This is a genomic window from Nonomuraea sp. 3-1Str (assembly GCF_031570565.1).
GTDB lineage: Bacteria > Actinomycetota > Actinomycetes > Streptosporangiales > Streptosporangiaceae > Nonomuraea.
On the sequence record NZ_JALHBK010000020.1, the window covers coordinates 1 to 55,934 of the forward strand.

54 protein-coding genes are annotated in these 55,934 nt (G+C 72.9%); 33 read left to right on the forward strand and 21 right to left on the reverse strand.

Translation table 11 applies throughout. The annotated features are described in order from the left end of the window. The first annotated feature begins 349 nt into the window (after positions 1-349). Both MTP10_RS27640 and MTP10_RS27645 read left to right on the forward strand, forming a co-directional pair. Positions 350-1,198 (forward strand): hypothetical protein, encoded by an 849-nt coding sequence (locus tag MTP10_RS27640; RefSeq protein ID WP_310712613.1) that lies wholly within the window; start codon positions 350-352, stop codon positions 1,196-1,198. A 42-nt stretch (positions 1,199-1,240) separates the two neighbouring features. Continuing rightward, the gene (locus MTP10_RS27645) at positions 1,241-1,942 is read left to right on the forward strand and encodes a DsbA family oxidoreductase (protein ID WP_310712614.1); all 702 of its coding nucleotides are present in this window, start codon (positions 1,241-1,243) and stop codon (positions 1,940-1,942) included. A 13-nt stretch (positions 1,943-1,955) separates the two neighbouring features. On the opposite strand, the gene MTP10_RS27650 is transcribed toward MTP10_RS27645, so the two are convergent. After that, positions 1,956-2,603: a thymidine kinase gene (locus MTP10_RS27650; RefSeq protein ID WP_310712615.1), complete on the reverse strand. Its 648-nt coding sequence runs from the start codon at positions 2,601-2,603 to the stop codon at positions 1,956-1,958. 113 nt (positions 2,604-2,716) lie between these two features. Between MTP10_RS27650 and MTP10_RS27655 the strand changes: the two genes are divergently transcribed. The 3 genes from MTP10_RS27655 to MTP10_RS27665 are packed head-to-tail and all read left to right on the forward strand — an operon-like array spanning position 2,717 to position 7,135. Then, positions 2,717-4,738 (forward strand): hydantoinase/oxoprolinase family protein, encoded by a 2,022-nt coding sequence (locus MTP10_RS27655; protein ID WP_310712616.1) that lies wholly within the window; start codon positions 2,717-2,719, stop codon positions 4,736-4,738. Further along, positions 4,713-6,593, forward strand: coding sequence for a hydantoinase B/oxoprolinase family protein (locus MTP10_RS27660; protein WP_310712617.1), 1,881 nt, complete (start codon positions 4,713-4,715; stop codon positions 6,591-6,593). Before MTP10_RS27655 ends, MTP10_RS27660 begins: the two co-directional genes overlap by 26 nt. Next, on the forward strand, positions 6,590-7,135 hold the full coding sequence (locus MTP10_RS27665) for an NUDIX hydrolase (protein ID WP_310712618.1): 546 nt from the start codon (positions 6,590-6,592) through the stop codon (positions 7,133-7,135). Before MTP10_RS27660 ends, MTP10_RS27665 begins: the two co-directional genes overlap by 4 nt. A 36-nt stretch (positions 7,136-7,171) precedes the next feature. Here the strand turns inward: MTP10_RS27665 and MTP10_RS27670 are convergent, their stop codons facing one another. Then, entirely contained in the window at positions 7,172-7,702 is a 531-nt protein-coding gene (locus tag MTP10_RS27670) for an AAA family ATPase (protein WP_310712619.1), read from the reverse strand. A 79-nt stretch (positions 7,703-7,781) separates the two neighbouring features. Between MTP10_RS27670 and MTP10_RS27675 the strand changes: the two genes are divergently transcribed. Both MTP10_RS27675 and MTP10_RS27680 read left to right on the forward strand, forming a co-directional pair. Then, positions 7,782-8,939: a CoA transferase gene (locus tag MTP10_RS27675; protein ID WP_310712620.1), complete on the forward strand. Its 1,158-nt coding sequence runs from the start codon at positions 7,782-7,784 to the stop codon at positions 8,937-8,939. Positions 8,940-9,092: 153 nt separating this feature from the next. Beyond that, positions 9,093-10,580: a carboxyl transferase domain-containing protein gene (locus MTP10_RS27680; RefSeq protein WP_310712621.1), complete on the forward strand. Its 1,488-nt coding sequence runs from the start codon at positions 9,093-9,095 to the stop codon at positions 10,578-10,580. A 19-nt stretch (positions 10,581-10,599) separates the two neighbouring features. Here MTP10_RS27680 and MTP10_RS27685 read toward each other — a convergent pair whose 3' ends face one another. The 5 genes from MTP10_RS27685 to MTP10_RS27705 are packed head-to-tail and all read right to left on the reverse strand — an operon-like array spanning position 10,600 to position 14,968. Then, entirely contained in the window at positions 10,600-10,995 is a 396-nt protein-coding gene (locus MTP10_RS27685; protein WP_310712622.1) for a hypothetical protein, read from the reverse strand. Then, complete coding sequence (locus tag MTP10_RS27690; protein WP_310712623.1) at positions 10,992-11,438, reverse strand: hypothetical protein; 447 nt, start codon at positions 11,436-11,438, stop codon at positions 10,992-10,994. The genes MTP10_RS27685 and MTP10_RS27690 overlap by 4 nt, the downstream gene beginning before the upstream one ends. A gap of 9 nt (positions 11,439-11,447) precedes the next feature. Further along, a complete protein-coding gene (locus MTP10_RS27695) occupies positions 11,448-12,248 on the reverse strand; it encodes a carbon-nitrogen hydrolase family protein (protein ID WP_310712624.1) in 801 nt (266 codons plus the stop codon). After that, positions 12,208-13,194 carry a DUF418 domain-containing protein gene (locus MTP10_RS27700; RefSeq protein WP_310712625.1) on the reverse strand — a complete coding sequence of 329 codons (987 nt, stop codon included), beginning with the start codon at positions 13,192-13,194 and terminating at the stop codon, positions 12,208-12,210. Before MTP10_RS27700 ends, MTP10_RS27695 begins: the two co-directional genes overlap by 41 nt. Before the next feature lies 1 nt (position 13,195). Beyond that, positions 13,196-14,968, reverse strand: coding sequence for an alpha/beta hydrolase (locus MTP10_RS27705; protein ID WP_310712626.1), 1,773 nt, complete (start codon positions 14,966-14,968; stop codon positions 13,196-13,198). Positions 14,969-15,027: 59 nt separating this feature from the next. On the opposite strand from MTP10_RS27705, the gene MTP10_RS27710 reads away from it, so the two are divergent. Then, complete coding sequence (locus MTP10_RS27710; RefSeq protein WP_310712627.1) at positions 15,028-16,197, forward strand: pyridoxal phosphate-dependent aminotransferase; 1,170 nt, start codon at positions 15,028-15,030, stop codon at positions 16,195-16,197. Here the strand turns inward: MTP10_RS27710 and MTP10_RS27715 are convergent. Beyond that, positions 16,194-17,306, reverse strand: coding sequence for an FUSC family protein (locus tag MTP10_RS27715; protein WP_310712628.1), 1,113 nt, complete (start codon positions 17,304-17,306; stop codon positions 16,194-16,196). The two genes, MTP10_RS27710 and MTP10_RS27715, sit on opposite strands and share 4 nt — an antisense overlap. A gap of 137 nt (positions 17,307-17,443) precedes the next feature. Here MTP10_RS27715 and MTP10_RS27720 point away from each other — a divergent pair, with 137 nt between their 5' ends. After that, positions 17,444-17,983, forward strand: a complete 540-nt coding sequence (locus tag MTP10_RS27720) for a TetR family transcriptional regulator (protein ID WP_310712629.1) — start codon at positions 17,444-17,446, stop codon at positions 17,981-17,983. 24 nt (positions 17,984-18,007) lie between these two features. Here MTP10_RS27720 and MTP10_RS27725 read toward each other — a convergent pair whose 3' ends face one another. Beyond that, complete coding sequence (locus tag MTP10_RS27725; protein WP_310712802.1) at positions 18,008-18,682, reverse strand: alpha/beta hydrolase; 675 nt, start codon at positions 18,680-18,682, stop codon at positions 18,008-18,010. A 238-nt stretch (positions 18,683-18,920) separates the two neighbouring features. On the opposite strand from MTP10_RS27725, the gene MTP10_RS27730 reads away from it, so the two are divergent. The 10 genes from MTP10_RS27730 to MTP10_RS27775 all read left to right on the forward strand — a co-directional run bounded on the left by MTP10_RS27730 (position 18,921) and on the right by MTP10_RS27775 (position 27,490). After that, entirely contained in the window at positions 18,921-20,015 is a 1,095-nt protein-coding gene (locus MTP10_RS27730; RefSeq protein ID WP_310712630.1) for a ring-opening amidohydrolase, read from the forward strand. Between the two features lie 136 nt (positions 20,016-20,151). Continuing rightward, positions 20,152-20,508 (forward strand): hypothetical protein, encoded by a 357-nt coding sequence (locus MTP10_RS27735; RefSeq protein WP_310712631.1) that lies wholly within the window; start codon positions 20,152-20,154, stop codon positions 20,506-20,508. Continuing rightward, entirely contained in the window at positions 20,505-21,059 is a 555-nt protein-coding gene (locus MTP10_RS27740) for a zinc-binding dehydrogenase (protein WP_310712632.1), read from the forward strand. Before MTP10_RS27735 ends, MTP10_RS27740 begins: the two co-directional genes overlap by 4 nt. A 127-nt stretch (positions 21,060-21,186) precedes the next feature. Then, on the forward strand, positions 21,187-22,278 hold the full coding sequence (locus tag MTP10_RS27745) for an FAD-dependent monooxygenase (RefSeq protein WP_310712633.1): 1,092 nt from the start codon (positions 21,187-21,189) through the stop codon (positions 22,276-22,278). 80 nt (positions 22,279-22,358) lie between these two features. Beyond that, on the forward strand, positions 22,359-22,895 hold the full coding sequence (locus MTP10_RS27750) for an SseB family protein (protein WP_310712634.1): 537 nt from the start codon (positions 22,359-22,361) through the stop codon (positions 22,893-22,895). 219 nt (positions 22,896-23,114) lie between these two features. Beyond that, positions 23,115-23,873: a prepilin peptidase gene (locus MTP10_RS27755; protein WP_310712635.1), complete on the forward strand. Its 759-nt coding sequence runs from the start codon at positions 23,115-23,117 to the stop codon at positions 23,871-23,873. A 99-nt stretch (positions 23,874-23,972) separates the two neighbouring features. After that, a complete protein-coding gene (gene aroC, locus MTP10_RS27760; protein ID WP_310712636.1) occupies positions 23,973-25,154 on the forward strand; it encodes a chorismate synthase in 1,182 nt (393 codons plus the stop codon). Next, positions 25,151-25,651 carry a shikimate kinase gene (locus MTP10_RS27765; protein ID WP_310712637.1) on the forward strand — a complete coding sequence of 167 codons (501 nt, stop codon included), beginning with the start codon at positions 25,151-25,153 and terminating at the stop codon, positions 25,649-25,651. The genes aroC and MTP10_RS27765 overlap by 4 nt, the downstream gene beginning before the upstream one ends. Next, a complete protein-coding gene (gene aroB, locus MTP10_RS27770; protein WP_310712638.1) occupies positions 25,648-26,724 on the forward strand; it encodes a 3-dehydroquinate synthase in 1,077 nt (358 codons plus the stop codon). Before MTP10_RS27765 ends, aroB begins: the two co-directional genes overlap by 4 nt. A 7-nt stretch (positions 26,725-26,731) precedes the next feature. Next, positions 26,732-27,490: an SGNH/GDSL hydrolase family protein gene (locus tag MTP10_RS27775; RefSeq protein WP_310712639.1), complete on the forward strand. Its 759-nt coding sequence runs from the start codon at positions 26,732-26,734 to the stop codon at positions 27,488-27,490. 30 nt (positions 27,491-27,520) lie between these two features. Here MTP10_RS27775 and MTP10_RS27780 read toward each other — a convergent pair whose 3' ends face one another. After that, a complete protein-coding gene (locus MTP10_RS27780) occupies positions 27,521-28,366 on the reverse strand; it encodes an SDR family NAD(P)-dependent oxidoreductase (RefSeq protein ID WP_310712640.1) in 846 nt (281 codons plus the stop codon). Positions 28,367-28,584: 218 nt separating this feature from the next. On the opposite strand from MTP10_RS27780, the gene MTP10_RS27785 reads away from it, so the two are divergent. Next, a complete protein-coding gene (locus MTP10_RS27785; RefSeq protein WP_310712641.1) occupies positions 28,585-29,526 on the forward strand; it encodes an RNA polymerase sigma-70 factor in 942 nt (313 codons plus the stop codon). Between the two features lie 93 nt (positions 29,527-29,619). Continuing rightward, complete coding sequence (locus tag MTP10_RS27790) at positions 29,620-30,846, forward strand: cytochrome P450 (protein ID WP_310712642.1); 1,227 nt, start codon at positions 29,620-29,622, stop codon at positions 30,844-30,846. 90 nt (positions 30,847-30,936) lie between these two features. On the opposite strand, the gene MTP10_RS27795 is transcribed toward MTP10_RS27790, so the two are convergent. Beyond that, positions 30,937-33,060 carry an ATP-dependent DNA helicase gene (locus MTP10_RS27795; protein ID WP_310712804.1) on the reverse strand — a complete coding sequence of 708 codons (2,124 nt, stop codon included), beginning with the start codon at positions 33,058-33,060 and terminating at the stop codon, positions 30,937-30,939. Between the two features lie 371 nt (positions 33,061-33,431). Here MTP10_RS27795 and MTP10_RS27800 point away from each other — a divergent pair, with 371 nt between their 5' ends. Together MTP10_RS27800 and MTP10_RS27805 are read left to right on the forward strand one after the other, a co-directional pair. Beyond that, a complete protein-coding gene (locus MTP10_RS27800; protein ID WP_310712643.1) occupies positions 33,432-34,775 on the forward strand; it encodes a hypothetical protein in 1,344 nt (447 codons plus the stop codon). A 188-nt stretch (positions 34,776-34,963) separates the two neighbouring features. Next, positions 34,964-36,535 (forward strand): Na+/H+ antiporter, encoded by a 1,572-nt coding sequence (locus MTP10_RS27805; protein WP_310712644.1) that lies wholly within the window; start codon positions 34,964-34,966, stop codon positions 36,533-36,535. Here the strand turns inward: MTP10_RS27805 and MTP10_RS27810 are convergent, their stop codons facing one another. Next, positions 36,536-36,793, reverse strand: a complete 258-nt coding sequence (locus MTP10_RS27810; RefSeq protein ID WP_310712645.1) for a UBP-type zinc finger domain-containing protein — start codon at positions 36,791-36,793, stop codon at positions 36,536-36,538. It abuts the gene before it with no gap. Positions 36,794-37,075: 282 nt separating this feature from the next. On the opposite strand from MTP10_RS27810, the gene MTP10_RS27815 reads away from it, so the two are divergent. The 4 genes from MTP10_RS27815 to MTP10_RS27830 all read left to right on the forward strand — a co-directional run bounded on the left by MTP10_RS27815 (position 37,076) and on the right by MTP10_RS27830 (position 38,641). Further along, positions 37,076-37,462 carry a hypothetical protein gene (locus MTP10_RS27815; protein WP_310712646.1) on the forward strand — a complete coding sequence of 129 codons (387 nt, stop codon included), beginning with the start codon at positions 37,076-37,078 and terminating at the stop codon, positions 37,460-37,462. Between the two features lie 56 nt (positions 37,463-37,518). Further along, positions 37,519-37,845, forward strand: coding sequence for a DUF202 domain-containing protein (locus MTP10_RS27820; protein WP_310712647.1), 327 nt, complete (start codon positions 37,519-37,521; stop codon positions 37,843-37,845). 16 nt (positions 37,846-37,861) lie between these two features. Next, positions 37,862-38,257, forward strand: a complete 396-nt coding sequence (locus MTP10_RS27825; RefSeq protein WP_310712648.1) for a DUF202 domain-containing protein — start codon at positions 37,862-37,864, stop codon at positions 38,255-38,257. A gap of 78 nt (positions 38,258-38,335) precedes the next feature. Continuing rightward, positions 38,336-38,641 carry a hypothetical protein gene (locus tag MTP10_RS27830; protein WP_310712649.1) on the forward strand — a complete coding sequence of 102 codons (306 nt, stop codon included), beginning with the start codon at positions 38,336-38,338 and terminating at the stop codon, positions 38,639-38,641. A gap of 281 nt (positions 38,642-38,922) precedes the next feature. Here MTP10_RS27830 and MTP10_RS27835 read toward each other — a convergent pair whose 3' ends face one another. The 6 genes from MTP10_RS27835 to MTP10_RS27860 form a co-directional block, all read right to left on the reverse strand. Beyond that, on the reverse strand, positions 38,923-40,806 hold the full coding sequence (locus MTP10_RS27835) for an ABC transporter ATP-binding protein (protein WP_310712650.1): 1,884 nt from the start codon (positions 40,804-40,806) through the stop codon (positions 38,923-38,925). Further along, positions 40,803-42,524 (reverse strand): ABC transporter ATP-binding protein, encoded by a 1,722-nt coding sequence (locus tag MTP10_RS27840; protein ID WP_310712651.1) that lies wholly within the window; start codon positions 42,522-42,524, stop codon positions 40,803-40,805. Before MTP10_RS27840 ends, MTP10_RS27835 begins: the two co-directional genes overlap by 4 nt. 264 nt (positions 42,525-42,788) lie before the next feature. Then, complete coding sequence (locus MTP10_RS27845) at positions 42,789-43,556, reverse strand: hypothetical protein (RefSeq protein WP_310712652.1); 768 nt, start codon at positions 43,554-43,556, stop codon at positions 42,789-42,791. A 51-nt stretch (positions 43,557-43,607) separates the two neighbouring features. Next, positions 43,608-44,552: a hypothetical protein gene (locus MTP10_RS27850; protein WP_310712653.1), complete on the reverse strand. Its 945-nt coding sequence runs from the start codon at positions 44,550-44,552 to the stop codon at positions 43,608-43,610. Positions 44,553-44,654: 102 nt separating this feature from the next. After that, positions 44,655-48,032 (reverse strand): AAA family ATPase, encoded by a 3,378-nt coding sequence (locus tag MTP10_RS27855; RefSeq protein ID WP_310712654.1) that lies wholly within the window; start codon positions 48,030-48,032, stop codon positions 44,655-44,657. Positions 48,033-48,112: 80 nt separating this feature from the next. Next, positions 48,113-49,366, reverse strand: a complete 1,254-nt coding sequence (locus MTP10_RS27860) for a SpoIIE family protein phosphatase (protein ID WP_310712655.1) — start codon at positions 49,364-49,366, stop codon at positions 48,113-48,115. Positions 49,367-49,567: 201 nt separating this feature from the next. On the opposite strand from MTP10_RS27860, the gene MTP10_RS27865 reads away from it, so the two are divergent. Further along, positions 49,568-50,284 (forward strand): hypothetical protein, encoded by a 717-nt coding sequence (locus MTP10_RS27865; protein WP_310712656.1) that lies wholly within the window; start codon positions 49,568-49,570, stop codon positions 50,282-50,284. A gap of 214 nt (positions 50,285-50,498) precedes the next feature. Beyond that, complete coding sequence (locus tag MTP10_RS27870) at positions 50,499-51,149, forward strand: pyridoxamine 5'-phosphate oxidase family protein (RefSeq protein ID WP_310712657.1); 651 nt, start codon at positions 50,499-50,501, stop codon at positions 51,147-51,149. A 198-nt stretch (positions 51,150-51,347) separates the two neighbouring features. On the opposite strand, the gene MTP10_RS27875 is transcribed toward MTP10_RS27870, so the two are convergent. Continuing rightward, on the reverse strand, positions 51,348-51,407 hold the full coding sequence (locus MTP10_RS27875; RefSeq protein WP_397334525.1) for a hypothetical protein: 60 nt from the start codon (positions 51,405-51,407) through the stop codon (positions 51,348-51,350). A 114-nt stretch (positions 51,408-51,521) separates the two neighbouring features. On the opposite strand from MTP10_RS27875, the gene MTP10_RS27880 reads away from it, so the two are divergent. The 3 genes from MTP10_RS27880 (at position 51,522) to MTP10_RS27890 (ending at position 53,088) form a co-directional block, all read left to right on the forward strand. Further along, positions 51,522-51,653, forward strand: coding sequence for a respiratory nitrate reductase subunit gamma (locus MTP10_RS27880; protein ID WP_397334526.1), 132 nt, complete (start codon positions 51,522-51,524; stop codon positions 51,651-51,653). Between the two features lie 104 nt (positions 51,654-51,757). Further along, complete coding sequence (locus tag MTP10_RS27885) at positions 51,758-52,612, forward strand: universal stress protein (protein WP_310712658.1); 855 nt, start codon at positions 51,758-51,760, stop codon at positions 52,610-52,612. Continuing rightward, entirely contained in the window at positions 52,594-53,088 is a 495-nt protein-coding gene (locus MTP10_RS27890; RefSeq protein ID WP_310712659.1) for a CBS domain-containing protein, read from the forward strand. The genes MTP10_RS27885 and MTP10_RS27890 overlap by 19 nt, the downstream gene beginning before the upstream one ends. A 235-nt stretch (positions 53,089-53,323) precedes the next feature. Here the strand turns inward: MTP10_RS27890 and MTP10_RS27895 are convergent, their stop codons facing one another. After that, positions 53,324-54,514 (reverse strand): MFS transporter, encoded by a 1,191-nt coding sequence (locus MTP10_RS27895; RefSeq protein WP_310712660.1) that lies wholly within the window; start codon positions 54,512-54,514, stop codon positions 53,324-53,326. Between the two features lie 85 nt (positions 54,515-54,599). Here MTP10_RS27895 and MTP10_RS27900 point away from each other — a divergent pair, with 85 nt between their 5' ends. Beyond that, positions 54,600-55,079, forward strand: coding sequence for an Rrf2 family transcriptional regulator (locus MTP10_RS27900; RefSeq protein ID WP_310712661.1), 480 nt, complete (start codon positions 54,600-54,602; stop codon positions 55,077-55,079). A gap of 188 nt (positions 55,080-55,267) precedes the next feature. Here MTP10_RS27900 and MTP10_RS27905 read toward each other — a convergent pair whose 3' ends face one another. After that, positions 55,268-55,918 (reverse strand): pyridoxamine 5'-phosphate oxidase family protein, encoded by a 651-nt coding sequence (locus MTP10_RS27905; RefSeq protein ID WP_310712662.1) that lies wholly within the window; start codon positions 55,916-55,918, stop codon positions 55,268-55,270. Positions 55,919-55,934 lie beyond the last annotated feature (16 nt).

The window sequence follows — 55,934 nt, forward strand, 5'->3', positions numbered from 1 at the left end:
CCCCGGCCGGCCGCTCGCGCGCCGGCCGGGGCCCGCACGGAGACGCGTCCGTGGGTGATGCTGGCCTCGTTCGGCATGGGAGCCGGGGTGGCGCTGGCGGGCGTGGCGGTGGGCCGGCTCCTGGCCCGCTCGGGCGGTCGGCACGGCTGACCCGGGCCTGACGGCGGCGCGGACCGCAGCGGCGGCCGGCGGGCCCGAAACGGGCGCCGAGCAGGGCCGGAAAGCGGGGCGTGCGGGCGGGGCCTGCGGGAATGCCGGACCGCCCCTCGCGGAAAAGGATCTCCCGGCGTAGCGTGGCGGTATGCGGCAGGCACATGCTGAAGACGCAAGGACCGAGGCCAGAAGAGTCGTGCGCGACCTCCTCGGCGAGGAGCGCCCGACGGCCGAGACGCTGGTCGGCGACGCCCGCGCCGAGCTCGGCGACGAGCGGGTCGACCGGTGTCTCGATCTCGCGCTGGGCGCGGCCCTGACCCGGCGCTCGGCCGAGCTGGCCGCCGTCGCCGCGCTGGTGGTCGGCACCCGTGACCTGGGCACGCAGTGGTGGGGCCGGACGCGCGGCGGCAAGCTGCCCGCGCCGGACGAGGTGCTCGGCACGGCCCTGGCGATCGAGCCGTGGACCGATCTCACCGCGCTGGAGATGCTGGCCGCCTGGATCGCCGACGACACCGCCGACGCGCTCTGGGGACCCCCCGTCGCCGAGGTGGACCTGAACTCGTGGCAGGCGGAGGACCGGTTCGCCCTCCCGGAGGCCGCGCGGCCCGGAGAGCGGCTGGTCGTGCACTTCGACGCGGGCGGCCGGCTCGACGCGGTCGTCACCCGCCGCCCCGACGAGGAGCTCGGCTCGAACCTCGACTTCCACTCGCTGCGCTACTCCCGGCCCGCCGAGGCGCAGTGGAGCTGGGGCGTGGCCGCCGGCCTGGGGCCGCACCGGCTGCCGGGCGAGGACCCCGACCCGTACGCCCGCGAGGTGGAGGAGGACGCGGCCGGGATCCTGCGCGACTGGGCCGTACGGCACGGCGCCACGCTGGAGCAGGTGGGCGAGCCGTGGCGGACGGTCGGCGACGTGGTGGCGGCCATCGAGCGGGCCGACTGGATGTGGCGCAGCGGCGAGTGGTTCGGCTGGTGGCGCGGCGCGTCGGCGCTGGTGGACGACTCGGCCTACCTGCCGTACCGGCTGGAGGAGCTCACCGCCGGCTGAGCCCGCCGTCCCCGGGCGGAACGGGAGAGCGGCGCGGCCGGAATGTCCGGCATCGCGGCGCGGTTGCCGACGTACATGAAGGTGGAGATATTTTCGGACGTCGCCTGCCCGTGGTGCTACATCGGGCATACCCGCTTCGCCCGCGCGGCCGAGCGGTTCCGCGCCCGCGGCGGCACCCTGGAGGTCACGATGCGGCCGTTCCAGCTCAGCCCCGAGGCCCCGGCCGAGGGCGAGCCGCTGCTCGACGCGCTGGCGCGGAAGTTCGGCCCCGACGTGGCGCGCACGACCGGCCGGGTCGTGGAGGCGGCGGCCGGTGACGGCCTGGAGCTGCGCTTCGACCGGGCGGTCAGCGCCAACACCTTCGAGGCGCACCGGCTGGTCGAGCTCGCCTCCCGCCAGGGGCGCGGCGAGGAGATGGCCGAGCGGCTGTTCCGCGCCCACTTCACCGACGGCCTGAACGTCGCCGACCCGGACGTGCTCGCCGGGCTGGCCGCCGAGACCGGGGTGCGGGACACCGGCGAGGGCGCCGCCGAGGTGAGGGAGCAGCTCGACCGCGCCGCGGGGCTCGGGATCAGCGGGGTGCCGCTCTTCCTGTTCGAGGAGAAGTTCGCCGTGTCGGGCGCGCAGCCGGAGGAGACGTTCGCGGCCGCCATCGACGAGGTCGCCGAGCGCACCGGGCAGACCCCCGTCACGCTGCTCGCCGCCCCCGGTGAGGCGTGCGACGACGGATCCTGCGCCGTCTGACACCGCGGAGAAGTCAGAGCGTGCCCTCGCCCAGCAGGCCCGAGCGGTGGTGACGGCGGCACAGGACCTGGTAGCGGACCGGCGACCGGTCGGCGGCCAGGTCCGTGTCGCCGATCACCACCTGCTCGCCCGTCCGCACCAGCTCCCCGCCCACGATCCGCCCGTTGAGCAGGCCAGGGCGCCCGCACCAGCACAGCACCTCGACCTGGAGCCGGCACACCTCGTCGGCCAGCTCGAACAGCCGCTGCGCCGCCGGGAACATCACCGAGCGGAAGTCCGAGGCCAGCCCGAACGCGTACACGTCCACCCCGTGGTCGTCCACGACGTCGGCGAGCTGCTCGATCTGCTCGACCGTGTAGAAGCACGCCTCGTCGCAGATGAGGTAGTCGACGCGGTCGTGCGCGCGGACCAGCTCGACCAGGTCCAGGGAGTCCTCGACCTCGATCGCCTCCAGGCCGAGCCCGATCCTGCTGGTGACCTGGGGGCCGCCCGACCGGTCGTGCTTGGTGAGCACCAGACCGCGCCTGCCCTGGCGGCCGTGGTTGTAGTTCATCTGCAGGGCCAGCGTGGACTTGCCGCAGTCCATGGGGCCGAAGAAGAACTTGAGCACCGCGTCGCGGGTACCAGGTGGAGCGGGGGACAGGGCAGACAGGTCGGTCACGGGGTGCCACCTTATCGGGCTTGGCGTGTTCCCTGACCTCGTGGGACATTTCTCCCCTGAAACCTCAGGAGGAAGCGTGGTCACAGACAGCGCCCGGTCGCCGTGGAGGCGGGATGCGTAACGTGCGCATCGGCGTCGACACCGGTGGCACCTTCACCGACGTCGTGGCGGTGGACGAGGACACCGGTGAGATCGTCACCACGAAGACGCCCTCCACGCCGGCCAACCCGGCCGACGGCTTCGTCACGGGCGTGCGCAAGCTGGGCGAGCTGGACGTGGCCTCGGTGGTCCACGGCACCACGGTCGCCACCAACCAGCTCCTGGAGGACCGGATCGAGGGGCTCGGGTTCGTGACGACCGAGGGCTTCGAGTTCGTCCTGGAGATCGGCCGGCAGAGCGTCCCCGACGGCTACGGCAACTCGTACTTCTGGGTCAAGCCGCCGCGGATCGTCCCCGTGCACCTCGTCAGGACCGTCGGCGGCCGGCTCGACCACACGGGCGCCGAGGTGCGCCCGTTCGCCGAGGACCAGGCCGTCGAGGTGGCCCGCTGGTTCCGGGCGCGCGGCATCACCGCGATCGGCGTGTGCTTCCTGCACTCCTACGCCAACCCGGAGCACGAGCGGCGCATGCGCGACGTGCTGGCCCGCGAGCACCCCGACGCGGTCGTCTCCGTCTCCAGCGACGTGCTGCGGGAGTACCGCGAGTACGAGCGCTCGGTCACCACCCTGGTCGACGCCGCGGTCAAGCCCGTCATGCGGCGCTACATCGCCGACCTGTCCGCCCGGCTCGGCATGCCGTTCTCCGTCATGAAGTCGAACGGCGGCGTGCTGTCGGCCCGCGAGGTCGTCAACCAGCCCATCACCACCGTGCTGTCGGGGCCGGCCGCGGGCGCGCTCGGCGCGGCGATGCTGGCCGCCAACGCCGGCCATCCGTCGGTGATCACCCTGGACGGCGGCGGCACCTCCACGGACGTCGCCGTGGTGATCGACGGCGAGCCGTCCGTCACCACCGAGGGCTCCGTCGGCCGCTTCCCGGTCAAAGTCCCCATGATCGACATCGTGACCGTGGGCGCGGGCGGCGGCTCGATCGCGTGGATCTCGCCCGAGGGCACGCTGAAGGTCGGCCCCAGGTCGGCCGGCGCCGACCCCGGACCGCTCTGCTACGGCCGGGGCGGCACCGAGGTGACGGTCACCGACGCGCACGTCTTCCTCGGCCGCGTCCCGCCGCACCTGCTCGGCGGCGAGATCCCGCTGGACGTGGACGCGGCCCGCGCCGGGATCGAGGCGCTGGCGGGCAAGCTCGGCCTCGGCCCCGAGCGCACCGCCACGGGCATCCTGGAGATCAGCGCCTTCAACCAGAGCAACGCGATCCGGCAGATCACCGTCAAGCGCGGGCTGGACGTGCGGGACTTCCCGCTCGTGACGTTCGGCGGGTCGGGGCCGCTGCTGGCGTGCCGGCTCATCGACGTCCTGGGCCTGCCCGCCGTGATCGTGCCGCCCGAGCCGGGCAACGTCTCCGCGTTCGGGCTGCTCACGGTGGACGTCCGCAACGACTACGTGCGTACGTACGTCACCCGGGACCTCTCGCTCCAGGCCGCGGCGCGGATCTTCGGCGAGCTGGAGGGCGAGGCGGCGGACGCCCTCGAACGCGAGGGCTTCGACGAGCCCGTCCATGCCCGCAGCGCCGACCTGCGCTACTACGGCCAGGCGTACGAGGTGCGCGTCGCGGCCCCGCCGGGGCCGATCGACGAGGCGTGGCGCGCCCAGGTCGTCGAGCGATTCCACGACGCCCACGAGCGCCTGTACGGCTACGCCTACCGGGACGACCCCCGCCAGGGCGTCGAATGGGTCAACCTTCGCGTGTCCGGCATCGGGCCGATCAACCGGCCGCCGATCCGGCGCCGGCCGTACCCGAAGGTCGAGGCGGAGCCGGCGACGCGGCGGGTGCGTTTCGAGGAGGAGCACGACACGCCGATCCTGCAGCGCGCCGCGCTGGACGCCGGGGCCGTGGTCGAGGGCCCCGCGGTGATCGAGGAGTACGGCTCGACCATCCCCGTCCATCCCGGGTTCACCGCGACGGTGGACGAGTACGGCAATGTGGAGGTGCGGCGTGGAGCGCCCGAAGAGCGCGGTTGAGCAGGAGCGCCCGAAGAGCGCGGTTGAGCCCGAGCGCCCGAAGAGCGCGGCTGACCCGATCCTCGTCGAGATCGTGGAGGGCACGCTGGCGTCGGTGGAGAAGGAGGTCGAGACCGCGATCGCGCGCACCGCCCGCTCGCCGATGATCCGCGACGCCCACGACTTCCGCGCCGGCATCCACGACGTGCGGCTGCGCAAGCTGACCGGCCGCTCCTACAGCGCGCTGGTCCAGCCGGTCGTGCGTGACTTCCCGGTCGAGACGATGCGGCCGGGCGACGTCTACTTCCACAACGACGTCTACCTGTCCGAGGGCGGCATCGGCCATCTGCCGGACCTGTGCGTGACCGTCCCGGTCTTCCACGAGGACGAGGTCGTGGCGTTCGTGCAGGCGTTCGGTCATCACGACGACATCGGCGGCTCCGTGCCCGGCTCGATGCCCTCGCACGCGCGCAGCGTGTATGAGGAGGGCCTGATGGTCCCGCCGATCAAGCTGCGCGACCAGGGCGTGCCGAACGAGGCCGCGCTGCGCATCATGACCCGCAACTCCCGCATGCCGGACTCGCTGGCCGGCGATCTCGACGCCGAGTGCTCGGCCTGCCTCATGGGCGCGCGCCGCCTCGGCGAGCTGTTCGACAGGTACGGCCGGGCCGCCGTCGAGGAGTGCTTCGACGCGATCATCGGCAAGACCACGGAGACGTTCCGCCGGGAGCTGCTGTCCAAGATCCCCGAGGGTGTGTACGTGTGGGAGGACTACGCCGAGCACGACGGCGTGGACGAGCCCCGCCTGCACGCCCAGCGGATCACGCTGACCGTGGACCACGAGGCCGGCACCCCGCTGACGATCGACTTCACCGGTACGTCGCCGCAGGCGAAGGGGCCGATCAACCACGCGGGAGACTACGCCGACGGCGTCTTCCTGAAGAAGTGGCTCGCCCCGATCCTGCGCAACCTCGCCGACTCGCCGGAGCGGATGGCCGAGCTCGACGTCAACGAGGGCGTCGTCCCGCTGATCGACATGGTCTTCCCCGAGAAGGGCACGCTGCTCACGCCGGTCTTCCCGGCCCCGACCAACGCCCGCACGTTCGTCATCCTGCGCCTGCTGGGCGTCCTGGCCGGCGTGCTGGCCAAGGCCACGGGCGGGCGCATGCCGGCCGACCAGGAGACGATCCGCTACACCGGCGTTCACGGCGTCGGCGCGGACGGCGTGCCGTACCTCATGCGGGAGGTCCTGGGCGGGGGCTCCGGCGGCCGGTGGTACGCCGACGGCGAGGACACCATCCATGTGGTGCCCGACTCGCGTAACATCCCGGTGGAGTTCGCCGAGGCGCGCTGGCCGTTCCGGGTGGAGCGGCTGGCGCTGGCGTGCGATTCGGGCGGGCCGGGCCTGTTCCGGGGCGGGCTCGGCTACGACAAGCACATCCGGATGCTGCGCGACGCCTCGTACATGTCGATCGCCGACCGGTCCATCCTGTCGTGCTGGGGCGTCAACGGCGGCCTGGCCGGCCGGCCGTTCCGGGTGGAGATCGCCGGCAAGGAGATGGACGGTCTGGTGGACGACTACCCGGTGCAGGCGGGCGAGGTGATCCGCATCCGGACGACGGGCGGCGGCGGGTGGGGCTCGCCGTACGATCGCGACCCGAGGGCGGTGGCGGCGGACGTGCGCGACGGCAGGGTGTCGATCGCGGGCGCGCTCGGCGACTACGGCGTGGTGCTGGACGGCGACCGCATCGACGAGGAGGGCACGGCGGAGCTGCGGGCGCGGCTGCGGCCGAGCACCGGCCGCTTCTTCGACCGGGGGCCGGGGTACGCGCGGCTGTCGGGCGGCCGTACCCACGCGGAGGTGGACGACCTGTGACGGACGGTCACACGATCCGGCAGATCTCCTCGAAGGTCGTCTACTCCAACCCGTGGATGGTCGTCCGCGAGGACGAGATCGAGCGGCCCGACGGCTCGCGCGGCCTGTACGCCTACATGGACAAGCCGGACTTCGTGCTGGTCATCCCGATGGAGCGCGGCGGCTTCCACCTCGTCGAGGAGTACCGCTACCCGGTGCGCCGCCGGACGTGGAGCTTCCCGCAGGGCTCGGCGGAGGCGAGCAGCCGCGAGGAGGAGGCGAGGAAGGAGCTGGCGGAGGAGACGGGGCTGCGCGCGGCGCACTGGCGGTGGCTGGGCGCGCTGGACAACGCCCACGGGGTGGCCACCCAGCAGATGCACGTCTACCTGGCGACGCGGCTCGAACCGGGGCCTGCGCGCAGGGAGCACACCGAGCAGGACATGCGGCAGCGGTGGGTGAGCCGGGCGGAGTTCGAGGCCATGGTCGGCGCGGGGGAGGTCACCGACTCGGGATCGGTGGCGGCCTACACGCTCCTGCGCATGAGCGGCGCCCTCGACTCGTAATCTACTTTGTAAAGGCGGCGACCCGGCAGCGCCCGCTCAGGTGCGGTGCACCAAGTCGGCGCGCTCGCGGGTGCCGTCCTCGGCGAACCACTTCTCCTCCGCGTCGAACCAGGCGTGCCAGCGCGGCTCCAGCTCGGCCCCGTCGCGTTCGAGCACCCGCCGCAGCCGCACGTCGCGCGGCGCCTCGACCCACACGGTGAACGCGATCAGCGGGGCGGCGGAGCGGCGGGCCGTGCCGACGCCCTCGACGACCAGCACGGGCGCCACGGGCACGGTGACGGTCTCGGCGTACGCGCCGCGCGTCCAGTCGTAGCGGCGGTACGCGCCGGGACGGCCGGCGGCGAGCGGGCGCAGCACGCCCTCCTCCAGCGCGGCGAACCACGGGCCCGGTCCTTCCTCCCACGGCACGGGGAAGTGGTCGCTGTGGACGACCTGGCAGCCGAGGGCGGCGGCGAGGCGCCGGGCGTACGTGGTCTTGCCCGACCCGGCCGGGCCGTCGACGGCGACCAGCCGGACCGGCCCGCACGACGGGTCCAGCCTCCCGATGCGGCCGGTCAGAGATTGCACGCACCCAGAGTAGGTGAGGCAGGGGGAATGGGAGGAGAATGGTCCTTTCACCCCCGGAACTCGTGCTGGAGGATGAACCTTGCTCGGACCTCTCGACGACATCGTGGTGCTGGATCTGTCCAGGGCGCTGGCGGGGCCGCACGCCGCTCAGATGCTGGGGGACCTGGGCGCGAAGGTGATCAAGGTGGAGCATCCGGAGGGCGGGGACGAGTCGCGGGGCTGGGGGCCGCCGTTCGTCGGCCCTGATCACGATATTTCGACGTATTTCCTGGCGGCGAATCGGAACAAGGAGTCCATCACCGTCGACCTGAAGTCGGCGGAGGGCAAGGAGCTGATCGAGCGGCTCGTCCGGCAGTGCGACGTCCTGGTGGAGAACTTCCGCACCGGCGTGCTCGACCGGCTCGGCTTCCCGGTGCAGCGCCTGCACGAGCTCAACCCGCGCCTGGTCGTCCTGTCGATCACCGGTTTCGGCCACGACGGGCCGGAGGGCGGCCGGCCGGGCTACGACCAGATCGCCCAGGGCGAGGCGGGCCTGATGTCGCTGACCGGCCCCTCGCCGGACGAGCCGTACCGGGTGGGCGCGTCGATCGCCGACCTGCTCGCCGGCATCCACGGCGCGTACGGCGTGGTGGCGGCGCTGTACGAGCGCGAGCGGACCGGCAGGGGGCGGGTGGTGCGCACGTCGCTGCTGGCGGCGGTGGCCGGGGTGCACTCCTACCACGGCACGGCGTGGACGGTCGGCGGAAAGGTCCCGGCGGCGGCCGGCAACCACCACGTCTCGATCGCCCCGTACGGCTCGTTCCGCTGCGCGGACGGCGTGCTGCAGATCGCGGCGGCCAACGACGGCCAGTGGCGCAAGGTGGCCGCGCTGCTGGGCATCGATCCCGGCGAGCCGCGCTACGCCTCCAACCGGGAGCGGTGGGCGCACCGCGAGGAGCTGATCGCGGACATGGAGCGGGCGCTGGCCGCCCACGACCGGGGGCACTGGCTGGCGCGGCTGGCCGAGGTGGGGGTGCCGGCGGGCGCGATCCGCTCGCTGGACGAGGTCTACACCTGGGATCAGACCCGGTCGCAGGGCCTGCTGGTGGAGGTGGAGCATCCGGTGCTGGGCCGGATCGAGCTGCCCGGCCCGCCGCTGCGTTTCGAGGGGCTGGAGGTGGTGCGGCACAGGCCGCCGCCGGCCCTGGGCGGTGACGGGGACGCGGTGCTCGCCTGGCTGGAGGAGCGCGAGAGTTGAGCGCCGGTCGGTGGCACCGGCCGGCGCGTTCGTGCGTCAGCATGTGTGTCACCCGAATCAGCGTCAACAGGATTTGCGTCGACAACATGTGCGTCAACATTGCAGCGGTGCTCGACACGAAGGAGCCATAGTGCTCGACACGAAGGAGCCCTGGTGAGCCGTCCGGACGCGCGCACGCTGATCGAAACGGTCCTCGACAAGGGGTCGTGGACGTCGTGGGACGTGCCGCCCGCCGATCCGGCCGCGCCGGGCTCCTCCTACGCCGAGGAGCTGGCCGTCGCGCGGGCCAAGTCGGGCTACGACGAGTCGGTGATCACCGGTGAGGGGCTGCTGGACGGGCGGCGGGTGGCGGTGGTGGCGAGCGAGTTCTCGTTCATGGCGGGGTCGATCGGCGTGGCGGCGGCCGAGCGGATCACCTCGGCGGTGGAGCGGGCGGAGCGGGAGCGGCTGCCGCTGCTGGCGGCGCCGGCCTCGGGCGGCACCAGGATGCAGGAGGGCGCGGTCGCGTTCGTGCAGATGGTGAAGATCACCGCGGCGGTGCAGGCGCACCGGGCGGCGGGGCTGCCGCACGTGGTGTATCTGCGTCATCCGACGACGGGCGGGGTGTTCGCCTCGTGGGGGTCGCTGGGTCATGTGACGGCGGCGGAGCCGGGGGCGCTGATCGGGTTCCTGGGGCCGAGGGTGTTCGAGGCGCTGCACGGCTATCCGTTCCCGGAGGGGGTGCAGCTCGCGGAGAACCTGTTCCGGCACGGCCTGGTGGACGCGGTGGTGCCGGCGGAGGACGCGCGGGAGCTGGCCGCGCGGGCGCTGTCGGTGCTGTGCGCGGACACGGCGGGGCTGTCGCCGGGCGAGCCGCCGGAGGAGGACCTGCGGCCGGTCGAGGCGTGGGAGGCGATCAGCCGGTCGCGGCGTGACGACCGGCCGGGGGTGCGGTCGTTGCTGAAGCTGGCCGCCGCGGACGTGACTCCGCTGAACGGCACCGGCGCGGGGGAGAACGACCCGGGGCTGCTGCTGGCGCTGGCGAGGTTCGGCGAGGCGCCGGCGGTGGTGCTGGGGCAGGACCGGCGCAGCCAGCGGTCCAGCGCGCCGCTGGGTCCGGCGGGGCTGCGGATCGCGCGGCGCGGCATGCGGCTGGCGTCGGAGCTGGGGCTGCCGCTGGTGACGGTGATCGACACGGCGGGGGCGGCGCTGTCGAAGGCGGCCGAGGAGGGCGGGCTGGCGGGGGAGATCGCCCGCTGCCTGGCCGACATGGTGACGCTGGACGCGCCGACGGTCTGCCTGCTGCTGGGCGAGGGCGCGGGGGGCGCGGCGCTGGCGTTGCTGCCGGCGGACCGGGTGTTGTGCGCGCAGCACGCGTGGTTGTCGCCGCTGCCGCCGGAGGGCGCCTCGGCGATCCTCTACCGGTCGGTGGACTTCGCCCCGGAGATCGCCCAGGCGCAGGGGGTGCGGGCCACGGACCTGCGCCGCTCGGGGATCGTGGACCGGGTGATCCCGGAGCGGCCGGACGCCGCGTACGAGCACCGGGCGTTCTGCGAGCGGGTGGGGCGGGCGCTCGAGCACGAGATCGCGGGGCTGCTCGGGCAGCCCACGGGGGACAGGCTGGCGGGCCGCCTGTCCCGTTATCGTCACCTGGGCGCCTGAGCGGCGCCGTGTCCGGTCGCTAGGGGACCGGGATGCGCTCGACGCGGATGGAGACGACCTCCTCACGGGGCACGACGACCTCGTAGGCGCCGTGGTCGACCATCCAGTAGCCGAGCGCCTCGGCCTTCATGCCGCTGTGGCCGAGGTAGGCGATGTGCAGGCCGTCGTCGTCCTCGTCGAGGACGACGCACGGCTCGCCGCCGAAGGCGCCGACGGTGCGGATGAGGACGAGCCATTCCAGCTCGTCGCGGCCGACCTCGCGCCGCCAGTAGCCGGAGGCCGCCTCGAACCCGTCGAGCTCCTCCTCGCTGAACAGGACGACCTGGTCGCTGTCGGGGCCGAGCGCGGCGGGCAGGGTGTGCTCGCCGAAGCGGGCGATGAACCCGGAGGCCACGGGGGTGAGCTCGTCGTTCATGCGGCCGGCCGCCAGGTCAGCCCGTCGTAGGCGGCGAAGGGGCGCTCGTCCTCGTCGGTGAGGTGGACGATCTCGGCGCCGGCCGGGATCGGCATGGGGACGGTGTGGAACTGGGGCACCACGTGGTGCGTCGAGGTGGTGAAGCCGTTGCCGGCGAACGGTGCCACGTCGCTCCAGTCGCCGCCCATGTGCGGGCCGTAGGGGACGACGTAGCTGTCGACGTCGCGGGCGTACCACCGCATCACATACAACTCGGGCACCTCGGCGGTGAGCTCGGACCCGTCGAAGGACAGGTCGAGCCCGAGGTAGAGCTCGCGGGGCGTGGTCAGCCGCGCGCAGTCCTGCACGCGGTAGACGTACCCGGAGATCACCGTGCGCTTGCCCGAGAGGTAGGGGACGAGCAGACGCGGTGGGACCACCTTCTGCATGTGCGTTCTGCTCACGTGCTCATTTTACGATCTGTTGACCCCGAGAATGCGATGTTCGAGGCAGGGGAGTGTCGCGCGGGCCGCGGCGGTGGTCTCGGCGTCGACCGTGACGAGCTGGACGCCGGGGGCCGCGCCCAGGTCGGCGCGGGCGACGCCGAGGGGGTCGACGAGCATGCTGCGGCCGACGCCGAACCCGTCGGACGACTCGGCCGGGTTGGGGGCCTGGCCGACGGCGGCCGTCCACATGGTGTTCTCCAGGGCGCGGGCGCGGACCAGCGTGACCCAGTGGTCCTCCTTGAGCGGCCCCGACCCCCAGGCGGCGATGACCGCGAACAGGTCGGCGCCCCGGTCGACCAGTGCCCGGGTCAGCTCGGGGAAGCGCAGGTCGTAGCAGGTGACGAGGCCGACGCGCAGCCCGGCGAGCTCGACGACGGCCGGCTCGGAGCCGGGGGCGACCAGCTCCGACTCCCTGGCGCCGAACGAGTCGAACAGGTGGATCTTGCGGTAGGCGGCCCTGAGCTCGCCGCCGGCGTCGAGCGCCACGGCGGTGTTGTGGACCCGCCCGTCGCCGCCGCCGCCCGGCTCGAACACCCCGGCGATCACGGCGGTGCCGTGCTCGCGCGCCGCTTCGGCCAGGCCGGTGACGAACGGCCCGTCGAGCGGCTCGGCCAGCTCGGTGATGCGCCTGCCGTAGCGGGTGAGCGTCGCCTCGGGGAAGATCGCCAGGTCCGCGCCCTCGGCGCGGGCCAGCGCCTCGCGGACCCTCTTGAGGTTGGCCTGCGGGTCAGGGGAGACCGGGATCTGGCACAGGGCGATGGTGGTCACGGCCCGACTCTAGCCGGTTGGGCACCCGGCGGAACCAGGTCAGGCAGCGCCAGATCCACTCCATCGGGCCGTACCGGTGGCGGGCCAGCCACCAGCGGCCGAACAGGGCCTGGGCGGTGACGGTGAGGGCGGCGACGGCCACGACCGACCAGCGGGTGGGGTCGGCGGCCACGAGGGGGGCGGTGAGGACGACCACGGCGGTGCCGGTGAGGTAGTTGGTGAGCGCCATCCGGCCGAGCGGTTCGAGGACGGCCGACAGCGGATCGCCCCAGCGGGTGCGCAGGAGCAGCAGGAACCCGGTGGAGAAGGCGGCGGCGCCGGCGAGCGTGGCGAGGGTGTAGACGATCCAGACGCGGGGGTCACGGGGGCCGTTGGCCCAGTCGCCGCTGGTCATCCAGGCTCCGGAGAGCAGGGCGGAGGCGAGGGCGCTGACCGCGAGGACGGGCGGGAGCAGCCACGCGGGCGGGCGGAGCTGCATGAGGGCCATGCCGAGCAGGAACAGGCCGGGGATGAGCATGATCCCGCCGCCGGTGAGGACTCCCCAGGTGATCACGCCGGCCGAGAGCAGCAGGATCGGCGCCCCGCCGGACAGGAACGAGGCGGGCAGCAGCAGGACGAGGCCGTAGAAGGCGTAGTCGGTCAGCACCTCGCCCTGGTAGAAGGCGTGCTGGGCGATGCCGAAGCAGAACAGCCAGAACAGGCGCGGCAGCAGCCTCAACCGGCCGGCCCGCTGGAGGAACAGCACGAAGCTGATGCCGAACAGCAGCGAGAAGATCGGGTAGAAGTGGCTCTGGAACAGGATCTCGATCGTGGTGTCGAGGCCGGTGCGCGGTTTGTGGGGCGTGTGCTGCCAGGTGTTGACGAGCATGATCCCGGCCACCGCGAAGCCGCGGAGGGCGTCGAGCGCGCGGATGCGGGTCACGGCAGCCAGGACGAATCCCCCCATGTCACAGGAACCAGGCAAACCACCATACGAGGAATCCTGCCCCGACGAGGGCCGCTCCAGCCTGCCCGAGGGTCCGGCGCACGACGAGGCTCGCGAGGGTGAGCGCGACCGCGACGGCCGCCAGCCAGCCGTACGCCTCGACGGCGGCGGGCAGGCCGACGGCGAGGGCGGTCTCGTTCCGGCTGACCAGCCCGTACGCCGACTGCGCGAGCAGGCCGGCGGACGCGACCCCGGCCAGGCCGGCGAAGGCGGTGAGCGCCCGGCCGCGCAATGCGCCCGCGACGAGCTGGGCGAGCGCGACGAGGGCGAACAGCGCGAGCGGGGCCGCCAGCCAGGGCGCCTTCGAGATCGCGTACGGGGCGCCGGTCACACGCAGGTCGGCGGCGGCCAGCCGGGGCGGCACACCGGTCTCGGGGCGGGCGCAGCCGGTCCCGGCCGAGGCGGGGTCGGCGACGAAGGCGGCCATGCGCTCGCGGGCGCACGTGCTGGTCAGGAAGACCGCGTGCCCGACGCCGTCGAACTCGGCGTACCGGGCGTGCGGCAGCGCCCGCGCGGCGGGCTCGCTCGTGCGGGGCGGGGTGGTGGGGTCGAACCGGCCGGCGACGACGAGGACCGGGGCCTGCGTGGTGGCGGCGGACGGCTTGGCGGCGGGCAGCTTCCAGGCGTCGCAGACGGCCTTGTCGACGTCCACCGTGAACAGGCGCGACGGGGCGGCGAAGCCGTTGGAGGGGATCTCGTCCTGGCACTGCACCGCCTCGTACAGGCCGAGCTCGTGGGAGGTGAGGCCGTCGCCGACCGCGTCGGTGAGGGGGCGCAGCGGCTCGTCGTGCCCGTTCGCCAGGGCGGTGACCAGCGAGGCGGAGACGGCGATCACGCCGGTCTCGTGCAGCGCCTCGGCCATCAGGGTCGCCACGTCGCCGCCGTCCAGGCGGGCCCGCACCTCGGCGCCGCGCAGCGGGTCCACGGTGGTGACCCGTGCGGGTGTCGCGTCGAGCCGCCTGACCGCCGCGTCGAAGCGGTCCTTCAGGCCGAGGTGGGCGAGGGTGTCGTCGAGGTTGCGCCGGACGTCGTCGTACCAGGGCACGCTCTGCGGCAGGAACGAGTCGAGCAGCACGGACCGCACGGCCCCGGGGTCGGCCGCGGCGGCGTCCACCATGACGCGGGTGGAGTAGCTGACGCCGAACAGGTTCCAGGAGGGGTAGCCGAGGGCGCCGCGCAGGGCGACGACGTCGGCGGCGATCTCCTTGGTGGTGTAGCCGCGCAGGTCCACGCCCTGCTGTTCGAGCCGGGTGCGGCACTGCGCGGCCGCCTCGGCGGGGGGTAAGGGGGAGGCGGGCCGGGTGAGGCGGTCGAGCATGGCCTGCGCCAGCTCGGGGCAGCCGAGCCGGGGCCAGGAGTACTTGCCGCCGCGCTGCTCGATCGTCACCACGTCGCGGTCGGGGAACATCTGGCTGAGGAAGCCGGTGAGCTGCAGCGACGAGGAGCCGGGGCCGCCGCTCATGTAGACGACCGGGTCGGGCCTGCGGGCGGGGGCGGTGGAGCGGTGGACGGCGTACCCGACCTTGATGGTGCGGCCGGGCGCGTCGCGGCGCTCGGGGACCACGAGGAACCCGCACGTGGTCCCCGGCGGCACGGCGACGGGGCACTGTCCGGTCTCGATCCCGGCCTGGACGCCGGCCTCCGGGGTGGCCTCCGGGGTGGTCTGCGGGGTGGGCGCCGGGGGAGTCGGCGGGGTGAGCGTCAGGGCGAGGGAGAGCAGGACCCGGGTGATCACGGAGTCGAGACTAGAGCAGCAGCCGCCGGTCGCGGGGGCATGGACACTAAGGTGGTGCCGTGAGGGAACCACTCGTTTCGCGGATGCGCGCGTTCGGCACCACGATCTTCGCCGAGATGAGCGCGCTGGCCCTGCGTACGGGCTCGATCAACCTGGGGCAGGGATTCCCCGACACCGACGGGCCCGCCTCGATGCTGGAGGAGGCGGTGCGGGCCGTCAGGTCCGGCGCCAACCAGTACCCTCCCGGCCCCGGCGTGCCCGAGCTGCGGCAGGCCGTCTCGGAGCACCGGGCCGCCCACTACGGCCTCGGCTACGCCGCCGACGGCGAGGTGCTCGTGACGGTCGGCGCGACCGAGGCCATCGCGGCGGCCGTCCTGGCGCTGTGCGAGCCGGGCGACGAGGTCATCGCGTTCGAGCCGTACTACGACTCCTACGCCGCCTCGATCGCGCTGGCCCAGGCACGGCTGACCGCGGTGACGCTGCGCCCGGTCGAGGGGCGGTTCACCTTCGACCCCGCCGAGCTGCGCGCCGCCGTCACCCCGCGCACCCGCGCGATCCTGGTCAACTCCCCGCACAACCCGACGGGCACCGTGTTCACGCGCGAGGAGCTGACGGTCATCGCGGAGCTCTGCCAGGAGCGGGAGCTGATCGCGATCACCGACGAGGTGTACGAGCACCTGACGTTCGACGGGGTGGAGCACGTGCCGCTGGCGACGCTGCCCGGCATGCGCGAGCGCACGGTGATGATCTCCTCGGCGGGCAAGTCGTTCTCGGTCACGGGATGGAAGACCGGCTGGGTGTGCGCGCCGGTGGAGCTGGTGCGGGCGGTGACGACGGTCAAGCAGTTCCTGACGTTCACCGCGAGCGCGCCGTGGCAGCTCGCGGTCGCCCACGGCCTGCGTCACGAGCTGGCGTGGGTGGCGGAGCTGCGGGCCGGGCTCCAGCACAAGCGCGACCGGCTGATGGAGGGGCTGGCGGCGGCGGGGTTCGAGGTGCTGCGGCCCGCGGGCACGTACTTCGTGCAGACCGACATCCGGCCGCTGGGCTTCACCGACGGGCTGGAGCTGACGCGCCGGCTGCCGGAGCTGGCCGGCGTGGTCGCCATCCCGACGCAGGTCTTCTACGACCATCCGGAGCGGGGCGGCCACTTCGTCCGGTTCGCCTTCTGCAAGAAGGACGAGGTCATCGACGAGGCGGTCACCCGCCTCAAGCGGCTGTCATCCGGCTAGTTCTCCGCGTCGGTCGTCGTGTCGGTCGTCGTGCCGGGGCCCTCGACCGGGGCGAGGGCGGCGCCGGCCGTCTCGGGGTCGGCGCCGGTGGCCAGCATCAGGTCCACCACGATCGACCGGAGCTGGGCCACGATGACGTCGGCGGAGAAGCCGAGCCGCTCGGGCCGCTGCCGCCCGGCGGTCGCGGTGAGCGCCTGCCGGGTCAGGACGGGGTCGCGGCCCGCCGCCAGCTCCAGCTGCAGCAGCAGTGCCGCCTCCGACACCTCGCGCATGGAGGCGGCCAGCGAGACGGGCGGCGGGGTGGCCTCGCCCAGCGACGCCAGGGTGCGTCGGGCCAGCACCCGGGCGTTGCGCAGCGCGTGGTCGATCGGGACGGAGGCCTTCTGGTAGCGGGCGAGCCGGGTGCGGCGGTGCCAGTGCAGCGGGGAGACGAGGGCGACCTCCTTGCTGGTGACCAGCGCCTGTTGGAAGTCCTCGACGGTCGACTGGGTGCCGCGCCCCACGGCCAGCGCCTCGGCGGCCAGGTCGGCGTCGCCCCGCTCGATGGCGTCGGCCGCCCGTTCCAGGACCGTGGACAGCGCGTCGAGCACCGCGGAGGCGTGCCTGGCCGCGAGCGTGAACGGGCTGATCGGCAGCAGCGCCACCGCGGCGATGGCGATGACGCCTCCGGTCAGGGCGTCGAGCATCCGGTCGAGTCCGCCTCCGCCGGCTCCCGGCACGAGCGTGGCGACGAGCACCGCCGACGAGCCGGACTGGGCCACGAACAGCGGCGCGCCGTTCAGGAGCGTCGCCGTGCCCATGGCCAGGGCGACGACGAGGGCGAGCTGCCACGCGCCGGAGCCGATCCAGGCGACCAGCAGGTCGCCGACGCCGACGCCGAGGCTGACGCCGACCACCAGCTCGATCACACGGCGCAGCCGCTGGCCGAGGCCGACACCGAGACAGATGAGCACGGAGATGGGCGCGAAGAACGGCCGCGGATGGCCGAGCAGGTGGATGGCCGCCGTCCAGGCCAGCCCGGCGCCGACGGCCGACTGGACGATCGCCGGCCCCATGTGCCCGAACGCCGCCACCCGTTCCCGCATGTGATCGCCGAGCCTCGTTGCCACCCCTCCACCCTGGCGGATCTTTATGACATTACGGTCACGCCACGCACCGTAGAAGATACCCACCCGTAATCCATCTTCCCCGGCATTCACTCCGTCAGGGGACGTACACGTGGCCGGTGCGCCCTATCGTCGTGTGCGTGGAACCAAGGAGCCGGGAGGGCACCCGCAGGCGCATTCTCGACGCGGCCTGCCGCCTGTTCGCCGAGCACGGGTACGACGAGGTGACCATGCGCATGCTGGGCGCCGCGGCGAACGCCAACATCGCCCTCATCAACCGGTATTTCGGCTCCAAGAAGGAGCTGTTCGCCGAGGTCCTGGCGCAGCAGGGGCGCTTCCCCGGTGTGCTGGACGAGGGAGAGGACCTGGCCGTGCGGCTGGCCGAGTACGTGGCCGACCGGCTCGCCGCCGAGGGCGACAGCCCCGTCCTGGCCACGCTGGAGCGCTCGGCGTCCAGCCCGCAGATCCGCGAGCTGGCCCACGACCGGGTCCGCACGGCGATCCTGGAGCCGCTGAGGACCAGGCTGGGTGGCGACGAGGCCGAACTGCGCGCCTCGCTCGCCACGGTGATCGTCCTGGGGAGCGGGCGGTTCCGCCACCTGTTCGGGCCGATCACGCCCGGGACGCGCGAGGAGGTGGTCAGCCGGCTGACCCAGGTGTTCCGTGCCTGCCTGAGCTGACGCGGCCCATCTCCACGTACGCCGTCACGCGCCCGGCTCGGCCAGGAAGTCGTCCACCGCGCGCAGGAACTCCCGCCGCGCCGAGACGTGCACGAGGTGCCCGGCCTCGATCGTGACCAGGCGGGCGCCCGGGATCAGCTCGGCCACCAGCTCCGAACGGAACGGGCTCGCCGTCCCGCCCGACAGCACCAGGGCCGGCGCCGCGATCCCTCGCAGCGCGTCGCGCCAGGCCGGGTCCGGGGTGACGAGCTGCCGCTCCGTCTCGTGCACCATCCGCCAGTCGAACCCCGTCGAGTCGTCCTCCTCGACCGGCGCGCGGCCCTGGAGCGGGTACGGCTGCGGCGGGTCCTCCAGCACCAGCCGCCCCACCAGCCCGGGATGGCGGATGGTCAGCAGGCACGCGACGACCCCGCCCAGCGAATGGCCCACGACCACGGCGCTGCCGATCCCCAGGTGCTGGATCAGGGCCGCGACGTCGTCGGCCATGTCGGGGACGGCGTAGGAGCCGGGGTGCTCGCTGGCTCCGTGGCCGCGCAGGTCGGGCGCGATGACGTGATGGCGGGCGGCGAAGTGCTGGGTGATGCCGTTCCAGTCGTTGTGGTCGGCGGTGCGCCCGTGCAGGAGCACGAGCGCGGGGGACGTGGGATCACCCTCCTCGCGGAAGGACAGCTTGACTCCGTTGACGGCCGCTTCACGCATCACAGCCGCGACCTTACCGCCCGCCCCGCCCTCCACCCGGCCGTCCCGAGATGTTCAGACATTGGCAGATATTGGCGGATATTGCCCATGAAGGGGCGGTGCGGCAGTGAGTAGCGTCGCCAGGGACGGACCGGCGGGTTTGGCCTGATGTTTGCGCGGGCCGAAGACGCGCCCGCCGGGCGGCCGGGTATCTCGCCCCGGGAAAGCGACCGGGGCAGGGGTGGAGAAGGGGCGACCAATGCCGGATCCGACAGAAGTGCGCAAGGTGCCGATCGAGAGCGTGACCGACGCCTCCGGCCTGGAACGGCTCATCGACGCCGGCGTCATCGAGGCGCACCGGGTGCTGGCCGTCGTCGGCAAGACCGAGGGCAACGGCGGCGTGAACGACTACACCCGCATCCTCGCCGACCGCGCCTTCCGTGACGTGCTGGCGGCCAAGGGCCACCCGGCCCCCGAGACCGTACCCCTGGTGTGGTCCGGAGGCACCGACGGCGTCCTCAGCCCGCACGCCACGATCTTCGCCACCCTCGACCCGGCCGCGGCCGTCCCGTCGGACGAGCCGCGCGTGTCCGTCGGCGTCGCGATGAGCGACGTGATCCTGCCGGAGGACATCGGCCGCCCCGCCATGGTGGAGAAGGTCGCGGCGGGTGTCCGGGAGGCCATGAAGATCGCCGGCATCGACGACCCGCGCGACGTGCACTACGTCCAGACCAAGACCCCGCTGCTCACCCTCGCCACCATCACGGAGGCGAGGAGCCGCGGCCAGGACACGGCCATCGAGGAGACCGGCCCGTCCATGGACCTGTCGAACTCCACCACCGCCCTCGGCATCGCCGTCGCCCTCGGCGAGATCGAGCCGCCCCGGGCCGACCAGATCCACAAGGACCTGTCCCTGTACTCGTCGGTCGCCTCCTGCTCCTCGGGGGTGGAGCTGGACCGCGCCCAGATCGTGCTGGTCGGCAACGTACGGGGGATCGGCGGCCGCTACCGGATCGGCCACAGCGTCATGAAGGACGCCCTGGACGCCGACGGCATCTGGGCGGCGATCCGTGACTCCGGTCTGGCGCTGCCCGACCGCCCGCACCCCTCCGACCTGGGCGACCGCCTGGTGAACGTCTTCATGAAGTGCGAGGCCGACCCCTCGGGCCGGGTACGTGGCAGGCGCAACATCATGCTGGACGACTCCGACGTCCACTGGCACCGGCAGATCAAGGCGGCGGTGGGCGGGGTGGCGGCCTCGGTGACGGGCGACCCGGCGGTGTTCGTCTCGGTCGCCGCCGTCCACCAGGGCCCCTCGGGCGGCGGCCCGGTCGCGGCCATCACCCGCCACTGACGACGAATCCTCCCGGCGTGGTCAGCCTGTGATCAGGGCCTGGGGCTTCCTGAGCGGCTGGGTTGACATCTGAAATGGGCATTCCATATCTTTAAGTGGAACGCATATTTCAGTACCACGAGCTGGGAGAGGCTCCATGCATGCGCTGCTCAGCGCCCCCGACACCGCCACGGGTGTGCGCTCAGGCCAGGCCCCGGAGCCGGTCCCGCAGGCCGGCGACGTGGTGATCGAGGTGGAGTGTTTCACCCTGGTCGCCCGCAACCTCGACCACGCGGCCACGTTGCCGCCGGGGAGCATCCCGGGATTCGACGCGGTGGGCGTGGTGCGGCGGGCGGCCGACGACGGCACCGGTCCCGCGCCGGGCACCCGGGTGGCCACACTGGCGACGGGGAACGCCTGGGCGCAGCTGCGTGCCGTACCCACGCACGAGCTGGCGATCGTGCCGCAGCGGGTCGACCCCGGCCAGGCCGGCGTCCTGCTGGTGCCGGGGTGAGCGCGCTGCGGGCCATCCGGCGGCTGGGCGCCCTGACCGGCCGCCGCCTGCTGGTCACCGGAGCCGCGGGCGCGGTCGGACACTTCGCCGTTCAGCTGGGCCGGCTCGCCGGCGCGCACGTCATCGCCGCGGTACGTGATCACGGCAGCCAGGAGCGGCTGGTGGCCCTGGGCGCCGACGAGGTGGTCACCGGGCTGGACCAGGTGTCCGCGCCTGTGCACGGCGTGATCGACTCGGTCGGCGGCCCGGCGCTGGCACAGGCCTTCGACCTGCTGGCCGAGGACGGCCTCATCCAGCAGGTGGGCGCGAGCTCGGGGCAGCCGACCACGTTCGTCCCGTACCAGCTGGTCGGGCGGCGGCGCGCCATCGAGGGATTCTGGGCCGGCGACCGGTTCGGGCCCGACCTGGCCTATCTGCTGGACCTGCTCGCGGACGGGCGGCTCGCCCCGTTGGACGGCGAACGCGCCGAGTGGGGCGACATCGACGCGATCGCCCGGCGGCTGCGGGCGGATGACGGCCCCCCGCCGGATGGTGGTGACTCTTCGTCATGATCTCTCCGCCCGGCCCGATGCCGACCGCTGAGCCGGCCTGTTTCTCCCGCACCTTCTCCCGCACCTTCTTTCGCACCGGCCGGTGTTCCCCGCGTGCGTCATCGACGACGACACCTTTGGAGTGGCAGTGAGCAAGAACGTTCTGATCTCGGGGGCCGGCATCGCCGGGCAGACCCTGGCCTACTGGCTGACCAGGCACGGTTTCCGGAGCACGGTGGTCGAGCGGACGTCCGGGCTGCGGGTCGGCGGCCAAGGCGTGGACGTGCGCGACCAGGCGCTGGACGTGGTCGAGCGCATGGGCGTCCTGCCGCGGATCCGGGCGGCGGTGGCCGATGTGCGCGAGCTGCGGTTCGTGGACGCCGCGGGGCAGCGGGTGGCCGGCGTGCAGCTCGCGAACGACATCGAGATCATGCGCGGTGACCTCGTGGAGATCCTGCACGACGTGACCAAGGACGACGTCGACTACGTCTTCGGAGACTCGATCAGGAGCCTGGCGCAGGACTCCGACGGCGTGACGGTCGGCTTCCACAGCGGCGGCACCGGCCGGTTCGACCTGGTCATCGGCGCGGACGGCCTGCATTCCGACGTACGGCGCCTGGCCTTCGGGCCGGAGTCGGACTTCCTCGACTACAAGGGCTACTACTTCGCCTTCGGCGACGCCGATGCCGCCCTCGGCGTGGACCGTACGATCACGATGTTCAACACGCCGGGCAAGATGGTGGGGATCTACCGCTCGGGCAACCACGCCCAGGCCAAGGCGTACTTCATGTTCCGGCGTCCGGAGCCGATGGACTACGACCACCACGACCTGGGCGAGCAGCGCCGGTTGCTGAAGGAGAGCTTCGCCGGCGAGACCTCGTGGCGGGCGCCGCAGCTCCTCGACGGCGCGCTGGCCGACCCCGGCCTCTACTTCGACGCCCTGAGCCAGGTGCGCATGCCGTCGTGGTCGGCCGGCCGGGTGGCCCTCGTGGGCGACGCCGCCTACTGCGCCTCCCCCACCTCGGGGGCCGGGGCTGAGCTGGCCCTGACCGGCGCCTACCTGCTCGCCACGGAGCTGGCGGCCGGAGAAGACCACCGGCAGGCCTTCCGCCGTTACGAGGAGAAGCACCGCGAGCTGGTCGACGTCAAGGTACAGATCAGCGACAACCTGGGCATGATGGTGCCGGAGACCCAGGACGACATCCAGGCCAGGAACGCCGCGCTCACAGCGATCCAGTGAGCCGCTCGGGCGCCGGAGCCGGTGGAGGGCGGGCGGGTGTGTTCGGGCGCCGGCCGGGGGCGAGGGTAGTGTCGGGCACTGTGCCGACCATCCCGCGACCTCTCGACCCGGACGACGACGGACGCGCCGCGCCCGCGCTGGCCGCCGCGCTCGCCTCCTACCAGGACGGCACGGCAGGCCCGGCCGACGTGCTGGCCGTGCTCACCGGGGCCCGGCTCCTGGTCCCCGTCGTCGCCCTGCTGACCGAGTCCGAGGTCGGCGAGCACGGGCTGCGGCAGGAGAAGGAGAGCGAGATGGCGCTGCCCAAGCTCGTCGGCAAGGACGGCAGGCAGGCCGTGCTGGCGTTCACGGGCACGGACGCGCTGGCGCGGTGGCGGCCCGACGCCCGGCCGGTGCAGGCCAGCACTCCGCAGGTGTGCCAGGCGGCGGCCCACGAGCAGGCGGCGGCCGTGGTCGTGGACGTCGCGGGGCCGGTGCCGTTCGTGATCGAGGGCGAGGTGCTGGAGGCGCTGGCCGCGGTCGCGTCGGGCACGCTCGACCGGCTCGCGGGCGCGACGGTGGCCCGCGTGCGACCGGCCCCTCGCCGGCGCCGCTGGTTCTCCCGCAAACAGACCTGACGTTCCGGCCCGCCGGGCGGCCGATGTCGCCGCCCGCACACCTGGCGTCTCCGTCCGCCCGCACTGATGTCGCAGCCCGCTCGCTGACCGGCCCCGTCCGCCTGCCGGCTGTCGTGGGGACGTCCGGTGGTTATCGCGTCCGGTGGTTATCGCGTCCGGTGCCGGCCGAGTCCGTCAACCTGGCCGCGCGAGACCCGGTCGCCGCACTAGGGTCGGCCTGTGGCGGTCCTGGTGGCACTGGCGGCGTTGGCCGGGCTCCTCTCCGGCCGCTACGTCCGCGTCCTGGCCGGAGGCTTCACCGACGCCGATCCCGACGCGGATCCCCGTGCCGCTCCGGACGCCGTTCCGCATGCCGATCCCGACGCCGATCCCCATGCCGCTCCTGACGCGGACTCCCGCACGGGCACCCGTGCCGTCCCCGGCCTGGACGTCCGTGCCGAGGCGCGGGCGGCGTTCGGCCGTGCCCTGCGCACCTGGCCCGTCCCCGCCTGGCCGCCGACCGTGGAGGTCGCCACCGCCGCCGTCGCCGCCCTGGTCGCCTGGCGTGCCGGGCTGCCGTACGTCTACCTCGCCGTCGCCGGCACCGCCCTCGCGCTGATCGACTGGCGCACCTCCCGGCTGCCCGACGCGATCACCCTGCCCTCGTACCCGCTGCTGGCCCTCAGCCTGCTGCCCACCGGAGAGGTGCCGCGCGCCCTGCTGGGCGCCGCGGCGCTCGCGGCCGTGTACGGCGTGCTGTGGCTGGTCAGGCCGGCCGCGATGGGGCTCGGCGACGTGAAGCTGGCCGGGCTCATCGGCATGGCCGCCGCCGCGCGGGGCTGGGAGGCGTGGGCCGTGGCCGCCGTCGCCGGGCAGCTCCTCGGCGCCCTGTACGCCCTCGCGCTCCTCCTCACCAGGCGGGCCACCCGCGACACCCAGTTCCCGCTGGGGCCGTTCATGCTGCTCGGCGCCCTGGTGGCCGTCTGCCTCGAAGGATGAGCGGACAAACGGCGGATCCAGGGCGGATCGGGTGGGTGCGCGTCTCGGCTGGTGAACGGTGGGCCATCCCACTGGGCGGGACGTGGAAGACTTGGACGCATGTTGCGCTGGTTGACCGCCGGAGAGTCTCACGGGCCGGAGCTCGTTGCCGTCATGGAGGGCCTGCCGGCCGGGGTCGAGGTGACCACGGCCGCCATCGACGAGGCGCTGCGCCGCCGCCGCCTCGGCTATGGGCGCGGCGCCCGGATGAAGTTCGAGCAGGACCAGGTGACGATCGCCGGCGGCGTCCGCCACGGCCGCACCATGGGCAGCCCGATCGCCGTGCGCGTCGGCAACACCGAGTGGCCCAAGTGGGAGAAGGTCATGGCGGCCGACCCCGTCGACCCGGCCGAGCTGGAGGGGCTGGCGCGCAACGCGCCGCGCTCGCGGCCCCGTCCCGGCCACGCCGACCTGGCGGGCATGCAGAAGTACGGCTTCGACGACGCGCGGCAGGTCCTCGACCGGGCCAGTGCCCGCGAGACGGCGGCCCGGGTGGCACTGGGCGAGGTGGCCAGGCGCTTCCTCAAGCAGGCGCTCGGCGTCGACATCCTCAGCCACGTCACCGAGATCGGCGGCGCCAGGACACCGGCCGAGACCCTGCCCGGCCCGGGCGACCTGGCCCGGATCGACGACGACCCGGTCAGGTGCGCCGACCCCGAGGGCAGCGCCGCCATGGTGGCCGTCATCGACCAGGCCCACAAGGACGGCGACACGCTCGGCGGCGTCGTCGAGGTGCTCGCCTACGGCCTGCCGCCCGGCCTGGGCAGCTACACCCACTGGGACCGCCGCCTCGACTCCCGCCTGGCCGCCGCGCTCATGGGCATCCAGGCGATCAAGGGCGTGGCGGTCGGCGACGGGTTCGAGACGGCCCGCCGCCCCGGCTCCCGCGCCCACGACGAGATCGAGTACACGACCGAGGACGGCGTCAGGCGCATCACCAACCGCGCCGGCGGCGTCGAGGGCGGCATGACCAACGGCGAGGTCCTGCGGGTCAGCGCCGCCATGAAGCCGATCTCCACCGTGCCGCGGGCGCTGGCCACGATCGACGTCAAGACCGGCGAGGCCGCCAAGGCCCACCACGAGCGCTCCGACGTGTGCGCGGTCCCGGCCGCGGGCGTCGTGGCCGAGGCGATGGTCGCGCTGGTGCTGGCCGACGCCGCGCTCGAGAAGTTCGGCGGCGACTCCGTCGAGGAAGTCGCCCGTAACCTGTCCGGCTACCTCTCCTCCATGGTGATCAAGTGACCAGAGCCGTGCTGATCGGACCGCCCGGGTCCGGCAAGACCACCCTCGGCCGGCTGCTCGCCGAGCGGCTCGGCGTCGCCTTCCGCGACACCGACGCCGACGTGGAGGCCGTCGCCGGCAAGTCCGTCGCCGACATCTTCGTCGAGGACGGTGAGGAGCGTTTCCGCCAGCTGGAGCACGCCGCCGTCCGGCGGGCGCTGGCCGAGCACGACGGCGTGCTGTCGCTCGGCGGCGGCGCCGTCCTCAACGAGGAGACGCAGGCGCTGCTCGCCGGCCACCCCGTCGTCTACCTCCAGGTGGGGCTGGCCGACGCGGTGCAGCGGGTCGGCCTGGCCTCGGCCAGGCCGCTGCTCGTGCTCAACCCGCGCAGCCGGCTCAAGAAGCTCATGGAGGAGCGGCGGCCCGTCTACGAGCGGCTCGCCGTCCTGACCGTCGTCACCGACCAGCGCGCCCCTGAGGAGCTGGCCGACGAGATCCTGAAGGGGCTCGCCTCATGACCGCGACGAGGATCACCGTGCGCGGCGACAGCCCGTACGACGTGGTGGTCGGCACCGGCGTGCTGAGCGAGCTGCCGGGGCTGCTCAAGCCGGGGGTGCGCACGGTCGCGGTGGTCCACCCGGCCGGGCTGCCGGAGATCGCCCGTCCGGTGTGCGCGTCGCTGTCGGACGCCGGGTTCGACGTGGTGGCGCTGCCCGTGCCCGACGGCGAGCAGGCCAAGACCGTCGAGGTGGCGGCGCAGCTGTGGTCGGCGTTCGGCCGCTACGGCGTCACCCGCTCCGACGCCGTGGTGGGCGTCGGGGGCGGGGCCACGACCGACCTGGCCGGGTTCGTGGCGGCCACGTGGCTGCGCGGCCTCCAGGTGGTGCTGGTCCCGACGACGCTGCTCGCGATGGTCGACGCCGCCGTCGGCGGCAAGAACGGCATCGACACGCCCGAGGGCAAGAACCTCGTCGGGACGTTCCTGCCGCCCGCGGGCGTGCTGTGCGACCTGGCGACGCTGGGGAGCATGCCGCGGGCCGACTACGTGGCGGGGCTCGCGGAGATCATCAAGGGCGGGTTCATCGCCGACCCGGTCATCCTCGACCTCATCGAGCAGGACCCCGCCGACGCCACCCGTCCCGAGGGCCGCCACACGCGCGAGCTGATCGAGCGCAAGATCCAGGTCAAGGCCGACGTCGTGGGCGCCGACCTGCGCGAGGCCGGGCTGCGCGAGATCCTCAACTACGGCCACACGCTCGGCCACGCCATCGAGCGGGCCGAGCAGTACCACATGCGCCACGGCGAGGCCGTGGCGATCGGCATGGTGTACGCGGCCGAGCTGTCCCGGCTCGACGGCCGGGTCGGCGCCGACCTGGTCGAGCGCACCCGTTCCGTGCTCACCGCCGTCGGCCTGCCCACGGCCTACCGCGCCGACGCCTGGCCGCGCCTGCGCGACCACATGCGGCTGGACAAGAAGAACCGCGGCGCCAAGCAGCGCTTCGTGGTCCTCGACGGGCTGGCCAAGCCGGGCCGCCTGGAGGACCCGTCCGAGGAGCTGCTCGAAGCCGCCTACCAGGAGATCTCCCACTGAGACCGTCATGAGACATTACGGCTCCTTCGTCGCGCTCGGCGACAGCTTCACCGAAGGCCTCAACGACCCGGGCCACGACGGCCACTACCGCGGCTGGGCCGACCGGGTCGCCGAGCGCCTGGCCGCCGACGACCCGTCGTTCCGTTACGCCAACCTCGCGGTCCGCGGCAAGCTGCTCGGGCAGATCGTCGAGCAGCAGGTGCCCCTGGCCGTGCAGATGGCGCCCGACCTGGTCAGCCTGTGCGCCGGGGGCAACGACCTGCTGCGGCCGGGCAGCGACCCGGACGTCATGGCCAAGACCCTGGCCGGGGCCGTGCGCGACCTGCGGGCGAGCGGGGCCGACGTGCTGCTGTTCACCGGCGTCGACCCGCGCGACACGCCGCTGATGCGCCGCCTGCGCGGCCGCTTCGCCATCTTCTACCTGCACATCCGCTCGATCGCCGACCTGTACGGCTGCAAGCTGGTCGACCAGTGGTCCATGCAGGGTCTGCGCGACTGGCGCGCCTGGAGCGACGACCGGCTGCACATGAACGAGGACGGCCACCGGCTGGTCGCGGCCCGGGTGCTGGACGTGCTGGGGGTGCCGTTCGACGACTGGCGCAAGACGTGGCCGGAGCGGACGACGGACCCCCGGGCCAGGCGGCGCGAGGACGCGCAGTGGATCCGCGAGCACCTGGTGCCCTGGGTGAGCCGGCGACTGCGCGGCACCTCCTCGGGCGACGGCCTCGATCCCAAGCGCCCGGACCTCGCGCCCTGGGAGCACTGACACCTGCCACGGCACGCAGGTCGGACCGGCTCACGCGCTCGCGAGCTTGCCCTGGGCCTCCGCCGAGAGGTCCTGCCAGTCGGCCCAGGTCTTGAGCCGGTCGGCGTAGGCCTGCTGGAGCATCGGGTAGAAGCCCAGGCCGAAGAGCACGCGCAGGGGCGGGGCGTCGGAGTCGACGATCTTGAGGAGGGCCTGGGCGGCGGCGGCCGGGTCGCCGGCGGGCTGGTTTCCCACCATGTCCGCGAGGCGCCGGCGGAGGCCGTCGTAGACCGGGTTGGTCTCGGCCAGGTGACCGTTGTTGAGGGGATCGGGGTTCTTGCCGGACCTGGTGGCGAAGCCGCCGGGCTCGATGATGGTCACCTTGATGCCGAAGTCGGCGACCTCGTGCGCGAGGGCCTCATTCAGGCCCTCCAGGGCCCACTTGGAGGCGTGGTACGCGCCGCCGAGCGGCATGGCGATGAGCCCGGCGGCGGAGGACAGCTGGACGATGTGCCCCGAGTGCTGCTCGCGCAGGTAGGGCAGCGCGGCCTGCACGACCCACACCGCGCCGAACACGTTGGTCTCCAGCTGGTCGCGCAGCTGCTGCTCGGTCAGCTCCTCGATCGCGCCGACCTGGGCGTAGCCGGCGTTGTTCACGACGACGTCGAGACGGCCGAAGTGCTCCTTGGCCCGCTTGACGCCCTCGAAGACGGCGGCCTTGTCGGTCACGTCCATCTGGAGCGGGAGCACCGCGTCGCCGTAGGCGGCGACCAGCTCGTCGAAGCCGTCGGTGCTCCGGGCGGTCGCGGCCACCTTGTCGCCGCGTGACAGCGCGGCCTCGACGAAGTCACGGCCGAGGCCGCGGGACGAGCCGGTGACGAGCCAGACCTTGCTCATGATGTCTTTCCGTTCCTTCTGCGGTGCCGCGCGGGTCGTCCACGCGGCGTCCTGACGACCATGAGGCGCCGGCGACCCGGACTTTGTGACAGGGCGGTCATGTGACATACACCACCGATCGCGGGTGTCACACCGCGGTGGGGGCCGGCGTCTTATGCGTGGAGCACAGTGGAGAGCGACGTTGAGAGCATGTTGAGAGCAAGAGGCGGGAGCCGGTCATGAACGAGCGCAGCGAGCCGACGACGGGCGCGGCCGGGTCGCTCGCCGGTGGCGGCCGGACGGACACCGCCACCGAGGCGTTCGTCGCGCACCGCAACCTGCTCTTCACCGTGGCCTACGAGATGCTCGGATCGGTGGCCGACGCCGAGGACGTCCTGCAGGAAACCTGGCTGCGGTGGATGAAGGTCGACGTGGAGCAGGTGCACGACGAGCGCGCCTACCTGGTGCGGATCACGACCCGGCGGTCGCTCGACCGGCTGCGCACCATGAAGCGCCGCAAGGAGGCGTACGTCGGCCCCTGGCTGCCCGAGCCGCTGCTCACCGCGCCGGACGTGGCCGAGGACGTCGAGCTCGCCGAGAGCGTGTCGATGGCGCTCATGCTCGTCCTCGAGACGCTGTCGCCCACCGAGCGTGTCGTCTTCGTGCTGCGCGAGGCCTTCGACGTCGGCTACGACGAGATCGCGGACGCCGTCGGCAAGAGCCCCGCGGCCGTCCGGCAGATCGCGCACCGCGCCCGCCGGCACGTCGACGCCCGCCGCCCCCGCGAGGTGGTCTCCCCGGACCAGGCCCGGGCGGCTCTGGAGTCGTTCCAGCGCGCGCTCGAGACCAGGGACCTGCAGGGCCTCCTTGACGTGCTCGCCTCCGAGGTCGTCCTGGTGAGCGACGGCGGCGGCGTCAAGCAGGCCGCGGCGCGGCCGATCGTCGGGGCCGGCAAGGTGGCCCGCTTCATCGTCGGCGGCGTCGGCAAGGCCGAAGTCGCGCTCACCGCCGACCACACGATGGTCAACGGCAACCCGGCACTCCTCCTCCGCGCGGACGGCGAGATCGACGGCGTCATAGCGATCCGGGTCGAGAGCGGCCGCATCACCGGCCTCTACTACGTCCGCAACCCGGAGAAGCTGACCCGCATCGAATCCGAGATCCCCCTCACCCTGCGATGAACACCGGCGACGAGCCGGCCCGCGGCCTCGAAGCGATCCGGGCTCGTCGGTGGCGCAACGAACTCAGCCAGATCCATCACTGGGAGGTCATTCATGACGAAGAGCGTGGCCGGCGACCTCGCCGGCCTGGAGTTGCCGGTCGAGCGTGGCTGCCCGTTCGCCCCGCCCGCCGAGTACGAGCGGCTCCGCGAGCGGGCGCCGATCAGCAAGGTCCGCCTGGTGAACGGCGGCGAGGCATGGTGGGTGTCCGGGTATGAGGCAGGCCGTGCCATACTCGCCGACCGCCGCTTCTCCTCCGACCGGCGCAAGGACGGCTTCCCGATCTTCAACGTCGACGCGGCGACCCTGCAGCAGATCCGCAGCCAGCCGCCGTTGATGATCGGCATGGACGGCGCGGAACACTCCGCGGCCCGGCGTCCGGTGATCGGCGAGTTCACCGTGAAGCGGCTGGCCGCGCTGCGCCCGCGCATCCAGGGCATCGTCGACCGGTTCGTCGATGACATGCTCGCCACCGACCGGCGCCCGGTCGACCTGGTGCAGGCGCTGTCCCTGCCGGTGCCCTCGCTGGTGATCTGCGAGCTGCTCGGCGTGCCCTACACCGATCACGACTACTTCCAGAGCCGCACCACCGTGGCGGTACGCCGGACCTCGTCGCCGCAGGACCGCCAGCGGGCCTTCGCCGAACTTCGCGCCTACATCGACGACCTGATCAGCCGCAAGGAGTCCGAACCCGGCGAGGACCTGTTCAGCCGGCAGATCGCCCGGCAACGCCAGGAGGGCGCCCTCGATCACGAGGGCCTGGTGAGCCTGGCCTTCCTGCTGCTGACCGCCGGACACGAGACCACGGCGAACATGATCTCGCTCGGCGTGATCGGGCTGCTCACCCACCCGGAGCAACTGGCCCTGATCACGGCCGACCCGGGCAGGACGCCCATGGCCGTGGAGGAGCTGCTGCGCTACTTCACCATCACCGACACGGTCGTCTCCCGGGTGGCCACCGAGGACGCGCAGATCGGCGGGGTCAGCATCGCGGCCGGCGAGGGCGTCGTCGTCTCCAGCCTGTCGGCCGACTGGGACCCGGCGGCGTTCGAGAATCCGGCCGAACTGGATGTCGAGCGCGGGGCCCGCCACCACCTCGCCTTCGGCTTCGGCCCGCACCAGTGCCTCGGCCAGAACCTGGCCCGGATGGAGCTGCAGATCGTCTTCGACACGCTGTTCCGCCGCATCCCCACCCTGCGGCTCGCCGCGCCGGTCGAGGACCTGGCGTTCAAGGAGGACGCCGTCATCTACGGCGCCTACGAGCTCCCGGTCACCTGGTGAGGAGGACCTGAACGCCGGACGTCCGGTGGAGCGGATCGAACCTTGGGGCCAGGTCGGGACCGGGCGGCCGGGCGGGTCAGGAAGGGCGGGTCAGGACGGGTCCGTGGACAGGCGTTGGAGGGCGGCGCGGGGGACGGCCGGGTCGGTGGTGCGCCAGAACGGCGGCAGGGAGCCCAGCAGGAAGCCGCTGTAGCGGGCCGTGGCCAGCCGGGGGTCGAGCACCGCGATGACGCCCCTGTCGTTCTGCGAGCGCAGCAGCCGGCCCGTGCCCTGGGCCAGCAGCAGCGCGGCGTGGGTGGCGGCGACCGTCATGAACCCGTTGCCGCCCTTGGCCGCCACGTGCCGCTGCCGGGCCGAGGTCAGCGGGTCGTCCGGGCGCGGGAACGGCACCCGGTCGATGACCACCAGCCGCAGCGACGGCCCGGGCACGTCCACGCCCTGCCACAGTGACAGCGTGCCGAACAGGCAGGTCGGCTCGTCCTCGGCGAACTGCTTGACCAGCAGCATCGTCGAGTCGTCCCCCTGGCACAGCAGCGGGACGTCCAGCCGGTCACGCAGCGCCTCGGTGGCGGCCTTGGCGGCCCGCATGGAGGAGAACAGGCCCAGCGTCCGCCCGCCGGCCGCCTCGATGAGCTCGGCGATCTCGTCGACGTACGCCTCGGGCAGGCCGTCGCGGCCCGGCTGGGGGAGGTGCTTGGCGACGTACAGGATGCCCGAGCGCTGATGGTCGAACGGCGACCCGACGTCGATGCCCCGCCACTCGGCGGCCTTGGCGGCCCGCTTGTCGGCCGCCCCCGAGCCGCCCCCCGAGCCCGCCCCGGAGTCGCCCGCGGCTCCCGCCCCGGCGTCCGCGCCCGCGACCGTCGCGCCGGCGTCCGAGCCCGAGGCGCTCGGGCCGGCCAGCCCCCACTGGCGGGCCATGCCGTCGAAGGTGCCGCCGAGGGCCAGCGTGGCCGAGGTGAGCACCACCGTGCGGTCGCCGAACAGCCGCTCGCGCAGCATGCCGCCCACGCCCAGCGGGGCGACCCGCAGCGTGGGCGGGCGCCGGTCGGTGCCCGCGTCCAGCCAGACCACCTCGGCCCGGTCGCTCTCCGAGGCGTGGCCGTACGCCTCCAGCATCCGCACCGCCGTGTCGTGCACCTCGTCCAGCGCCGTGAACGCGGCCTTGCGCTGACCGGCGCGGTCGGGGTCGTCCTTGTCGCCGCCGCGCGGCCCGAGCGCCGTCAGGCAGCGCGCGGAGGCGTCGCGCACCAGCGCGAGCGTCATCCCGAGCACCTGCGGCAGCTCGTCGACGCGGCCCGCCGGTGCCGCCGCCAGCAGCGCCTTCAGGTCCTCGCCGGCCTCCATGAGCTGGTCGGCGACGGGCTGCTCGATGAGCCGCCCCACCCGTCGTACGGCCAGCATGACCGTGGTGTCGGACAGCTCGCCGGTCACCACCGACGTCACCCGGTCGACCAGCTCGTGGGCCTCGTCGACCACCACGGTGTCGTGCTCGGGCAGCACCGGCAGGTCGCCCATGGCGTCGATGGCGAGCAGCGCGTGGTTGGTGACGACCACGTCCACCTCGCCGGCGCGCGCCCGCGCCATCTCGGCGAAGCACTCGGCGCCGCTGGGGCAGCGGCTGGCGCCCAGGCACTCCTGCGCGCTGACGGAGAACTGCCGCCACGCCTGCTCGCTGACGCCCGGCACCAGCTCGTCGCGGTCGCCGGTCTCGGTCTCCTCGGCCCACTCCTGGATGCGCTGCACCATCCGGCCCGTGGCGCTGACCTCGCGCGGGTCGAACAGCTGGTCCTGCTCGTCCTCCTCGGGCCAGCCGGCGGTCGCCTTGTAACGGCACAGGTAGTTGCGACGGCCCTTGAGGATGGCGAACGTCGGCGCGTGCGGGAGCTCCTTGCCCAGCGCCTCGGACAGGCGCGGCAGGTCGCGGTCGACGAGCTGGCGCTGCAGCGCGATGGTGGCCGTGGAGATCACCACGGGCTTGTCGGCGTCCATCGCGTGCCGGATCGAGGGGACGAGGTACGCGAGCGACTTGCCGGTGCCCGTGCCGGCCTGGACGGCCAGGTGCTCCTTGTGGTCGATGGCCCGCTGGACCGCCTGGACCATGGTGATCTGGCCCTGCCGCTCGCTCCCTCCGACGGCGCTGACCGCGATGCTGAGCAGTTCGTCCACTGACGGGAGATGGGAGTCCGGCACGGCAGTAAACGCTACCCGCATTCGCGGGTGCCCGGCGCCGAACGCCGTGTGATCGGCCATGCGCATCCCGGCGTTCGCGGGACACACCCGGCGGGGCACGTGGCACACTGAACGACCGGGACGCCAACTGGTCTGCCTTATGTGACCAGATGGGTCCGGGATAAGAATGAGAAGTCCGGTTAAAGTAGGGTTATCCGGGGTTGAGTGGACGAATAAAGGCTGGTTAAAGCAGTATGTCTGCCATGTCGGAAGTTGTCCCGTTGCCGTCGTTCGGTGAAGTCTTCTTCGATGCCCGGGGTCAGGAGAGGTGCCTCCGGGTCACGTGGCACGAGGGCACACTGGTCCTCAGCCTCTGGCGGGGAGAGATGTGCACCGCCAGCTTCCGCATGCCGATGGAAGACGTAGGACGCCTGCTCGACACCCTCGACGAGGGCTTCGCGGAGGCCACCGGCGAGCAGCCGGCGGTGCCCGCCCACGACCCGGGCACCGAGGTGATCCCGGGCACCGGCCAGTACCAGCGCCCCCAGACCCTCCCGCCGGCGCCGGTCCAGCAGCAGCCCGAAGAGCGCCCGACGGCCACCCTCTCGCCCAGCGACGTGCTCGTCGCCCGCGGCACGCCGCCCCGCCAGGACAAGCTCGTCGCCTCCTACAGCGATCCGCCCGCCCAGCGCGACCCGTACGGCGACTCCTCCCCGTACGCGGACACCGCCGCCGGCCAGTACGGCGACCCGTCATCCGGTCAGTACGGCGACACCTCGCCCGGTCAGTACGGCGAGCGGGCGCCCTTCACCGGCCCCCAGTACTCCGACCCCCAGTACTCCGACCCGGGCACCGGACGCTCCTACGCCGCCCCGCAGCAGTACGCCGAGCCGCAGCGCTCCGAGCCGTTCACCGGCCCGCAGTACGTCGACGACACCCCGAGCGGCCCCCAGTACAGCCTCGATCCGGACCCCTTCTCCGGCCCGCACCCGGTCGCCGGTGAGCGCGGCTACCAGCTTCCCCGCGAACGCCAGGCGCCGCCGCACTCCACAGACCCGCTCGGCTTCCCGTCACAGGCGTCCGACCCCTACGCGGCCCGCACCCACGACAGGGCCGCCCAGGACCGGTACGTCCAGGACGACCGCGGCTACCAGGGGCGGAGTGCCGGCCAGGCCGCGGACACCGCAGCCGACCTCGGCGCCGCCGGCCTCGGCACGCCGATGCACGGCATCCCCGGCGCGGGCAGGCCCCGCTCCATGCCGCAGCGGGCCGCCGCCCGGCACACCGACCGCCCCGCTCAGGACCCGTACACCAGCGGCGACTCCTACCGCGTCGGCGACGGGTACGCGTCGCTGGACCGGCCGTCCCAGGACTACCAGGCCCAGGACTACCAGGCCCAGGACTACCCGTCCCAGGACAGCCGCCGGCAGGACCACCGCGCGCAGGACTACCGGCAGCAGGACCCCCAGGCCCAGGACTACCGGGCCCAGGAGTACCGGCAGCAGGACTATCCGGCACAGCACAACGGGGCCCGCGACTACGCCGGCCAGGACTACCCGGTCTACCCCCCGCCCACCGCCAACCCGGTGGACCCCCTGCTCGCCCTCGGCACCCCGGAGCCCGGCCACCAGTACCAGCAGCAGCCGGACGGCCAGCCGCTGTCGCGCCCGTACGTCGGTGACCCCATGTTCTCCACAGGCGAGCGCCTGCGTCCCGACCAGCAGTACGACGACCGGGACGACCGCCGCGACTGGTGACGGGCGGCCGTCCGGCGGGTGACCCGCGGCCCGGCCGTTCGCGAGGGCACGGCATGATGGATGCCGACCCTTCCCCCCGGCGTTCCGCGGCGGGAAGGTCGTCGCCGCGCGGGGCGAGTGCCCCGACCCCGTTGCCGAGGAGGGCCTGAAGTGTCCCATCGTCCCGCGACCTCCCCAGGCCGAGCCCGGTGAACGCGACCACGGGACTCCAGCTGCTCCTCATCGCCGGCGGCGCGGTGGCCGTGGCCGCCGTGGCGCGGCGCAAGGGCTGGCCGGCGCCGCTGCTGCTGGTGGCGGCCGGGCTGATCGTGTCGCCGGTGGTCCCGGCCGTGCCGCTGGACCCCGAGCTGGTGCTGTTCGTGTTCCTGCCGCCGCTGCTCTACTCGGCCGCGCTGGACAGCTCGTACCTGCGGCTGCGCGACGTGCGGCGGTCGGTGGCGATGCTGTCGGTGGGTCTGGTGCTGGCCACGACGGCCGCCGTCGGGCTGGTCGTGCACCTGCTGCTGCCCGAGCTGCCGCTGGCGGCGGCGTTCGCGCTGGGCGCGATCGTCGCGCCGCCCGACGCGGTGGCGGCGGTCGCCGTGGGCCGGCGGCTGGGCCTGCCGCGCCGGCCGCTGACAATCCTCATCGGCGAGAGCCTGTTCAACGACGCGACCGCCCTGACCGCCTACCGGGTGGCCATCGGCGCGGCCGTGGGCGGCACCGTGGACCTGGCGGTGGCGGCCGGCGAGTTCCTGTACGCGGCGGTGGCCGGGGTGGGGATCGGGCTGGCGCTGGCGTTCGTGTTCGCCTGGTTGTTCCGGCACACCCGCGACTCGCTGGTCGAGAACACGCTCATGCTGCTCATCCCGTTCGCCGCCTATCTCATCGCGGAGTCGGTCCACGCCTCCGGCGTGATCTCGGTGGTGATCGTCGGCCTCTACCTGGGCAACCAGATGCACCTGCGCGGCTTCGGCACGCGGCTGGTGTCCGCGTCGGTGTGGAAGGTCACGGACTTCTTCCTGGAGACGATCGTGTTCGCGCTGATCGGCCTCCAGCTCGTGACGGTGGTGCGGGGCGTCAGCGGCTACGGCGCCGGTGAGCTGGTGCTGTACGCGGTCGTGGTGTTCCTGACCACGGTGCTGGTGCGCTTCGCCTGGATGCTGCCCGCGGCGTACGTGCCGAGGCTGCTGGGACGTGGCGAGGGCACCCTGCCGACCCCGCAGGTGGTGATCGTCGGCTGGGCCGGTATGCGGGGCGTGGTGTCGCTGGCCGCGGCGTTCTCCATCCCCGCCGACGTGCCGGGCCGGACGATGCTGCTGTTCCTGACGTTCACCACCGTGATCGGCACGCTGCTGGTGCAGGGGCTGTCGTTCCCGGCGCTGATCCGGCGGCTGCGCGTGTCCAGCGAGGAGGAGCGCTACCAGGACACGCTGGCCGAGGCCAGCGCCCAGCAGGCGGCGCTCACGGCGGGCCTGGAGGCGCTCGACCGGGCGGTGGAGGGCGACGGCGAGCCGGACGAGATCCAGAAGCAGGTCATCGACCAGCTCAAGGAGAAGTCGTGGCGGCGCTCGCTGAGCGCCTGGGAGCGGCTGGGCGGCGGCACGGCGCAGGGCGGCGCGGAGACGCCGAGCGCGCTCTACCGGCGCCTGCGCCGCGACATGCTGCAGGCGGAGCGGGAGGTCTTCGTCCGGCTGCGCGACGAGCGCAGCCTGGACGACGAGGTGATGCGTGAGGTGATGGCCCAGCTCGACTTCGAGGAGGCCATCCTGGAGCGTTAGCTAGCCCATCTGGTTGTCGACGTAGCCCCACCGCCACTGCTCGCCCGGCTCGAACGACTGGACCACCGGGTGGGCCGCCACGTGAAAGTGCTGGGTCGCGTGCTTGCTGGGCGAGGAGTCGCAGCAGCCGATGTGCCCGCATTCGAGGCACCGGCGCAGGTGCACCCACCGCCCGCCCGTGGCCAGGCACTCCTCGCACCCGTCCGGGGTCCTGGCCGCCGGGTCCCCGGCGTGGGAAAGATGTTCACATGTTGCCATAGGGGAAATCCTAGAACTCCACTCTTGTTTTCCTGTCTCCGCACCCCTTGCTGAGGGCGGGGCGACAGTGGACATGGTGCACATCGCGGATGTGCCAGTGGACGTCGTGCACACCGCGGATGTGCCGCGGACCACTGCCCCGAGGGAGGGCGCCGACCGGCGTGACCACCGTCAAGGACTTCTACGTCGGCCCCACCGCCAGGGCGCACACCTTCGACGGTCCCTGTCACGCCGAGCTGTGAGTCCGGCCGCGGCGGGAGGGCGTTGGGTAGGGTCACCGGTATGAGCCCCCTCAAGACCCGGTTCGCGTCCCTCGCCGCCGTCGCCGCCCTCGTCGTCACCGCGGGGTGCGCCGAGGTCAACCAGACGATCGACAAGACCCAGGCGTGCCTGGAGGCCCCCAAGATCGTCGCCGACCTGGGCAGCCAGATCGGCAAGCTCAAGGACGACCCCCAGGCGATGGACAAGGCCCTCGACGACGCCTCCAAGAAGCTGAACGACGTGGCCGACAAGGCGGCCAACACGACGCTGAAGGAGGCCACCGACGACCTCGCGCGCACGCTGGGCGGCATCGACGTCAAGAACGTGAACGACGCGGTCGACGCCGCCCAGAAGGTCGGCACCGACACGGCCGCCTACCTGGAGAAGGTCGCCAAGGCATGTAGCTGAGCCGTGCACCAACCCCGCCTTCTCTAGGGGGAATGGGGACGAATTAGCTTCGCAGTATGGAGCCTGATCCGCGTTTCACGCTCGCCAACGAGCGCACCTTCCTGACGTGGCTCAGCACCGCGCTGGCCCTCAGCGCGGGCGGGGTGGCCATGGCCGCGGTGCCGGAAGGCGTCTTCGTGCCGTGGGCGCGCACCCTGCTGGCCATCGTCCTGGTCACCCTGTCCGCGCTGGCCGCCGGCATGGCCTACCCGCGCTGGCGCAACATCCAGCGCGCCCTGCGCAAGCAGGAGCCGCTGCCGCCGCCCGCCCTCGCGGTCGTCTTCGGGTGCGGGGTGACCGCGGTCGCCGTGATCGCCCTGGTCTGCATCGTGGTCGCGGCCTGACATGTCACGCCCCGACATGTCACGCCCTGACCGTCCGTCCGACCCCGCTGAGTCCGCGGACCGCGTGGACCTCGGCGACATCTGGGACTCGGGGCTGCAGAGCGAGCGCACCCGGCTGGCCTGGGTGCGCACGGCCGTGGTGCTGTCCACGGGCGGGCTCGCCGCCGCCGGCCTGGCCCTGCGCCATGGAATGACGCTGCGGCACGCCCTGCCCGTGATGACCGCGATCGGGTTCGCGCTGGCCGCCCTCTGCGGGGGTGTGCTGCTGCTGCGCACCGGCCTGCGGTTCCGGCGCGTGCAGGCGGCGCTGCACGGCGGCCGTTCCACCGACGATCGGGTGGACGCCCTGCTGGCGTGGGCGGGGACGCTGTGCGCCGTGGCCGGTGCGTTCGCGTTCGTGCTCACCGCGTGATCGTCCCAGGTCGGGACGTTATGGACGGCTTGCCGGACATGCCCCTCCGGGATGACACTCGGTCTAGGGGGTGAACCCATGGAAGAACTGCGCAGAGTGGTTCCGTTCGAGTGCCGTCGCTGCTGGCACGTGTGGGAAGAGGAGTACCTCGTCAGATACGGCGAGGACCGCCATGGCAACGAACGGGTCGTCTGGATGCAGGGCGGGGTCGCCGTGCCTCCGCCGACGGAGGGCATGATCTGCCCACGCTGCCACTGTCAGCAGGCCACCACGTTCCCCGAGGGGTACCTCGGGCACCATCCGGAGCTCATTCCGCCTCAGGAGCCGGCCCGGCCCGACGACACGCCGCTGCTCAGCCCGGTCCCCAAACGGCCGCGCTACTGACGGGACCCTCCGTCTCCGGGAACGGCGGCCCGTGGCCGTCCCCGGAGGCGGAGGACACGTGAAGATGACTCATGTCACGTGACAGCAGGTGAGCATTTCCTGGCCCCAGGTGTCACAAGCCGCGTCTTGCCGCAGCGTGTGCGCCTGGCCGAGACTCGACATGGCGCTCGCGTTCCCATCGGGACCCGTGGCGGCGGCGCCGTCGCGTCCGCCGCCTGGCGAGGGAGGAACCGTGGCGCGCGCGGGCGCCCTCTCCATCACCGTGTCGCGGGCCCGGCCGGTCAGCTCAGGCTCTCCAGCCACGCCCGGTGCAGCCCGGCGAAGCGGCCCGACGCGGCGATGAGCCGGTCCGGTGGCCCGTCCTCGACGATCTCGCCCCGCTCCATCACCAGCACCCGGTCGGCGATCTCGACGGTCGAGAGCCGGTGCGCGATGATCAGCGCGGTCCGGTCGGCCAGGATGGTCCGCAGCGCCCGCTGCACCAGGCGCTCGCTGGGCACGTCCAGGCTGGAGGTCGCCTCGTCCAGGATCAGCACCGCCGGGTCGGCGAGGAAGGCCCGCGCGAAGGCCACGAGCTGCCGCTGGCCCGCCGACATCCGGCCGCCCCGCTTGCCGACCTCGGTGTCGTAGCCCTCGGGCAGCGCCGAGATGAAGTCGTGGGCGCCGATGGCTCGCGCCGCCTCGCGTACCTGCCGGTCGGTGGCCTCGGGCCGGCCGAACCTGATGTTGTCGGCGACCGTACCGCTGAACAGGAAGTTCTCCTGCGTCACCATGACGACGGCCGAGCGCAGCGTCGGCTCGTCCAGCCGGCGCAGGTCCACGCCGTCGAGCAGCACCTGGCCGCCGGTCGGGTCGTAGAAGCGGGAGATGAGCTTGGCCAGCGTCGTCTTGCCCGCGCCGGTCGCGCCGACCAGCGCCACGCTCTGGCCCGCCGGGATGGTCAGGTCGAGCCGCGGCAGGATCGGCATCTCCTCGACGTAGGCGAACCTGACGTGCTCGAAGCGCACCTCGCCGCGCGCCTCGGCCAGCGGCTCCGGGTCGCGCGGCTCCGGCACGCCCGGCTCCTCCTCCAGCACGCCCGACAGCTTCTCCAGCGCCGCGCCCGCCGACTGGAGCGTGTTGTAGAACTGGCTGATCTCCTGCATCGGCTCGTAGAACTGGCGCAGGTACAGCAGGAACGCGGCCAGCACGCCGACCGTGACCTCGCCGTGCAGCGCCAGCCAGCCGCCGTAGAGCAGCACGCCACCCACGGTCAGGTTGCCGATGAGCTTGATACCGGGCATGAACACCGCGATGAGCTGCATGCTGCGGGCGTTGGCGTCGCGGTAGTCGTCGTTGAGCTTGGTGAAGATCTCCTGGTTGCGCGGCTCGCGGCGGAACGCCTGCACCGCCCGGATGCCGGTCATCGACTCCACGAAGTGGACGATCACCAGCGCCACGGTCTCGCGGGTGCGCCGGTACACGATCGCCGACTGGCGGCGGAACCAGCGGGTGAACAGCAGCAGCAGGGGCAGCGGCAGCAACGCCACCAGGCCGAGGTGCACGTCCAGCACCACCAGCAGCACGGCCGTGCCGAACAGGGTGAGGACCGCGGTGACCAGGCTGTCGAAGCCCGACTGGAGCAGCTCGGCGATGGCCTCGATGTCGGAGGTCAGCCGGGAGATCACGCGGCCGGAGGTGTACTTCTCGTGGAAGCTCAGCGACAGCCGCTGGAAGTGGTCGAACACCCGCCTGCGCAGCTCCAGCAGGATGCCCTGCCCGATCTTTCCGGACAGCTGCAGGAACGCCTGCCGGGTGAGCGCCTGCGTGACCGCCGCCGCCAGGATCACGCCGACGACGGTCAGCAGCGTGCCGGGGCCGGTCCCCTTGAGCATCGGCGGGATGCCCGCGTCGATGCCCACCTTCACCAGGTACGGGATGGCCAGGCCGCACAGGTTGGAGACGACGATGATGCCGGTGAGCAGCGCGATCGCCTTGCGGTGGGGCGACAGCAGGCCGCCGAGCAGCCGGCGCGAGCGGGCGCGCAGCAGCACCGACACCTTCTCGGACAGCTCGTCCTGGTCCTCGGAGGCGACCCCGCGCCAGTCGGACCCCTTGGATTCCGGGGGCTCCGGGGGCTCGGGGGAGGTGGGGGTGGTCGCCGGACCGGTCGCCGGGGCGGTCATCGCAGCGCTCCTTCGGACGGGTCGAGGTCGGCGTCCTGGGCCAGCAGCTCGCGGTAGGCGGGTACCTCGGCCAGCAGCTCGTGGTGCCGGCCGACGTGCGTGATCGTGCCGCCCGACAGCAGCGCGACCTTGTCGGCCAGCAGCACGGTCGAGGCGCGGTGCGCCACCACGATGCCGGTCGCGTCGCGCAGCACGTGCCGCAGCGCCTGCTCGACGAGTGCCTCCGTCTCGACGTCCAGGGCCGAGAGCGTGTCGTCGAGCACGAGGATCCGCGGCCTGCTCAGCACGGCCCTGGCCAGCGCGAGCCGCTGCCGCTGCCCGCCGGACAGCGACATGCCCTGCTCGCCGATGCGGGTGTCGAGGCCCCACGGCAGGTCGTGGACGAACATCGCCTGCGCCGTGCGGATGGCGTCGTCCAGCTCCTCCTCGGTGGCGTCGTGGCGGCCGAGCGTGAGGTTCTCGCGCACGCTCATCGAGAACAGCGTCGGCTCCTCGAAGGCCGTGGCCACCACCTCGCGCAGCGCGGGCAGCGTCAGGTCGCGCACGTCGTGCCCGTCGATGGTGACGCGCCCGGCGGTCGGGTCGACGAGCCGCGGCACCATCGAGGTGAGGGTCGTCTTGCCCGAGCCGGTGGCGCCGACCACGGCGACGGTCTCGCCGGGCCGCACCTCCAGCCACAGGTCACGCAGGACCGGCTGCGCCTCGCCGGGGAAGCGGAACTCCACGCCCTCGAACCGCAGGTGGCCACGCGGGTTCTCGATCACCCGCGTGCCGCCCTCGATGGCCGGCTTCGTGTCCATGACCTCCATGACCCGGTCGGCGGAGGTCATCGCCTCCTGCGCCATCGCCAGGATGTAACCGAGGCTGGCGATCGGCCAGACGAGCTGGAGCATCATCGTGATGAAGGCGACCAGCGTGCCCAGCGTCAGCACGCCCGAGCCCACGGCCAGCGCGCCCAGCAGCAGCACCAGCGCCAGCGTGAAGTTCGGGATCATCTCCAGGAAGGTGAAGAACCGGGCCGACAGCCGCACCTTGTCCATCGACGTGCGGTACACCTTGAGCGCGGCGTCGTCGTAGCGCTCGTAGACGTGGTGGCGGCGGCCGAACGCCTTGATGGTGCGGATGCCGATGGCCGACTCCTCGACGAGCGTGGCGAGGTCGCCCTGCTCGTCCTGCACCTGCCGGGAGATCTTGATGTAGCGCTTCTCGAAGCGGTTCGACACCAGCACGATCGGAACGGCGGAGGCGGCCACGAGGAGCCCCAGCGGCCAGTACATGTTCAGCAGCAGCACCGTGACGGTGATGAGCTGAAGGATGTTCATGACCAGGAAGAGCATGCCGAAGCCGAGGAAGCGGCGGATCGTCGACAGGTCGGTGGTGGCGCGGGACAGGAGCTGACCCGACTGCCACTCGCCGTGGAAGGCCATCGGCAGGCGCTGCAGGTGCGCGTACAGGTCGTCGCGGATGCGGGTCTCCAGGCCGAGCACGGGACCGATCTGGGTCCAGCGCCGCAGGAAGATCAGCAGCGCCTCGGCCGCGCCGACGCCCAGCGCGAGCAGGCCGAGGGGCAGCAGAGCGCCGGTGTCGCCGCTGAGCACGGGGCCGTCGACGACCTCCTTGCCGATGAGCGGCAGCGTGATGCTGGCGGCGATCGACAGGACCGCGACGAGCCAGATGAACACCAGCTTGCCCACGTACGGACGGAGGTAGGACTTCATCCGCCACAGGGCGTGGGACGACAGGGCTGGGAGTGAGAAGGGCAGCGGACGGCGGGGTGAACGTGTATCGGGAGGCATCCCTACCAGGCTAATACGTGGGATCAACCCATTTTCGGTCCGCCACGCTGGCGGGTCAGCGGCGCCGTCACGGCCGCCTGGCTCGGCTTTCCCGCCCTTCTCCCCCCAACCGAATCGGACCTGACATATCGCCATGGTTACTGTTTTTGAGCATCCGATGGCTGAGGGAGTGGCCTCTCCTCCGGCTCAGCGCCCCCCGGCTGAGGTTGTCGTACGGTGCCGGGCGCGGCGGCCGAAGTCCGACAGCAGCGGCGTGACGTCCGCCGCGCCGATCGTCACCTCGATCGCCCCGGCGGGCGGCACCGCCACCGTGTCCCGGTCGAAGTGCACCCGCAGGGCCCCGCTCCGGGTGAAGGCGACGTCCGTCAGCCCCGTCGCGGGGGAACGGAGGGCGGCGTCCAGCCGGGCGGCCTCGATGCCCTGGCGGCCCGTCAGCTTCCGCTTCACCAGCGTCCCCAGCTCGGCGACCGCGCCGGGGCGCAGCAGCCGGAGCGTGCCGACTCTGTGGGTCCTGCCGTCGTACCAGTACGTCCGGGTGGTGGTGCCGTCGCCGGCCGCCTCGACCCGGGTGGTCAGCCGGACGCCCACCACGTCGCCGGAGGCCGCCAGGGTCGTGGGGGAGACGGTCAGCCGGTCGCCCTCGGGGCAGAAGCGTGCGGTGGCGCCCTTGAGGAAGGCGTCGCGGCGGGCCCGCGTGTCCTTGCGCAGAGCCGCGGTGAGCGCGTCCGCGCCGCGGTACTCCGGGTAGGCGACGGACCACCGGCACGGCCCCCGCCGGCCTCGGTCGACGACCAGCCGGGGAGCGTCGGCCCCGTCCGAGGTCACGGCCCTGCCTGAGGTCACGGGGCTGTGTGAGGTCGTCGGGGCGTACGCGTAGGCGGGGGTGGTCACGGCGCCGCAGGCGGCGGTCAGGGCGACCGCCGCCAGCAGCTTGACCGGGAAGTTCGCTTTCATGGCAGGTAGGACACCTCAGAACCGCTTCTGGTTGTCCTCTGTGGTCCCGCGTCAGGCGCCCTCATGGCTGAACAGGGCCTCCATGGCCCGCACCAGCGGCGGGGCGTAGGTGCTGCCCGAGCCGGACGCGGTCTTGGAGCCGCCCCAGGAGGCCTGCCACTCGCCGGTCGCGGTCGTCCGCATCGCCGTGTGGCTCAGGGTCCCGCCGTCCGCGTTCTTGGTGTAGAGGGCCCAGTGGTGGGCGGTGTTGCCGTTCGTGGCCGAGCCCTTCGCGACCGTGTCGTCGTACGACGACGCGAGGAAGGTGTAGTCCGTCCCCATCTGCGAGGGCGGCTGGGCGCCCAGCCACTTCAGGAAGCCGCTGCCGTCCCGCATGTCGCTGCACTGCTCGTGGGTGAGGCTGCACACGTCCACCAGCGCCGTGTCGATGCCCTTGTGCGGGGTGGCCAGGGTGACGATGTCCTCGATGTACAGGTACGGGGGCCAGCCGCTGGGCACGGCCGTCGCCCCGACGCTCTGGGCGTCCATCGACACGGCGTCGATGTCGGGGGCGGCGGCCGCCACGCCGTACCTGTTGACCCCCTCGATGGCGGCCTTGGCGATGAGACCGCCCATGGAGTGCGCCATGATGTCCACCGGGACGCCCTGGCTGGAGTAGGAGGAGTAGACGGTCCAGGCGAGCTGGCGGCCGATCTCCTGGATGCGGGTGTCCGTGGTGCCGTTGAACTTGATGTCGCAGTTCGTGCTCTTGTTGTAGTAGCCGAAGGTGCGGACGTCGGTCCACCCGTTGGCGAGGAGCAGGTCCCGCGCGTTCTTCCAGGAGCTCGCGCAGTTGGTGTCGGCTTCGCGGTCGAACCCGTGCACCAGCAGGGTCACCCGTTGCCCGTCGCCGCGCGAGGGCGCCGCCGAGGCGGGCGGCGCGGTGACGGCCAGCGCCGCCGCGGCCACGACCGAGGACATGATCGCGGCCAGGCCGCACCTGAGGAGTCTGTGCATCCACGCACTCCGTTCCATGGGATCGCAAGCACGGTAGAGCGCGGGCGATCATGCGCGAATCGGCCGTCAGATCCTCGGCTCAGGGACGTTCCGGAGCGCCGGCTAAGTCGGCCCGGTCACGCGGCTAAGTCGGTCCGGCCCGTCGAGCGCGGCGAACGGGCCGAGCTCCGCCGGCGGCTCCGGCTCGGCGAGGATGCCGAGCTCGGCGAGCTGCCCCCGGGAGGCGACGCCGAGCTTGGGGAACGCCTTGTACAGGTGATGCCCGACGGTGCGGGGGCTGAGGAGGAGACGCGCACCGATCTGCCGGTTCGAGAGCCCGGCAGCGGCCAGCCGCACCACCTGCCGTTCCTGCGGGGTGAGCCGCCCGAGCAACCCCGGAAGATTTCCGCGGCGGCGGGCCGGCTCGGTCGTGGCCTGGAGCTCGCCGCCCGCCCGGCGTGCCCAGGGCGTGGCGCCCAGCGCGCCGAACGTCTCGAACGCCGCACGCAGGTACCGCCGCGCCTCCGACCGCCGGTGCGCGCGCCGCAGCCACTCTCCGTACAGCAACTCGGTCCGTGCCTGCTGGAACGGCTGCCCCGCCGGGATGGCGACGGCCCTGGCGTAGTGCCGGCCCGCCTCGTCGTCGTGGGCCAGCAGACCCTCCAACCGCGCGGCCACCGCTCTGGCCCAAGGACGGCCGGAGGCGGCGGCCCAGTCCGCGTACCTGGCCGCCGGCTCCTCGGCCGGCTCGCGCAGCCCGGCCCGTACGGCGGCCTCCACCAGGTCGGGCACGGCGTGGAGCGCGACGAGCGGATGGTGGCAGGCGCCGGACCACAGAGCCGCCAGCCGTTCGACGGCCGGCCGCGGCCGCCCCAGCCCCAGCTCCAGCAGCCCCCATGCCCACGTCCCGACAGCCTGAGCGGCCCCAGCTCCCTCGGCGACCTGAGCGAGTTCGGCCAGGTGAGGGACGCGGGTGGCACAGGCGGCTTCGCCGGACAGGGTGGCGGTGTGGCCGTCCACCGCAAGGAGAGCCGGGACGGCCCCTGCCGGCGTGGTCAGCCGGCGGCAGCGGTCCTCGTCGCCGTTCACGGCGGCCAGCCAGGCGAGCAGGGCGTGGAGGTGGGCGGCCCGGTACGGCTGCCGGACGGCGGACGCCGCACGAAGCCCTTCGCGGGCCGCCGCCTCCGCCTCACCGTGCCGGCCTGCTGACAGCTCGGCCTGGGCGAGCAGGGTCAGGGCCTCCGGGAGGACACCGATCAGCCCGTGGCGGCGGCACCGCTCGGTGAGCAGGACGGCCAGCTCGCGGCCCACGACCTCGTCCCCCGAGGCGACGCCCATCCACGCGGCCGGGGCGAGCAAGTCCGGGTGGTCCGCGGAGGAGACCTGTACCGACCGGAGCGCCGCACGCACAGGGGAGAGGTCCGTCGCCGCCCGCCCGGCCACCATCCGCCCCATCACTTCCATTCCGGCGGCGAACACTCCCGCGATGTCGCGGTGCGGGCCGGCTGCTGTCCCGGCCGCCGGGTGCGTGGTGAGCGCGGCCAGGCGGGTGGCGGCGGCGTCGGCGAGCACCCCGTGACATGCGGAGGAGGCCTCCCGCACCGCATCCGCGAGCAACCGCACCGCCGGCGACCGCATTGCGGCCGGCCTCACCACCGGCGCGCCCACAGCGGACACGCCATCCTCCTGCGGCCCGCGCTCCACCGCCGGCACCTGACCCGTCGTCGGCCCATCGGGGGACGCGGGTTCCGGTGGTGTGCGGGGGGCCGGCCGGGTGGTCGCCGACTTCTTCTGCTGCGTCGGTGCCGTCTCGGCGGCGAGGGCGTGATGGGCGCCGGTCAGCAGGATGCGGGCTGCCGCCTCGGGGCGGCCGTGGACACTCTCGATGCCCGCGCGCACAGCGGCGAGGCGGGCGCGGGTGGCCGGGGCGGAGGGGAGTGCCGCGGCTCTGTCGGCCAGGGCGGCGGAACGCCCGGTGAGCCCTGCCTGCAACGCCAGCTCCGCCGCGGCCACCAACCTCTCCGCCGACCGGCCCGGCTCCGCACTCAGCTCGCCCGCCCGCTCGTACGCGACGGAAGCCACGACCACGGGCACCCCCTCCCCGGACGCCCGAGCCCCGAGCGTTCCGTCACCCAGGGCGCTCGCCGTGTGAGTCTCGCCCGTGAGCGTCCCCTCCGCGTGCCGCTCGTCCGTGAGCGTCCCGTCCGCATGCCGCTCGTACGGAGCGATGGCCGGCGGGTCGGCGGCGTGGGGGAAGAGGTGGAGGGCGGCGTTGTGGAGGGCGGTGGCCAGGGAGTCCTCGGGGCCTGCGGTGACGGTGGCGTGGTGCCAGGCGCGGCGGGTCGTGTGCGCCTCGCCTTCCAGCGCGTCCGCCAGTGCCCGGTGCGCCGCCACCCGGCGGAAGTACGGTGCCGTTCGGTAGGCCGCGCTGCGGAACAGCGGGTGACGGAAGGTCAGCCCTGTGGCCGAGAGCCGCACCAGCTCGTCGCGTTCGGCGGGTTCGAGGTCGGCGGGCGTGGCGCCGAGGCGGGCGGCGGCGCGCAGGATGACGTCGAGGTCGCCCGTGTCGTCGGCCGCCGCCACGAGCAGCGCTGCCCGGGTGGCTTCGGGGAGGCGGTGGACGGGCGTCTCGAACGTGGCCCGAACCCGGCCGGACAGGGGGCCGCACTCGCAGGGCAGGGGCAGTGGGCCCAGCCGGCCGGCCTGCTGCTCCGGGGTGAGGGCGGCCGCGAGCTCGACCAGCGCCAGCGGGTTTCCGGCGGCCTCCTCGGCCACCCGGTGGCGTACCTGGGAGGGGAGGCCGGGCGCGCGGGCGGCGAGGAGCTCGCCGGCCGCCGTCATGTCGAGTCCGGCCGGCCACAGCTCCTCGACCCCGGTGCCGGTCAAGGTGCCGGCCCCGGTCAAGGTGCCGGTGCCGGACCGGAGTGCGGGGAAGGTCCCGGCCGCCGTTCCGTCCGTGGGTCTGGGGGCGGGCGCCGGGTGCGTACGGCTGGGTACGTCGTCGCGGGCGGCGAGGATCATGGCGACGCGCTCCCCGCCCAGTCGCCTGGCCGCGAACAGCAACGCCTCCGCCGACGCCCGGTCCAGCCAGTGGGCGTCGTCCACCAGGCACAACACCGGCGCCTCGGCCGCCACGTCCGCCAGCAGGTCCAGTACGGCCAGCCCCACGAGCCGTGTCCGGGACCGATCCGGCGCCTCGGGCGGCGCGGCCTTCACCGCCTCGCGCAGCGCCTCCGCCCGGTCGGCGGGCAGCCGACCGGCGTGGGCGAGCACCGGGTGGAGCAGCGGGTACAGGGCCGCGAACGGCAGCTCGCTCTCCGGCTCGACTCCGGTCGCCCGCAGCAGCAGGAAGCCGGTGGCATGGGTGGCGGCGTGGTCCAGGAGCGCGGACCTGCCGATGCCGGTCTCGCCCCTGACAATGACGGCTCCGCCCTGGCCCGCCCGGGCCGCCGCCGTCAACGCGTCGATCCGGGCCTGCTCGCGGGCGCGTCCGTACAGCATCCACCCTCCTGACGATCAAGTCAGGAGTCAGTATGGGACCTTGTCCACTCCCGGGTAAGGGCCGTCGGCGATGTCCGTGGTCAGGGGAGGAGCTCGCGCTCGCGCTGGCTGCGCCATTCGACGAGCAGCACCGTGGCGTCGTCCTGGAGGCGGTCCTGCTGGTGCTCGAGGAGTGTCTGGATGAGCCGGCGCAGCGTCTCGGGGGGCGGCACGCCGTCGGCCTCCCGGCGGACGACGAAGTCCACGAACCGCTCCAGGCCGAACACCTCCCCGCTGGGGCTGCGCGCCTCGATCACCCCGTCGGTGTAGATAAGCAGCCTGTCACCGGGTTCGAGCTGGTAGCGGGCCGGCTGGTGGATGGCACCCAGACGGAAGCCCATCGGCGGGTCGGGGGCGGTCTCCAGCGTGGCGACCAGGCGGCCGTGGCGGAGCACCAGCGGCGGGTGGTGGCCGCGGTTGACCCAGGTGAGCAGCCCGGTGCCCATGTCCAGCGTGGCCAGGACCCCGGTGGCGAACTGGGTGCCGCCGAACTGCTCGAAGATGGCCCCGTCCACGGCCTCGCTGATGGACACGAGGTCCGCGTCCTCGCGGCGGGTGTTGCGGCAGGCGCCCACCGCGATCGTGGCGGTCAGCCCCGCGGCGGTGTCGTGCCCCATGGCGTCGAACATCGACAGGTGCAGGCTGTCGCCGGTCACCGCGTAGTCGAACGCGTCACCGCCCGCGAGATAGGCGGGTTCGAGGGCGGCGGTGACCACGACCCGGTGGGTGGCGAACGTCCGGATCGGCAGCAGCGTCCACAGCATCTCGGCCGAGAGCTGCATCGGCTGGGCGCGCACCAGCCGGGCGTACGTGTCGCTGGTGTCACGTTTGTTGGCGATGATGAGCGCGGTCAGGGCCGCGAGCTGGGAGGCCAGCCACCGGACGCGCTCGTCGTCGCGGGGCACCGTGACGACGAGCACGCCGATCCGTTCGGTGCCGTCGAGCAGCGGCAGGTACATCCGGCGCGGCTCCTGCGCGGCGGGCGCCTGCCCCGCCTCGGGCTCGGCCGCGGCCGGGCCGCTGCTGGGCCGGGTCTGGACCACGTCCAGCGAGCGGAACGCGCGGCCGGCCACGGTGGTGTCGACCCGGATGCGCTCCAACGGCGTGCCGTCCTCGTGCCGCTGGCCCGGCAGGGGGACGAGGTACTGCTGTTGGAGGTCGGCGACGTACAGGAGCACACCGGAGAAGCCCACCGGCTCGGCGTACGCGGCGACCAGGCGCGTCAGGTCCTCGAGCGTGGCGAGGTGGTGAGCGGCGACCAGGCCGCCCAGCATGCGCTCTCCGTCGTCCGGCACCCGCTCACTCCTCGTAGTCCTTGACGTCCTTTCTACCGGTGTCCTGGGGTTTTGACACTGATGTTCGCGGGCGAGGCTCGGACGGAGTCGGCCACCGGACCAGCGGCGGCGGCGGCGCCAAAGAAACAGCAAAGGTTGGTGGACGCGTCCTGGCGTTCCGTCTGGGGGGCCGCTGAAGATGGGATGGGGGGTGGTTCGTCGATGAAATCGATGATGAAGGAGAGTCACGAGCTTCGCTGGGGCGGGATAGCCGGCATCGCCGCCATCGTGGTGGGGCTCATCGGCCGGCTGGTCATGGGGAACGCCCCGAGCGTCGCCGAGTCCGCGACGAGCGTCGCCGGATACCTGTTCGAGTACCGGACCCAGGTCCTGGCGGCGTCGGTGCTGTACGCGATCGCCACGATGCTGTTCCTGTGGTTCGGCGTGGCGCTGTCCACGGCGTTCCGCCGGGCCGACGACGCGAGTGACACGCCGACGCTGGTCCTGGCGGGGTACGTGCTCGTCTCCACGGTCATGTTCCTCGGAGTGTCGCTGTTCGCCGGGCTCACGTACGCCATCACCACGCACCGCGGTGCCCTGCTGGCCCTGGCGGCCGGCCCGTACACCGCGCTGACCGTGATGAGCATGATCAGCGGCATCGCGCTGGCGGCGACGTTCGCGGTGACGGCCGCCGCGATCATGCGCACGCATGTGCTGCCGATGTGGATGGCCTGGTTCGCGATCGTCGTGGCGGCGATCAAGCTGCTGACCGCGCTCGGTGTGGGCAGCACGGCGAGGGCGCTCGCCCCGGACGCGCCCCTGATGTCGCTCGTTCCGACCATACTCGTGGCGATCTGGGTACTGGTGGCGAGCTACATGCTGATCCGCGAGCACCTGCCCGTCCGGGCCGCGGGCACACGTCCGGTGATGGGGCACTGACCGGGCACGCCGGAAGGGTGCGGCGGGCGCGGCGACGCGCCCGCCGCGGCGCGGGCGGCAAGGCGGCAAAGGCGGCAAACGCGGCGCAGGTGGGACGGAGGTCACCGGTATCGGGGACGAAGGTCACCAGGGCGTCGTCATGACCACGATCCGGAGCATCGGCCCGTTACCGTGAGCCGAGGGAAGACATCAGGCCGTGGAGATGGAGAGCTACATGTCGGATCTCGGGAGCCTCGGACGCCGGATCGCAGAGCGGCGTGAGTCGCTGGGCCTGACCCGCGAGGAGCTGGCCACAAGGGCGGGCGTGGAGGCCGCGTACATCGGCTACCTGGAGGAGCAGTCCGGCGCGGCCGCGCGCGAGACGGCCGCCAAGCTGGCCGCGGCGCTGGACGCGACCGTGCGTGAGCTGCTGGACGAGGCGCCGGCCGGCGCGGGCGCCGCGGCGCCGGACGCGGACCTGGTGGAGCTGGACGAGAAGGAGTGCCTGCGCCTCATCTCGCCGGGCGGGGTGGGCCGCATCGCCTTCGAGGGCCGCTACGGCCTGACGGTGCTGCCGGTGAACTACCGCCTGTCCGACGTCGGCGCGATCGTCTTCCGCACGACCCCCGGCGGCACGACGGACGCCGACCTGCGCACCGGCATGAAGGGCGTCGAGTACAAGGTCGCCTTCGAGGTGGACAGCGTCGAGGAGCTGACCGGCGGCGGGTGGAGCGTGCTCGTGCAGGGCTCGCTGCACCACGTCACGGACGAGGAGGAGGCGGCGGTGGCCGCGACGGGCGTCCAGCCGTGGGCGGGCGGCGATCGCCGGCAGTACCTGCGGATCACGCCGTCGCGCGTGACGGGCCGCCGCATCACCACCGACTGACGCCCGTACCTCCGAGCCCACGCCTCGAAGCTTGACCACACTGTCCTCCGACATCGTGCTGCTCGATGTACTGGCGCAGGACGTTGATCGCAGCCTCGCCGACGCTTCCGGCGAGGTATGGGCCCGGCCACAGCGTGTTGGCCCTGTAGTGATGGGCGGCCAGTCCGGGGGACTCTGTCCCATTTGCCGGGAAGACATTCACTTGAGGCTGTTGACCAGTCTGGACAGCGCCACCTTGGGTGGGTAGTTGACCAGCAGGCGGACATGGTTCCTCGCGCCGTTGAACTCCCTGTGTCGGAACTAACCGAGTGCGCATGGAGTACGAAGACGCGGTGTCAGCCGTCCGGATCTGGCTGCGCTCGGGCGTGAGCCATCTGGCCGTTCACCCGGCTGGTGCACATGCTCACCGCGCCGGTCGGCTACCTGACGCGGCCGCACATCGTCTACCGCTCCCGCGACGACGTCGCGGGGACGCGCCCGGCGCGCCGCGGCTGGGCCGGCTGACCGCATGGGACCAATGACCCTCGCATCGGTGACTTCTTCCCCGGGCGCTTTCCCCCGGCCGCGACCAGGCTGGAGGTGAGAGTCCCGACGGGAGGCGATGGGCTATGGCCGGACGGATCGTGGTCGGCGTGGACGGGTCCGCGCCGTCGACGGCGGCGGTGGAATGGGCCGCCGTCGACGCGCGGCGCCGCGGGCTCGCGCTCCGCGTCGTACACGTCTGCGAGCAGTGGGGGCCGCCCGCGGGCAGCACGGAGTACTGCTCCGCGATGCTGGAGACCGCCGCCGACCGGGCGCGGGCCCTCGCGCCGGACGCCGACGTGAGCAGCGGCATGCTGAGCGGCGGCGTGATCGACGCCCTCGTCGGCGAGTCGATCCTGGCGGAGAGCATGGTGCTGGGCAGCCGGGGCCTCGGCGGGTTCGCCGGGATGGTGCTCGGCTCCGTGAGCATGGCCGTCGCCGGCCACGCCGCCTGCCCGGTCGTGGTCGTGCGCCGCACCGCCGTCGTCCAGCACGGCCAGGTCGTGGTGGGCTACGACGGGTCGGAGCACTCGCAGGCCGCCATGGAGTACGCCGTCGAGCAGGCCCGCGCGCGCAACGCCCAACTGCACGTGCTCTACGCCTGGCAGATGCCGGTCTACTCCCCGTACGCCACCGGGTACGGGGGCCTGATCCAGGACGCGTACCAGCAGGAGGTGCGCATGGCCGCCGAGCGGGTCGTGCCCTGGCGGGAGAAGAACCCCGACATACGGATCGTCGACGACCAGGTGTGCGAGCACCCGGTGTCGGCCCTGATGAAGGCGGCGCTCACCGCCGACCTCGTGGTGATCGGCTCGCGCGGGCTGGGCGGGTTCGTCTCCGCCGTGCTCGGGTCCGTCAGCCACGGCGTGCTGCACCACGTGGCATGCCCCGTCGCGGTGGTACGGCCGCGCAAGGAGCGGACATGGAGGGAACGGACATGACCACCGACCGGGACATCGCGTCCCTCACGGCCGAGCAGGTGATGAGCCGCGTGCTCGTCACCATCACGCCCGACGAGTCGCCCCTGATGGCCTGGGAGTTGATGCGCCGGGCCGGCGTGCACCACCTGCCGATCGTGGACGGGCGGCACGTGCTCGGCATCCTGTCGCGCGAGCACCTGGCCGCCTCCTGGTCCGGCGGGCCGTCCGAACAGTCCGTGCGCCAGGTCGGCTCGATGCTGGGACGCGAGCCCCGGCCCCGGGTCGGCCCGGGCGACACGCTGCGGCGGATCGCCGGCCTCATGGTGGACGCGGGCTGCGACGCGGTGCCGGTGGTGTCCGCGCGCGGCCTCGTCGGCCTGATCACGACCAGGGACGTGCTGAACGCCGTCGCCGGCCGCACCGACGTCTCGGACGCTCCCGGGGAGGTCATCACTGGGATGTTCCGCCTGGAGCCGGTCCTCCCACCCCGGCCGTGACCGCGGACAGGGGCTAGCCCGTACGCCCCTCCTCGGGGCGGCACCTGCGTTGAATACCTTCATGGCCGGAACTACGGCCACAATCCCGGCTATGAAGGTAAACTGGCAGCGCTTCGTGGTCGCGTTCGATCCATGCGTTGAAGGAGGACTGTCGCAGGGCTTCCGCCAGGCGGCCAGGGTCGGCCGGCATGGCAGCGGCGGTACAGGGCGATGATCTCAGTAGGGTCGAGCCGAGTCACGAATGCGCCACCCCTGTTCGGAGCCGTGTGATGGGCACGATGGTCAGTGCGGCCGCCGCGGCCAGGAGCACGAAGGCGAGGCGGAAATCCGCCATGGCGTCGCGCAGGATGCCCACGAGCATGGGAGCCAATGCGGCGCAGCCGTACCCGACGAAGAAGGCCATCGCGCTGAGCCTGCCCGCATCAGCGGAGTCGCGGCTGACCGCTACCGGCACAGTCAGTACCAGGGTGAACAGGCCACCGTGCCCGACGCCCAAGGCGAGGATCCACAGCCACGTCGCCGTGGCGGGCGCAAGGGCCAGGCCGGTGAAACCGAGTGCCGTCAGCGCCGCCGTCAGCGCGAGCCCCACACGCAGGTCGCGCCGTTCGCCGAGCAATGCCGGTACAGCCAGCATCGCCACCACCTGGATGCAGATCATCACGGTGAGCAGCATTCCGGCCCCGGCACCGAGCCCGTTCTCCTGGAGCAGTGGCACCACCCAGGCCAGCTCGCAGTAGTACAGGGCGGAGTTGGCCGCCGACAGCGCGGTCACCCGCCAGGCCACACCACTACGCCAGGGCAGCCCCGTGGTGAGCGGGCCCGCGGGGGCGGCCGCCCGGTCCAGGGCCAGGGAGCGCCGGGACGCCGTCCACGCCACCACCCCGGCCAACGCGAGCACCGACCAGGAGGCCAGCGCCCCAGGCCAGGAGCCGAGGAAGTCGGCCAGCGGCGCACTGACTCCGGCCGCGACTGCGCCGCCCGCGCCGAGCCCTGCGGTGTAGACGCCGGTTGCCAGGCCCGCCCGGTCGGCGAAGCGGCTCTTGACGACAGCGGGCAGCAGCGTCTGGGCGATGGCGATCCCGGCGCCGACGACCGCCGCGCAGCTCAGTTGCAGCCAGGTGGATCCGCCGACGAGGCGGGCGGCGGTGGCCACGGCAATGACGATCATGCCGAGCAGCACCCCGCGATGGAGCCCGAACCGGCGGCCCGCCACGGCGGCCAGAGGCGCGCACAACCCCATGGCCAGCGTGGGAACGGTCGTCAGCAGGGCCACCCCGGTCGCGGTCAGATCCAGGTCGGCGCGGATGCGGTCCACCAGCGGCGAGACCGCGGCGATCGCCGGCCGCAGGTTGGCCGCCGCCACGAACATAGCCAGTCCTGCCAGCCCGAGTACCTGCTTGCCAGGTGGCGAAGCGATCGACGTCATGACACTCCAATGATCTCGGACAGTTTCTATCCGAGTTCTATCACAACTCGGACAAACGATGTCCGAGTTGGGTACGCTGGCGGTTATGAAGCTGTCCAACGGGGTGGAGTGGGCGCTGCACAGCTGCGTCACCCTCGGCCAGAGCCGCGAACCCGTCCCCGCGGCCCGGCTCGCCGAACTGCACGGCACCCCTCCCGCTTACCTGGCCAAGCACCTGCAGGCGCTCTCGCGCGCCGGCATCGTGCACTCCACGGCCGGCCAGGTAGGCGGATATGAGCTGACTCGGCCCGCCGCCCAGATCTCGGCGCTGGAGGTGGTGCGGGCCATCGACGGCGAGGAGCCCGCCTACCGGTGCACTGAAATCCGGCAGCGAGGCCCCCTCGCACTCCCGGCCGAGCGATGCGAGCGGCCGTGCGCGATCGCCCGCGCCATGGCCGCGGCCGAGGATGCATGGGCAGACGCCCTACGCCAGGTCACGATCGCCGACCTCGCCGCCCGCATCGACGCCGACAGTGAGGGGACAGCGATGGCCGCTGTCAGCCGATGGCTGGCCGCCGCACGCTAGGGATCCGGCCATACGATTCCTCGAGTGATTTCGTGCGGCAGCATCACACAACCGTGTTCTCACCACAGCGCGGGCGGTGGGTTCTGCGACATGAGTGATCTTGCCGATCCGGCGGCCGCGGTCGAGAGTTTCGATTGTCCTACGTGCGAGGTGCCCACAGGGGAGCGCCCGCTGGACGCGGGGAGGGTTCAGAGGCCGTGGATGCGGCGGCCCGTGACCTGGTGCGGGACGATGCGGATGTAGAGCTCGCGCTCGCCGCCCGCCCACGGCGTGACCCCCGCCCCCGTGACCCCGGGCAGCTCCTCCTCCGTGACCAGGTGGGCGGGGCCCTGCACCAGCACGCTCCAGCCCTCGCGCCGCGCCTCGTCGATCTGGTCCACCTCGAACCCGATCTTGACCTCCACCCCCTTCACACCCGTGCGCACCGCCCGGTCCATCGGGCCGCCGTGGGCCGTGCGGAACAGGACGGCGCCCTCCAGCAGGCGATAGTTGACCGGCATCACGGCCGGCCCCTCCGGACCGCTGAAGGCCACCCGGCCGATGCCGCCCGGCGAGATCAGGCGCACGCACTCCTCGCGGCCGAGCTTCTCCAGCGTGGGTGACGCCTGGGCGGGGCCAGGGCCCGGCGGCCGGTCCGCGCCGCCGCCCAGCAGGTCGCCGGAGGTGACGCCCAGGGCCCCGGCCAGCCGGGTCAGCGCGCCGGTGCCGATCGTGTCGGGATGCTGCTCGACGTACTCGACGTAGCCGGGCGCCATCCCGGCGCGCTCGGCGAGCTGCTCGCGCGTCAGCCCGCGCTGCTCGCGGTAGTAGATGATGCGGCGTCCGAGATCGCCGGTCATGGCCGTCCTCCCTGTC

Bases quoted from the DNA above. Each gene is read 5' to 3' on its own strand.
- MTP10_RS27645 (WP_310712614.1), top strand. From the start codon at position 1,241: ATGTCCGGCATCGCGGCGCGGTTGCCGACGTACATGAAGGTGGAGATA.
- MTP10_RS27655 (WP_310712616.1), top strand. From the start codon at position 2,717: ATGCGTAACGTGCGCATCGGCGTCGACACCGGTGGCACCTTCACCGAC.
- MTP10_RS27685 (WP_310712622.1), bottom strand. From the start codon at position 10,995: ATGAACGACGAGCTCACCCCCGTGGCCTCCGGGTTCATCGCCCGCTTC.
- MTP10_RS27700 (WP_310712625.1), bottom strand. From the start codon at position 13,194: ATGGGGGGATTCGTCCTGGCTGCCGTGACCCGCATCCGCGCGCTCGAC.
- MTP10_RS27725 (WP_310712802.1), bottom strand. From the start codon at position 18,682: ATGCGTGAAGCGGCCGTCAACGGAGTCAAGCTGTCCTTCCGCGAGGAG.
- MTP10_RS27730 (WP_310712630.1), top strand. From the start codon at position 18,921: ATGCCGGATCCGACAGAAGTGCGCAAGGTGCCGATCGAGAGCGTGACC.
- MTP10_RS27735 (WP_310712631.1), top strand. From the start codon at position 20,152: ATGCATGCGCTGCTCAGCGCCCCCGACACCGCCACGGGTGTGCGCTCA.
- aroC (WP_310712636.1), top strand. From the start codon at position 23,973: ATGTTGCGCTGGTTGACCGCCGGAGAGTCTCACGGGCCGGAGCTCGTT.
- aroB (WP_310712638.1), top strand. From the start codon at position 25,648: ATGACCGCGACGAGGATCACCGTGCGCGGCGACAGCCCGTACGACGTG.
- MTP10_RS27775 (WP_310712639.1), top strand. From the start codon at position 26,732: ATGAGACATTACGGCTCCTTCGTCGCGCTCGGCGACAGCTTCACCGAA.
- MTP10_RS27780 (WP_310712640.1), bottom strand. From the start codon at position 28,366: ATGAGCAAGGTCTGGCTCGTCACCGGCTCGTCCCGCGGCCTCGGCCGT.
- MTP10_RS27785 (WP_310712641.1), top strand. From the start codon at position 28,585: ATGAACGAGCGCAGCGAGCCGACGACGGGCGCGGCCGGGTCGCTCGCC.
- MTP10_RS27790 (WP_310712642.1), top strand. From the start codon at position 29,620: ATGACGAAGAGCGTGGCCGGCGACCTCGCCGGCCTGGAGTTGCCGGTC.
- MTP10_RS27795 (WP_310712804.1), bottom strand. From the start codon at position 33,060: ATGCGGGTAGCGTTTACTGCCGTGCCGGACTCCCATCTCCCGTCAGTG.
- MTP10_RS27800 (WP_310712643.1), top strand. From the start codon at position 33,432: ATGGAAGACGTAGGACGCCTGCTCGACACCCTCGACGAGGGCTTCGCG.
- MTP10_RS27810 (WP_310712645.1), bottom strand. From the start codon at position 36,793: ATGGCAACATGTGAACATCTTTCCCACGCCGGGGACCCGGCGGCCAGG.
- MTP10_RS27815 (WP_310712646.1), top strand. From the start codon at position 37,076: ATGAGCCCCCTCAAGACCCGGTTCGCGTCCCTCGCCGCCGTCGCCGCC.
- MTP10_RS27820 (WP_310712647.1), top strand. From the start codon at position 37,519: ATGGAGCCTGATCCGCGTTTCACGCTCGCCAACGAGCGCACCTTCCTG.
- MTP10_RS27825 (WP_310712648.1), top strand. From the start codon at position 37,862: ATGTCACGCCCTGACCGTCCGTCCGACCCCGCTGAGTCCGCGGACCGC.
- MTP10_RS27830 (WP_310712649.1), top strand. From the start codon at position 38,336: ATGGAAGAACTGCGCAGAGTGGTTCCGTTCGAGTGCCGTCGCTGCTGG.
- MTP10_RS27835 (WP_310712650.1), bottom strand. From the start codon at position 40,806: ATGACCGCCCCGGCGACCGGTCCGGCGACCACCCCCACCTCCCCCGAG.
- MTP10_RS27840 (WP_310712651.1), bottom strand. From the start codon at position 42,524: ATGAAGTCCTACCTCCGTCCGTACGTGGGCAAGCTGGTGTTCATCTGG.
- MTP10_RS27845 (WP_310712652.1), bottom strand. From the start codon at position 43,556: ATGAAAGCGAACTTCCCGGTCAAGCTGCTGGCGGCGGTCGCCCTGACC.
- MTP10_RS27850 (WP_310712653.1), bottom strand. From the start codon at position 44,552: ATGCACAGACTCCTCAGGTGCGGCCTGGCCGCGATCATGTCCTCGGTC.
- MTP10_RS27855 (WP_310712654.1), bottom strand. From the start codon at position 48,032: ATGCTGTACGGACGCGCCCGCGAGCAGGCCCGGATCGACGCGTTGACG.
- MTP10_RS27865 (WP_310712656.1), top strand. From the start codon at position 49,568: ATGAAATCGATGATGAAGGAGAGTCACGAGCTTCGCTGGGGCGGGATA.
- MTP10_RS27870 (WP_310712657.1), top strand. From the start codon at position 50,499: ATGTCGGATCTCGGGAGCCTCGGACGCCGGATCGCAGAGCGGCGTGAG.
- MTP10_RS27885 (WP_310712658.1), top strand. From the start codon at position 51,758: ATGGCCGGACGGATCGTGGTCGGCGTGGACGGGTCCGCGCCGTCGACG.
- MTP10_RS27890 (WP_310712659.1), top strand. From the start codon at position 52,594: ATGGAGGGAACGGACATGACCACCGACCGGGACATCGCGTCCCTCACG.
- MTP10_RS27895 (WP_310712660.1), bottom strand. From the start codon at position 54,514: ATGACGTCGATCGCTTCGCCACCTGGCAAGCAGGTACTCGGGCTGGCA.
- MTP10_RS27900 (WP_310712661.1), top strand. From the start codon at position 54,600: ATGAAGCTGTCCAACGGGGTGGAGTGGGCGCTGCACAGCTGCGTCACC.
- MTP10_RS27905 (WP_310712662.1), bottom strand. From the start codon at position 55,918: ATGACCGGCGATCTCGGACGCCGCATCATCTACTACCGCGAGCAGCGC.